Source organism: Ensifer sp. EB106-03-01-XG145 (genome assembly GCF_058792075.1).
The window spans coordinates 1-55282 of sequence record NZ_JBYTEC010000016.1; the positions used below are offsets into that span (position 1 = coordinate 1).

Sequence of the window (55282 nt, forward strand, 5' to 3'; positions counted from 1 at the left end):
TCATCCGTTCCCTGCAAATCACGCAGGCCGGATTGAATCACGAAAACCGGCTGAAGGGGAGGTTTTTAGAGGCATCCGGCTTTGATGCGACGGCGGACAGTCTGCATGTCGGCCATCTCATGCCGATCATGGCGCTTCGGCGGCTGCAGCAGGCGGGCCACAAGCCGATCGTGCTGATCGGCAGCGGCACCACGCGGATCGGCGATCCGAGTTTTCGCTCGGCGGCGCGGCCTATGCTGTCGGAGGAGGAGATATCAGCCAATGTCGCCGGCATCCGCAAAGTGTTCGAGCGGCTGCTGACCTTCGGCGACGGGCCGAGCGATGCTCTCATGGTCAACAATGCCGACTGGCTGGACCGGATGGCCTGGATCAACATGCTGCGGGACGTCGGCAAACATTTCTCCGTCAACCGCATGCTCTCCTTCGACAGCGTCAAGACGCGGCTGGAGCAGCAGGAGAACCTGAGCTTTCTCGAGTTCAACTACATGATCCTGCAGGCGGTCGATTACCTCGAACTGTTCCGCCGCACCGGCTGCCGGCTGCAGCTCGGCGGCGGCGACCAGTGGGGCAACATCGTCGGTGGCGTCGACCTGGTGCGCCGCATCGAGGGCGCGGAGGTCTTCGGCATGACCACGCCGCTTCTGACGACGGCCTCGGGCGTCAAGATGGGCAAGACGGCGGCCGGAGCCATCTGGGTGAACGAGGACCGCCTATCGCCCTACGACTACTGGCAGTTCTGGCGCAACGCCGAGGATGCCGATGTGGTGCGCTTCCTCAAACTGTTCACCGATCTTCCGCTCGACGAGATCGAAAGGCTGGGTCGCACCGAGGGCGCGGACCTCAACGCGGTGAAGGAGCGCCTCGCCAGTGAGGCAACGACGCTGGCGCATGGGCCGGAGGCAGCCCGGCGGGCGCAGACGACGGCGCGGCAGGCCTTTGGCGAAGGTGAAGCGGCCGAGGGGCTGCCGACGGTCGTGCTGAGTGATGCCGAGCGCCTGAAGGGCATAGGTCTCGTTGACCTCGTGGTGCGGGCAGGACTGGCCTCATCGAAGGGCGAGGCACGGCGGGCAATCGCCGGGCGCGGTGTCCGCCTGGACGGAGAAGTCGTTGAGGATGCGGAGACAATCGTCTCACTCGGCGAGCATCCGGTTCGGCTCTCGCTTGGCCGCAAGCGCCATGCCGTGGTGAAGTAGCGCGGCGATCACGCGTCCCACCGCGCGCATTCCCATGCCTGTCACAGGCATCCCCCTGCCGCGCTGCGGCGGGGGATGCGCCGACCGATACGAGAAAGTCTTCGTTATGGCTCGGGATCTCTCGCCGCGCGGACGCGCGGCGGCTGGATCTCTGTGACAAGCACAGAGATGAGGGTGGACAGGATTGCCGCTACGAAGATCGTTGCCCCAAGGGAACCGGATTCCAGGGATGAAAATTCCGCAGGCGCAGGAAATCTCGGGCACCCGGAGCCACAAGATTCGGCGTCACAACGGCATCTGACGAAGTGCCGCGGCCGCGTCACCACCTCGCTCATTCCTGTGCTTGTCACAGGAATCCAGCCGCGCCGCGTCGGCGGCGCGAGGGGATGCGTTGCCCCGAATGCGCAAGCACCCAGCGTGCCGGCTCGGCATACCCCGCCGCGCGGACGTGCGGCTGCTAGATCTCTGTGACAAGCACAGAGATGAGGGGCGAGCGGGCTGTGACCGCTAAGATCGCCGCTCCGGAGGGAGGTGCTCAGGGGCGTGGACACAAGCGCGCGGTCATAAGGGCGCGGTCATAAGGGCGTGCCCAAAGGCGCGCGCGTTTGCGGGTGCCGCTACTGTTTCACCCGGGCGACGCTACCGCCGGTCAGCCCGCAGCAACCACCCTCGCCTCCGGCCGCACCTTGTTATCGCCGCCAAATTCCTCGCCCCACTTGCAGAGAGCCGCCGCCGCCACGTTCAGCGCCGCGCCGCGTTCGGTCAGCGCGTACACCACCTTTGGCGGGATTTCCGGATAGGTGGTGCGGCTGACGAGGCCGTCGGCCTCCAATTCACGCAACTGCTGCGCCAGCATCTTCTCGCTGATTAAAGGGATCGCCTGGCGCAGGCGTCCGAAGCGGCGGGCGGCCTTGCCGAGTTCGCAGAGAATATCGACCTTCCACTTGCCCTCGATCGCCCTGAGCGCGGTGGCAAAGCCACAGTTTTCCATTGCTGTCGTCACGTCATCCTCCCTTACGTCGCGGTAAGCACTTACCATCCGGTGCGTATTGCGACCCGGGCCGCCCACCTTACGTCTGAACCGCGACGACAACCGCGTCGCTGTGGAAATCAGGGCGGGATAAGGGTGCAGGCGCCCTTCCCGCGCCATGGATATGGAGACTGGGAATGCAACCTGCAATCAGCGTATTGGGAATGGGGCGCATGGGATCGGCGCTGGCGCATGCGCTTCTCAAGGCCGGGCACCCGACGACGGTGTGGAACCGCACGCCGGCAAAGGCGGCGCCGCTCGCTGCCGCCGGGGCCGAGGTGGCGGCAAGCGTGCGCAATGCGGTCGCCGCATCGCAGGTCGTCATCGTCAATGTCAGCGACTACCAGGCGACGCAAAGCCTTCTGCGCGACAAGGAGGTCGCCGGTGCCCTCGAGGGCAGACTGATCATCGAACTCACGTCAGGCACGCCCGATGGTGGCCGCGAGGCGCACGGCTGGGCGCAGCGGCAGGGTGCCCGCTATCTCGACGGCGCGATCCTGGCGACGCCGGACTTCATCGGCACCGAAGCGGGCACGCTGCTTGTCTCCGGTCCTTCAGCTGTTTTCGAGGAAGGCCGTAACGTGCTCGGCGCCCTCGGCGGCAATGTCCAGTTCATCGGCGAGGATCCGGGCCTCGCCAATGCGCTCGACAGCGCCGTGCTGGCGCTGATGTGGGGCGCATTGTTCGGTGCGCTGCAGTCGATCGCCGTTTGCCGGGCCGAGGCGATCGATCTCGGCGTGCTCGCAAGACAATGGACGGCGACGGCGCCGGTGGTCGAGGGGCTCGTCTCCGACCTCATCAAACGCAGCGCCGCCGGGCGCTATGACGCTGATGCCGAAACGCTCTCGTCCGTATCGCCGCATTACAGCGCGTTTCACCATTTGGTCGACCTGATGGAAGCCCGCGGCATCGACCGCACGATCACTGGGGGATACGAGGCGATCTTCCGCCGGGCGATCGAGGCCGGCCACCTGCACGACGATTTCGCATCGCTGTCGCAGTTCATGGGGCAGCCGGCGTAAGTCGAAAGGCGCGCTGGGGGCTGGCTCCACAAGGCGAGGCAGCACGAGCCGCCGAGCCTCACTTGGCAATCCCCGCGCCGCTGCCAACTGCTGCCGGCTTGAGCACACCGACCAGCGCCTTGCCGTCGGTGAAATAGGGGTCGCCACCGCCGTTGCGGCCGGTCTTGGTGGCACCGACGCCGGGGATTTCATAGGTCCGCGACACCTGTCCGGCCTTGTTGAGGTCGCCGATCACCAGATCGCGTTCGGCATCGAGATCGGGACCGATGTGGTGGGTGATCTGGCCGGTGTCGTGGCTCAAGCCAACGCCGCGGTCGAAGCTCGCCGAACCGAGCCAGAGCGGGCCACCGCCCTCGGCAGGCGTCGCGGTCTGCCAGAAGCGCACATGGTTGCGCTGGTCGGCGCTGCGGCCGACCGGCTTTTCGAAGGCCAGATCCTGCTTGCGCCCCTCGTAGAACAGCGGACTGACAGGCGCATCGAGATCCGGGCGGTCGAGCACGACGCTGAGGCCGATGTCGACGGACGATCGCAGCGTGACCTTGTCGGCGGCATCCCAGCCTGCAGCGTTAAAGGCACGGATGATCTGCTCCTTGGTGCCGACCAGCCCGACATTGATCGGATCACCGGGAATGCCCTGCTCCGTGGATGTCACCATGGGATTGAGCGGAACCTTCCGGCGGTCATCGTGGAAGAGCCATAGCTCCGGGACCAGGAAGTAGCTGACCGCGAGGTAGGCGGCGAGCACGATCCCCAGAAGGAGAAAGGCAACGCGCATGTTCAAGCGACGGCTCATGCCACTCTCCTTCGCTCCAGGCTCGGCGGAGGTCCCGGCCCCAGGGACAGGGAGAGAGTATGACACCGACAGAGGCGGCTGCACAGCGGCGGCGCGTAGGCGAACGCCGCCGACAGCAGGATCGGCGATCAGGGAGCCGGCAGCCGCATATCAGGCGCGGCCATGCCTTTCGTCGCAAAGCCAGAACGAACGCGACAGCGCCCGAGGCGGCGCCTTACTCCGCCGCGTGCGCCTTCATCTCCAGCGCCTCCAACTCGTAGCTGTAGCCTTCCAGCATCTCATAGGCCTGCTCTATCGTCTTGATCTGCTCGTCGGCATTCTTGATCGCCTCGGCGATTGACCGCGAGCGGGCGCGCAGCATCGAGCCGAGCACGTCGGTCTCCGGCCGGCGGCCGAGGCGGTCGAGGTGCTTGCGCACGCGGGCGCGGTGACGCTCGAGCTCGAGAATATGGAAGCGGCTCTTGACGATATCGTCGGAGAGCTTGCGCCGCATGGCGGCGACAGGATCGAAGGTTCCGGGCTCGCGCTCGTCGAGAATGAACTCGTTGACCAGCGTTTCCAGCATCATCAGCCCCTTGAGGTCGCGCGGATCGGCGAGCTGCGGATCGTAGCCGGTGTCGTCATAGACCTTGCGGCGCACGGGATCCTTGAGCAGCTCATAGGCCACCTGCAGCCGCGCAAACTGTTCGGGATCGCCGCCGGAATCCGGATGCGCGGATTTCGCCGCCTTGCGATAGGCGCTGCGGATCGCCTGATTGTCGGCGTCGCGTTCCAGTCCAAGCAATTCGTAAGGGTCGATCACGCTGTCCCCACTTCGTCTGTCATTTCCGCCACCCGGTCGAGCCAGCCGGCGCATTCTCTGGGCGACACTTCGCCCTCTGGGCGACACTTCGCCCAGTCTTCCCGGTTATCGCCCGGCCAAGGCGACTTAATCGTCCAGGCTAGGCGACCTTCGTCCGCTCCAGGCGGAATGTCGGCCCGTCGCCTTTGCCAGTGGCTACGCCATCGCCAGCGAAGACGGAACCAACCTTCGGTAAAGCCTGCGCGTTATCCCGAGGATGTGCAAGCCTTAGGCACGCGGCCAAGCGCAACGACAGCATCCGCTGCGATCCGCGACCGGCCCCGTCGGCGGCGCGCACGTTCGGTCGCGGTCGGGACGAAATTGTGTCGAGAAACGGACCGTCCCCGATTTTTCTGCCGGAGGCGTGAATGGAGTGGCGAGAAATCGGCCAAAGCCTTGCAAAGCCTGACACTCCGCGCCTTGATGCGTCGTACAAGGCGCTTGCCTTTTTCTGCAAATCCTGTCACTTCTTGCGCCGTTCGGGCGATTTCTATCCCGGAGACTGGACTTTCAACTGCGCCCGGCTTCGTGCCGGACCGCCGGCATCGGCACCGTAGACGTCTTTTCCCCGATATCGTGACCACTCGACGCCTTTCCGCTTGCAAGCGGAAGACGAGATGCCCACATCCCCTCGGGGGCGCGGGCAACGCAAATTGACTGAAGGAAAAGGACTTCTTCCATGGCCACCAAGGGCATCGTAAAATTCTTCAACCAGGACAAGGGCTTCGGCTTCATCACGCCGGATGGCGGCGCGAAGGACGTGTTCGTACACATCTCCGCCGTTCAGGCCGCTGGCCTCGCAACGCTCAAGGATGGCCAGCAGGTCACCTTCGACACCGAGCCGGATCGCATGGGCAAGGGCCCGAAGGCCGTCAACATCCAGGCTGCCTAAGCCGGATCGTCCAGTCGGACATTCATTTGGAAACGGCGCTCCGCAAGGGGCGCCGTTTTCGTTCGGGGCACGAGGTTTTGGAAGGCACGACTTCTGCTCCCCTCATGCCTGTGCTTGTCACAGGCATCCAGCCGCCGCGCGTCGGCGCGGCGAGACCTCCCCCGACGACTATTGACCTCTGTCCTCTTCTGCGCCGCGGACGCGGCGCTGCTGGATTCCTGTGACAAGCACAGGAATGAGGGAAGAAACCTCAGGCGCTAGCCGACCCTATTCCGCCGCCTGCTTGGCCGCCATGGCCTCGAACACCGCGTCGAAGGCAGCGTGGATCACTTCGGGCCCGGCGCCCTTGCGCGTCGCGTCGGCGGAAAGCAACTGCCGATAGCGCCGCGCGCCCGGCCAGCCCTGGAACAGGCCGACCATATGCCGCGTCACGTGGATCAGGCGACCGCCGTTGGCGATATGCGCGGCGGCATAATCCGCCATCACGTCACGAACATCCGCCCAGAAATCGAGATCGAGGCGATGGCCGCGCTCGGAGAACGCACCGGCTTCCTGTGCAGCCGGCGTGGCCCCGGTCAGCGGATGCGGGAAATGCCCATCCGCCGCCGTCAGCATGGCGCTGTCGTGATAGGCCGCACGGCCAAGCATGACGCCGTCCAGATGCTGCAACTGCTCAAGCGCCTGACTCAACGTCTGAAGGCCGCCATTGATACCGATGAAAAGATTGGGATTTTCCTGCTTCAGCCGATGCACCAGACCATAGTCGAGCGGCGGGATCTCGCGGTTTTCCCTCGGGCTCAGCCCCTGCAGCCAGGCCTTGCGCGCATGCACCCAGACGGCATCGGTGCCGGCCGCGACCACTTGCTCAACGAACACCCTCAGCGCCACTTCCGGGTCCTGATCGTCGACGCCGATGCGGCATTTGACCGTGACCGGGATCTTGACCGCCGCCTTCATCGCCGCAACGCAGGCAGCGACCGTCTCCGGCTCCTGCATCAGGCAGGCACCGAAGGTGCCGGATTGCACCCGGTCCGACGGGCAGCCGACATTCATGTTGATCTCGTCATAGCCGAAGTCTTCGGCGATAACAGCCGCCTCCGCCATCTTCCGGGGATCGCTGCCGCCAAGCTGAAGCGCGACCGGATGCTCGGAAGCATCAAAACCGAGCAGCTTCTGCTTGTCGCCGCGCAGGATCGCATCGGCGACGATCATCTCCGTATAGAGCAGCGCATGCCGCGACAGTTGCCGCGCAAAGAACCGGTAGTGCCTGTCCGTCCAATCGATCATAGGCGCCACGGCGAAAACCGGGGCGTTGAAATAGTGACGGTTGCCCGGATTTCCGGGCTGTGCGCGGCCTTCTGCCATGCTCGATCAGCTCTCGTTATTCTGGTTTTGCGCGCCGGCGCTACAATGTAGCACTCACGGCAGATTTGCAGCACTGGCGCCCGATTGGCGCCAAAGCCCCCAGATGGGACGGCGCCTTATACAGTGCAACGCCGAAGAATGCGAGACCGTCTCGAACGACACGGCCCATCCCCCGATTCTCGCCCCCTGCAATGCGGTGATAGCCGCATGACGGCCCCTATCCGATTGATATTGCAGCCGCGCGACCCGCCGGGTACAACCTGCGCGGCAACGACACATGGGGAACAACGAATGCTGAAATACCTCTCTCTCGCACTGGCCGCTCTTGCGCTCTCCGGCTGCCAGCCGCCGGCGCCAGACTCCGTTGTGCCGTCGCAAAAGCCGCCGTCGGCAGCCATGCGCAATGCCTATGTGAAATTGGCGCGGGGCGTTGGCGCCAAGGGTGCCCAGTTCAAGATGGCCGAGATCTCGAGCGTGGTGCTGCTCAATCCCGATGCCAAGATCTATGCCTTCTGCGTCCGCTTCAGGGAAACCCGGTTCCAGCATCGGCTGCAAATGAGTGGCTACGCCTGGCGCGATGGGCAGATCATCGACGCGAGCACGAATGATTCCCGCTGCGGTGACAAGAGACTACGCTACTACGACTTCCCTGAACTCCTTGCGATACGGGGCTGATGGCATCAACACCAAGGCGGCGGTGGTCCCCCGCCGGCAGCATGGTTTCCTTTTTGTTAAGCAGAATCTCCGATTGTTCCGCTTTGACATGATCGTCGTCGGAGCGAAGACATGAGCTACGATTGGAGCGGCGCACGGCGCCGGCGGACAATAGCGACCGTCATAGGGGCAGCGTTCCTTCTGGCGGCGCTGGCCGCCACGGTTGCCGCGGCAGTGGCCGGCAGTATCTTCTGAGATACCCCTTTTGGGTGAGGCAGGCGGCCAGGGCCGCCTGCCTGTATTTGAAGGACCAACGCCGGACCGAACCGCTTACCGAACTCCGGCCAACTTGCCTTCTTCGTCGGCAAATGATCGCCTTTCGCCGCAACCAGCAAGCGAAGGAATCACGCGATGTCGAAATCCCCGGACGAAATGAGCAATGAAGAGCTGCGCCTCCATGGCGACGCGGCCCGGCTCGGGCAACTCTCGATCCTGAATGCGACGGTCGCGGCTCTCGTCATGCAGGCCGGAGACAAACAGGCGATCGTCGATTCCATCGCCAATTGCCTCGCCGATCTCAAGGCCGCCTGGCAGAACGAAACGGATGCGAGCTCTTTTGGCGAAGCGGCGATGGCCGGCGCGCAGGCGTCCGCCAATCTCTTTCTCTACTTCGCAGGCCCGCCCGCGCGGCACGACGCGTGACGCGATCCGCCGTCACCACCGCTTCCTGGACTTGACAGAAGCGACCGAAGGCGATTACAGCGCCGCGCGTCTATCGAGATGCCAGCGGTCGCTGTCCAGGAACCTGCTCCCTAGTTTCGCCCATCAATCGATTCCGAACTAAGGATTTGCACGGTAAGGCAGTGCCCCCTGTATCGATACAGTTGACAGGAAAAAGGACGGACGGCATGAAACGCGCGATCGCGGCACTGCTCACGCTTCTCTTGGCCGGATGCCAGTCGATGGAGTTGGAGGCGCCTGAAGTCGCAAGGCCGAGACCGGCTGCCCCCTCCGTACCGACGCTTTCCGGCGACGCGCTCCAGGCCTTCCTCGTCGGAAAGACGCTGCGCTACAACCTCAACGGCGTCAATTCCACTTTCTACGCCGACGGCCGCTACGGCTATCGCGACTACGAGGTGCGCGACGGCGGCAGCTACACGATCACTGGCGACGAGGTTTGCATCACCTTCGAGGACGGCGGGCGGCGCTGCGACCAGTATGCGCAGATCGGCCCCGACTATTATCGCATCGAGGAAGGCGGTCGCCGCACCAAGGTCGACCGCGTCGTGCCCGCGGCCTGATAGCCGATCTCCGATTAATCGCTAGACCACTGGAACCCCTCATTCCCAAGGGGTCAAATTCGCTTGCGTTCTGCCATAGTGCCGGGCGGGGAAATGGGTGCTGCGGGAGGAACAGGTGGCCCCTTTGCGAGCGACACAATGCCTTGCCCTGTCGAAGGGTGACATGGAGAGGCTGCAACGTGTCTTCGACGAGCTTTGCCGGGAACAGGGCTGGGCACGCGACGGCGAACGGGCGCGGCGCCATGCCCGCATGCTGATCGACGACTACCTTGCCGGCAATACCAACGAGATGCACCTGCTTCTTGCAGGACGCGCCTTTGCCGAGCGCCTGCGGCACGACGTCTCCCTTTAGGGTCGTGGCGTCCTTTTCGGCCATCGCCGCACGCCGCCAGCGCGTGCAGCGCGCTGATCAAACACGGAAAAGCTGCTTACAAATCCCTCCTCCTGCGCTACATTAGCAAGATCGACTGTCGATGCCGCTTGAGAGGAGCCAGGGGGCCGACAGCCGCAGTGCCGACATTCATTGAGATGATCTCGAGGAGGAGACGCATGCAAGTAGTCTGGAAACAGCCGATCGAGCTCGACTTTGTTGGCGGCATGTGCCGCACCGTGAAAGGCCCCTCAGACGCGCTCGCCTGCCTTGCCGACCATTGGCCCCGCCGCGGGCCGTTCTATGTTGCCGCCCGCAGTGCCTGCCGCGCCGCAATCGATGGTCGCCGCACGGCCGAGGAGGCGCGAACGCTGTTCATATCGGCTGCCGAAGAGGCCGAACTGGACGCTCACTGAGGCGCAACCGCGCCGGACCGTATCCCGCCGCACGAAGCGGCGCACGCTCGCCAGCGGCGGGCGCAAGATGACGTTTTAGTTGAAGCCGCTTAGTTGAAGCCGCAGACCCAATACCCGTCGACGAACGGCTCAGATACCGGGCATTTGCCCAAAAACCGCATCATTTCGGCGCATTATCGCCCAATCATGCATGATTTTTCCAGAAACGGCCCGATTTCTGTCGTGAAGCCTTCACTTCTTCCGGCTATATTCTGAGGTGCCTCACAAAAACCAATTTCGGAGCGCTTTATTCCCCGCAAGGGAATTTAAAAAAAACGATAGAAAACGATATACGGGAGAGAACATATGAGCGAGAGCAATCTCTATCGCATCGTTGAAGTCAGCGTGAAGCGTGAAGGTGGCCGCCGTGACGTCGGTATCATGACGGTGCGCCAGGCCCTTGAGCTTCCCCAAGTTCCCAGTCTCGAATACAGCCATCCGGAGCTCAATTCGCGTTCCGACGGCAGGTTCCTGACCCGCGATCAGCTTCAGGCCTACGCACACTGCGCCTGAGTTTGCCGCTCACGGCATCCTCTCGGCTGCCGTGATCTCGCGCGCCCATCCGGGCGCGCTTTAGTCCCAAAATCCTTCTCAAACCTTCGTCTTATTTTTCATCGGATCGATTCCGATTCGCGGATTTATGCAGTAACGTCCGGATTCTTCCCTGCCTCGCTCGAAACCGCACTCGGTCGACGGCGAGCGCCTATCAAACGCGCAGCGATCTTTCTGTCCGTTGAGACCGATGGACGCCCAAGACCGGACGATCATGGAAACTATCATCCCTCCTCCGCTTCCCGTGCTGCTGCCGATCTCAGGCAGTCTGGTCGGCTTTCCGGTTCGCCGGGTCTATTGCGTCGGCCGCAACTATGCTGCCCACGCCATCGAGATGGGTCACGATCCGGACCGCGAACCGCCGTTCTTCTTCCAGAAGAATCCGGATAACCTGCTTGCCGCCGGTAGCGCCTTCCCCTATCCGCCGCTGACCGCCGACGTCCATCACGAGGTCGAACTCGTCGTGGCGCTGAAGCGCGGCGGCAGCGACATCGCCGTCGAGGATGCGCTGGATTGCGTCTACGGCTATGCCGTCGGCATCGACTTCACCCGCCGCGATCTGCAGGCCGAGGCCAAGAAGGCCGGAAAGCCCTGGGCCGCCGCCAAGGCCTTCGAACATTCCGCTCCGGTCTCGGTGATCGTGCCGGCCGAAGCGATCGGCCACCCGGTCAACGGCAATATCTGGTTGAAGGTGAATGGCGAAATGCGCCAGCAGGGCGATCTCGATCAGATGATCTGGAAGGTGCCGGAAGTGATCGCCGAGCTCTCCAAGCTCTTCACGCTGGCTCCCGGCGACGTCATCATGACCGGCACGCCGTCGGGCGTTGGTGCCGTCGTGCGCGGCGACCAGGTCACCTGCGGCGTCGACGGCGTCGCGGCGCTTGCGGTTAGCGTCCTTTAGAAAAATTGTGCCAGGAACGGCGTGACGCGCACTTCCTGGCACCCCATCATTTCAGACGACACGAAGGATATCTGCCGATGCCGCTTTATGCCCTTGGATCGCTTCGCCCGCAGACCCCGCCGAACGGCGGCTACTGGGTGGCCCCGGACGCAAACGTCATCGGACAGGTCGAGATCGGCGACGAGGTTGGCATCTGGTTCGGCGTGACGCTGCGCGGCGACAACGAGCCGATCCGGCTCGGTGCCCGCACCAATATCCAGGAAAACGTCGTCATCCATGTCGACCCGGGCTTCCCGGTCACGATCGGCGAAGGCTGCACCATCGGCCATGGTGCCATCATCCACGGCTGCACCATCGGCGAGAACTCGCTGATCGGCATGGGTGCGACGGTGCTCAACGGCGCCAAGATCGGCCGCAACTGCCTGGTCGGTGCCAATGCGCTAGTGACCGAGGGCAAGGAGTTTCCGGACAATTCGCTGATCGTCGGCGCGCCGGCCAAGGCGATCCGTACGCTGGACGACGCTGCTGTTGAAGGGCTGAAGCGCTCGGCAGCGCACTACGTCAAGAACTGGCGGCGCTACGCCTCCGATCTCACCCGGCTGGATTGAACCCCAGGCCAATCCGAAAAGGCGGTCCGCCCTGATTGGCGGGACCGAACTTACACGCAGCTCTGGCAATGGCCGCGGATCTCGATCGTGGTCTTCTCGGTCTTGAAGTTCTGCGCCCGCGTCAGCGTCGAAAGCCGCTGCTCGATCGCCTCGTCATGAAACTCCGTCACCTGGCCGCAGCCTTCGCAGATGGTGAAGGCGGTGACGCCGTGGTCGTGCTCGTGATCATGCGGGCAGCTACAGGCGACGAAGGCGTTCAGGCTCTCCAGCCGGTGCACGAGGCCGTATTCGAGCAGCTTGTCGAGCGCGCGATAAACCTGCAGCGGCGCACGAAAACCATGATCGCGCAGCTTGTCGAGAATGGTGTAGGCGCTCATCGGCCCTTCGGAATGGCTGAGCGCATCCATCACCAGCGTCTGGTTCTTGGTCAGTTGCGGCGTCGCCATCAGTGGTGTCCTCCGGGCGTGGAATGGTGCGCTGCCTCGATCGGGCGGCGGCCGATCGGTAGCAGACTCAGAACGAAAAGCCCAACCGCAGCAACGACGATAGACGGTCCCGACGGCGTATCCCAGTGCAGCGAACCGAAAAGTCCGCCGGTAACCGCAAGCGCACCGATGACCGAGGCAAGCACCGCCATCACCTCAGGCGAGGTCGAGAACCGCCGCGCAGTCGCCGCCGGGATGATGAGCAGCGAGGTGATGAGCAGGATGCCGACGATCTTCATGGCGATCGCGATGACAAGCGCCATCAGCAGCATGAAGAAGAGCCGCGTGCGCTCGGGCTGCAGCCCCTCCGCCTCCGCCAGTTCCGGATTGACGGTGGACGCCAAGAGCGGCCGCCAGAGATAGACGATGGCGAAGATGACGAGGATGCCGCCGCCCCAGATGATGTCGATGTCGGATTCCGAGACGGCGAGAATGTCGCCGAAGAGGAAGCCGACGAGATCGATGCGCACCCACGTCATGAAGGCGACGATGACGAGGCCGAAGGAGAGCGCCGAATGCGAAAGGATGCCGAGCAGTGCATCGGTCGAAAGCGCCCCTCGCCGCTGCAGGAAGAGGAGCAGCACCGAGACGACGGCGGCAACGATGAAGACGCTGAGCATCAGGTTGAGCTCGAGAAGCAGCGATAGCGCCACGCCGAGCAGCGCCGAATGCGCCATGGTGTCACCGAAATAGGCCATGCGTCGCCAGATGACGAAGCAGCCGAGCGGCCCCGCCATGACGGCGATGCCGATGCCGGCGATCAGCGCGCGCACGAAGAAATCGTCAAGCATCGCGCTTCTCCTTCGCGTCATAGCCATGCAGCCGCGTGTGGTGGCCGCAGCCGCAATCCTCGCCGTGGTCGTGCACGTTTTCCTCGTCGTCATGGTGGTGGCCGTCGCCGGGGAAGCAATGTTCCGTAATCGAGCCGTCGGCATGGAGCACCCGGCCATCGGGCAGATGGGTATGGTCATGGTGGTGGCTGTAGACCGCAAGCGTATTGGCCGCCCGCCTACCGAAGAGCTTCTGGTATTCCGGGCTCTGGCTGACGGCCTGCGGCGTACCGCGGCAGCAGACGTGACCGTTCAGGCAGACGACCGTGTCGGTCTCGGCCATGACGATGTGCAGGTCGTGCGAAATCAGAAGGATGCCGCAGCCTGTGCGGTTGCGGATCTGTTTGATCAGTTCGTAAAGCGCAATCTCGCCGCTGAAATCGACGCCCTGCACCGGCTCGTCCAGCACGAGCAGGTCGGGCTTGCGGGCGATGGCACGGGCAAGCAGCGCCCGCTGGAACTCGCCGCCCGACAGATGCTGGACTTCAGCTTTCGCCAGATGCAGCACGCCGGTCGCCGAAAGCGCTTCCTCGATCTCCCTGCCCTTCAAGGGGCCGGTCAGCGTCATCAGCCGCTCGACCGTCAAGGGCAGTGTCCAGTCGACGGCGAGCTTCTGCGGCACGTAGCCGACTTTCAGGCCCGGCTTGCGCTCGACATAGCCCTCATCCGGCTTCAACACGCCGATCGCCGCCTTTGCCGTCGTCGATTTGCCCGAGCCGTTCGGCCCGATCAGCGTGACGATCTCGCCCGGGCTGATCGAGAACTCGACGCCGCGCACCAGCCAGCGGCCGTTGCGGCGCACGCCGGTTTTGCTGAGATTGACCAACGGCAACGTGTCTGGGGAGCGGAAATTCAGCATGAAAAAATTCCGGATTGGATGGTTGCCACTGGCTATCGCACACGTTATAGCATAACGCAATTGATGTAATAACATTACATGATTGCTTCAAGCCCTTCAATGGCCTGTTGCATCGATGCTTTGCATGCCCGACAGCGTGCCCGGTCGATAGGGCCAGGCGCGCCATTCAAGCCCGGAGAACCCGATGAAATCGACTTCCGCCCTGCTTTTTGCCTCCACCATGCTTCTCGCCGCACCGGCCATCGCGGCCGGTCCCAATGTGGTGGTTTCGATCAAGCCGATCCACTCCCTCGTCGCCTCGATCATGCAGGGCGTCGGCGAACCGTCGCTGATTGTCGAGGGCGCCGCTTCGCCGCACACCTACAACATGAAACCTTCCAACGCCTCTGCCCTGCAGGCGGCAAAGGTGGTCTTCTGGGTCGGCCCCGGCCTTGAAGCCTTCCTCGACAAGCCGCTCGACGCGCTGAGTGGCAGCGCCAAGGTGGTGGAACTCAGCGAAGCGCCAGGCCTCGAGAAGCTGAAATTCCGCGAGGGTGGCGCGTTTGAGGCGCATGACCATGGCGATGAAGGACACGGCGACGAAGGCCACAAGCATGCGGAAGGCGAAACGGAGCATGATGACGCCGCAGCGCCGGAAGCGGCCGCCGGGCACGATCACGGCCATGATCATGAGCACGGCCACGGCGATACTGACATGCACATGTGGCTCGACCCTGTGAATGCCAAGGCGATGGCTGCCGAGATCGAGAAGACGCTCGCCGAAGCCGATCCGGACAATGCCGGCGCCTACAAGGCCAATCTTGAGGCGTTGAACAAGCGGCTGGACGACCTTGATGCAAAGCTTGCCGAAACGGTCGCGCCGGTGAAAGACAAGCCCTTCGTCGTCTTCCACGATGCCTATCAGTATTTCGAGCACCGCTACAAGGTCCGCGTCGCCGGCTCGATCACGGTCAGCCCGGAAGTGCTGCCGGGCGCCGAGCGACTTTCCCAGATCCATGCCAAGATCAAGGAGCTAGGTGCGACCTGTGTTTTTGCCGAGCCGCAGTTCGAGCCGAAGCTGATCAATGTGGTGATCGAAGGAACGCCGGCGAAATCCGGCACGCTCGACCCGGAAGCCGGCACGCTCGACGCCGGCCCGGATCTCTACTTCCAGCTGATGGAAAACATCGGCACATCGCTGAAAACCTGCCTCGCCTCGGCAAGCTGATCCGTCCTCCCAAGACGGCAAAGGCGGGCGTTCGCTTCTCTCGAATGTGGGGAGCGCCCGCCTCGCTCCGCTGGCAAAGCGTGAGATGGCATGCTTGCGAGCGGTTATCCCACACTCCGTCATCCTCGCCCTTGTGGCGGGATGCAGTGACCCGACGTCCGTCGGGTAAAAAAACTCTTTCGACCCAAGGACTTGGGCCAGCTGGATTCCTGTGACAGGCACAGGAATGACGGAGGTGTTGACCCTGCCTTCATCGGCGGGCCCTCCCGATCGGAGGCGGCTTTGTCAGCAGGCTGAAGCGGGCGATCGTGCTCGCCTTTTTTACCCGCAACAATCGTAACGATATAACATACAGGAAACAATCGATGGAAAAGCTTCCCGTTACCGTTCTCTCCGGCTTCCTCGGCGCCGGCAAGACGACGCTGCTCAACCACGTGCTTTCCAACCGCGACGGCCTGCGCGTCGCCGTCATCGTCAACGACATGAGCGAAGTCAACATCGACGCGGCGCTGGTGCGCGACGGCGGCGCCGGCCTCTCGCGCACGGAAGAGCAGCTGGTGGAAATGACCAATGGCTGCATCTGTTGCACGCTGCGCGACGATCTGCTGAAGGAGGTCCGCAACCTCGCCGAACAGAACCGCTTCGACTATCTGCTGATCGAATCGAGCGGCATTTCCGAGCCCCTGCCCGTCGCCACCACCTTCGACTTTCGCGACGAGGACGGCGAGAGCCTGGCCGATGTCGCCCGCCTCGACACGATGGTCACCGTCGTCGATGCCGTGAACCTGATCGCGGACTATTCCTCGCTCGATTTCCTTGCCGATCGCGGTGAGACGGCGGGTGAAGGCGATACACGCACGCTCGTCGACTTGCTTGTCGAGCAGATCGAATTCGCCGATGTCGTCGTTTTGAACAAGATCGGCACCGCCACGCCCGAGCAGCTGGACGCCGCCCGCAAGATCATCGTCAGCCTTAATCCCGATGCGCAGCTGATCGAGACCGATTTCGGCAAGGTCAAGCTGCGCGATGTGCTCGGAACCGGCCGCTTCGATATCGTCCAGGCCGAGCAGCATCCCCTCTGGTACAAGGAACTGCACGGTTTCAAGGATCATGTTCCGGAGACAGAGGAATACGGCATCCACTCCTTCGTCTATCGCGCCCGCCGGCCTCTCGATCCCATGCGCTTCCAGGCTTTTCTCAATCGCTCCTGGCCGGGCGTGCTCAGGGCCAAGGGTTTCTTCTGGCTCGCGACCCGGCCGCACTATGTCGGCGAGATCAGCCAGGCGGGTCCGCTCGTCAGAACCGGCAAGATGGGCCTCTGGTGGTCCGCGGTGCCGAAGGAGCAATGGCCGCGCGACCCTGGCTTCCTGAAGGCTGTCGGTCCCTATATCGATCCGGTCTGGGGCGACCGACGCCAGGAGATCGTCTTCATCGGCGCAGATCCGATGAGCGAGACAGAGATTCGCGCCGAACTCGACGCCTGCCTCATCGCCGACGAAGCCTTCCAACCAGAGCGCTGGCGCGATCTCGCCGATCCCTTCGCCAACTGGTCGCCGCGGGCCGCCTGATGGCAGAGGCCGCGCCAATTCCGCGTCGGCCGCGCTTCATGTGCATGGCGCTCAACACCGCCGGGCGGCCGGTGCCGATGTTCGATCCGTTCTTAGGGGAAACGGCTGGGGAGGAAGAGGCATTGGAGCCAATGGGCGAGATCGAAGGCATGTTGTTCGGAGAGCGGGAATACTCGCCGACCCTCGGAACGGTAGCGGTGCGCGCCAAGTGAAGGGGCAAACAAGACTCGAAGAGGCGCTTGTGAAGTGCAACAGCCGCAAAAACCTCCCTCATTCCTGTGCTTGTCACAGGAATCCAGCCGCGCCGCGTCGGCGGCGCGAGAAAACTCCAGGCGTCCAGCATTCCTTTCGCCGTGCCGACGCACGGCGGCTGGATCTCTGTGACGAGCACAGAGATGAGGGAGGTCTTGGTCGGCGCCAGGCGTCCGGGGGCATCCTCAGAATGATAGAAATGCCATTGCTGGCCAGGGGCGGCGCAACCGCCGCCCCTGGCCAGAAGATTATCCTCACCTTGCCGTCGCCAGGCCGACGATGACGCCGGTTGCAAGGCTGATCAGCAGGAAGTCGTTGTCGACCCGCACCCACTGCTGGCCGCGCGGCGGCGGACGCAGCTTGTAATAGCGATAGTCGCGCACCTGGGCCATGTGGCGGCGGTCGGCCGGCGACAGGCGATGGCCGCGCGCCCAGCGTTCCTTCTTCTTGACGATCACCCGTTTCTCGATCGTGACGTGCTTGTCGACGTGGCGGTCGACGTGACGATCCATCTGGCGATCGCCATTCCGGTCGATTGGGCGGCGGGAGCGGTCATAGTTCTGCGCCACCTCGAAGGATCCTGCCGGCTGGGCAAGTGCCGCGACCGGCGCGATCAGAACGGAGCTGGCGACGAGCGCGATCAGGAGACGTTTCATTCGGGTGTCCTTTCGTTGTCTGCACCCGGAAAATAGGCCCCGCCTCCTGAACCGAATATGAAACTCTACATTACAAATATGCAATGATATCCGTCGCTTATTCCATATCCCTAATGTGCCATCATCAATCTGCTGCGAGGCTGACGTAGCGGAAATGGTCGAAATCGGCCGGCTTGCCGCCCCCCGACGTGTCGAAGGCGAACATCCCGGCAAAAGCACCGGTGAACGAGCCATGCTCGCCGCGGCCGCCCTCGTCCGAAACGACGCCCGCATCGAGAACCGGGCCGATCGCGCGCCAATCCTCGGCACCCGCCTCCCGCCAGAAGAACTGCAGATCGTTGTCGCGGATCTCCATGGCAAGGTCGATCGGCCCATCCGGAATGGCGATGCCGCTGCCGACAGGGAACTCCAGCCGGCCATGCGGGAAATCGCCGGGGCATGAGAGAATGGTCAGCGCACGCCCGAGCTTTTCGTGCCACGTCACGCCGAGCGCGTGGAATTTGTGACGATTGTAGTACTGCGTCAGGCCCGCGACCTGCTGATAGGTTTCGGCCTTGAAATCCACCGTCGTCTCGGCGCGGAAGGCGTGATGTTCCTGTCGGCGGGCGACCAGCGCCTGCTCGAACCAACTGCCCATGCTCTCGCGCCCGAAGAGCCGGAGATGCCCGGGCCGCCATTCGAGCGAAAAGATCCGCTCCGGCTGCGGTGTGCGCAGCCACTGGAACTCGATCGGCAGCGCACTGTCGTTGAAATCCGTCTCTACGACGGTCGCTGCCGGTATCCGCTCGACCTGAACTGGAGCGGGCACGAGCACTTCCGGCACCGGGCCGCCGCTTTCGAGATAGAGCCAGCCGTCGTCGCGCCAGACGCATTTCTGCAGCGCCGTCTCGCGGCCGAGCGTGCAGCGACGCTGCGGCGGCAGCGGCCGGCCGCAGAGATGCGTGTGATAGGCCTGACCATCAGGTGTTTCGACATATTGTCCGTGGCCGGCACGCTGCAGCGGCGCCTCCGGGTGATCCTTTGATGTGATCAGGTAGGTATCCGGATGCATCTCGTAGGGACCATCGATCGTGCGCGACCGCGCCATGGTCACGGCATGATCATATCCGGTGCCACCTTCCGCCGTCGTCAGGTAGTACCAACCATTGCGTTTGAAGAGATGCGGCCCTTCGACCAGGCCGAGCGCCGAGCCCGCAAAGATGTTCTTCACCGGACCGACGAGCTTGCGTGTACGTTCGTCCCACTCCTGCAGCAAAATGCCGTCGAAAGCCGGATGCTTGGGCGAACCGCCGAAACTCTCGGTGCGGTGGTTCCACTGCATGTTGAGGAACCACTTGCGGCCATCGTCGTCGTGGAAGAGCGACGGATCGAATCCGGAGGAATTGACGTAGACCGGATCCGACCAGGTCGCCTCGATCGCTTCCGCCGTGACGATGTAGTTGTGCGCGTCCTTGAAGTTGCCGTCGAAGCGCTTGACGTCTGTGTAAACCAGCCAGAACAGCCCGTCGTTGTAGGACAGGCACGGCGCCCAGACGCCGCAGCTATCCGGGTTGCCGCGCATGTCGAGCTGGCTTGCCCGCTCCAGCGGCCGACGCACGAGCCGCCAGTTCACCAGATCGCGCGAGTGATGGATCTGCACGCCCGGATACCATTCGAAGGTGGAGGTCGCGATGTAGTAATCGTCGCCGACGCGGCAGATCGAAGGGTCCGGATTGAACCCCTTCAGGATCGGGTTGCGGATCATGGCAGTCATGGGTTTCGGCGTCCTCCGTTGGTGCGCACATCCGATCTCAAAAATCATACGATTTCAAGACTGCAACGTTGCAGTAAGACGTTCAAGCACCTCTCTATGGCCGTCTTTCCACACCGATTCGCACAGCTGACCACCTGCCCAGAACCGTCCGCTCATGCTCAGACCGACGAAGCGGTACGGGTTTGCACAAACAATGGGCAGAGCGCCGGGACAGCTTATTCTACTTTAGTCGGAGGCGGCCGAACTACACGGGAAAATCGTACCTCGGACTTGAACGCGCGCTTGAAATCGGCACTCTGGCTGTGCTTGGCACAAGAACCATAAGAGCCATCGCGGGGAGGAAATCGATGAGAGCTTTGCTCGGCTTCAGCCGATTAATAGACACGATCACGGAATTCATCGGAAAGAGCGTTTCATGGCTGATCCTGGCGGCAGTGCTCGTCAGCGCCGGCAATGCCGTGATCCGAAAAATCTTCAACATGTCGTCGAACGCCTGGCTCGAGGCGCAATGGTACCTGTTCGGCGCCGCCTTCATGTTTGCCGCCGCCTACACGCTCAGCCAGAACGAACACATCCGTATCGACGTGGTCTACGGCCAGTTCTCGCGTCGCGTGCAGCACTGGATCGATCTGCTCGGACACCTGCTGTTCCTGATGCCCTTCGTTCTCCTGGTGCTCTACTACCTCTTCCCCTACGTGAAGATGTCCTACGTCTCGGGCGAGGTCTCCTCCTCGGCCGGCGGCCTGATCATCTGGCCGGCCAAGGCCATCCTGCTTGTCGGCTTCCTGCTGCTCGCCTTCCAGGGTGTGTCGGAAATCATCAAGAAGATCGCGATCATGACCGGAAACATGGAAGACCCGACACCCTATGTGCCGACCCATGCGCCGCTTGACGATGTCGTGTCTCCGGAGACCCGTCCATGATCGAATTCATTGCTGAAAACCTGGCGCCGATCATGTTCGCGTCACTGATCGTGTTCCTGCTCTTGGGATACCCGGTCGCCTTCTCGCTCGCCGCCAACGGCCTGCTGTTCTTCATCATCGGCGTCGAGCTCGCGCCGCTGTCGGACTCGATCAATCTTTCCTGGCCGCTGCTCAATGCACTGCCGGACCGGTTCTGGGGGGTGATGTCAAACGACACATTGCTCGCCATCCCGTTCTTTACCTTCATGGGGATCGTGCTCGAGAAATCGGGCATGGCCGAAGACCTGCTCGACACCGTCGGCCAGCTCTTCGGCCCGATCCGCGGTGGTCTCGCCTATGCGGTGATCTTCGTCGGCGCGCTGCTTGCCGCCACCACCGGTGTCGTTGCCGCCTCGGTCATCGCCATGGGCCTGATCTCGCTGCCGATCATGCTGCGCTATGGCTATGACCGGAAGGTCGCCTCGGGCGTCATCGCGGCTTCGGGCACGCTTGCCCAGATCATCCCGCCATCGCTCGTGCTCATCGTTCTTGCCGACCAGCTCGGCCGCTCGGTCGGCGACATGTACGCCGGCGCCCTGATCCCGGGCCTCGTGCTGACCGGCCTTTACATGGTCTACATCCTGCTGATGACCTTCATCCGGCGCGATTCGATGCCGGCCCTGCCGCTGGAAGCCCGCACGCTCGGTTCCGGCGTCACGTCGCTCGCCGTTGCGCTGGCGGTGGCGGTAGGCATCGCGTATGCTGCCCACGTCTATCTCTACCCGACCCAGGGCGAGAATGCCGACATCCTCGGCGGCACCGTCGGCGTCATCGTCATCTACGTCGTCGCGCTTATCGACCGCGGTCTGAAGATCAACGCAATGTCGAGGCTTGCCCAGCAGGTCATCATCGTGCTGATCCCGCCCTTGGCGCTGATCTTCCTCGTCCTCGGCACCATCTTCCTCGGCATCGCGACGCCGACCGAAGGCGGCGCGATGGGCGCCGTCGGTGCGCTGATCATGGCAGCCGCCAAGGGCCGTCTCAACATGGACGTGGTGCGCGGGGCGCTCACGGCAACGACCCGGCTTTCGGCCTTCGTGCTGTTCATCCTGATCGGTGCGCGCGTCTTCTCGCTCACCTTCTATGGCGTCAACGGCCACATCTGGGTCGAACACCTGCTGACAGCGATGCCGGGCGGTGAAACCGGCTTCCTCATTGCCGTCAACCTGCTCGTCTTCTTCCTGGCCTTCTTCCTGGATTTCTTCGAGCTCGCCTTCATCATCGTGCCGCTCCTGGCGCCGGCCGCCGACAAGCTCGGCATCGACCTCATCTGGTTCGGCGTTCTGCTCGGCATCAACATGCAAACGAGCTTCATGCATCCGCCCTTCGGCTTCGCGCTCTTCTATCTGCGCTCGGTCGCGGCAAAGGTGCCCTATCTCGACAAGATCACCGGCAAGACGATCCAGCCCGTCACGACCGGGCAGATCTACTGGGGTGCGGTCCCCTTCGTCGGCATCCAGATTGTGATGGTGGCGCTGACGATCATGTTCCCGCAAATGGTCATGCACTACAAGGGAACCGGCACGGGCGTCGATCCGAACACGATCAAGATCGAGGTGCCGGGCTTTGCACCGGGTGGTGGCCTGACGCTTCCGGACAATGGCGGTGGCCTCGGCCTTCCCGGCGGCCTGCAGCTTCCAGGCGGCAGCCCGCTCGACCAGAAGCCTGCCGATCAGAACGGCGGCTCGGGCGCCCAGCCCCAGACGGCTCCGTCCAACGACCTCAGCCAGCCGCCTTCGTTCAAGTAGGGCGACCGGCAGACAGACAGAGGGCGGCCCCGCAAAGGGCCGCCCTTCTATTTTGGCGAAAAGATGCATCCGATCATCGGAAGCTTGCCGAGAGGCGCTGGTGCCTGCCAAAACCTCCCTCATTCCTGTGCTCGTCACAGGAATCCAGTCAGCCCAAGTCCTTGGGCTTAAAGAGTCTTTGATCCGACAGACGTCGGCTCGCTGGATCTCCGCCACAAGGGCGAAGATGAGGGGAGTGGAATACCCCCCTCGCCGAGAGATCATCTTCCGACTTTGACTTCAGCCAAAGAGCAGCCCTTTGTGCCGTCCGTCCACCTGAGCGATTGCTGATGCCACTCACTCCAGCCGCTTCGCCGGATTGTCGCGATACCAGTCGACGATCATGGGCATCATCTCCTCGAACGGTCCGCCGACATAGACGTTGAGCAGACCCATGCGCGATGCGCTCTCATTGCGGAAATCATGCATCGTTCCGCGCGGGATGACGCAGAGCGAGCCCTTGGCCATCTGGTGCCAGGTGTCGCCGACCAGGATGCTGGCGGTGCCCTCGATGACGTAGAAAATCTCGTCATTGTCGTCGTGCTTGTGAGCGCCGGGTCCTTCATGCCGAGCATCGAGCCACCATTCCGAGATCGAAAAGCGGCCTAGGGTTTCCGGGCGATCGGCTTTGAAGACAGCCTGTATGGCACCCATGTCGTACCGGCGGCCCTGATGGGGACCGAGCACGACCGATTGGCCTTCGCTTGGCATTGCACCTTCTCCCTTTCATCAAGGCCGCAACCATACCACGAAACCGCTGCCGTGCCGCGCCTCCTGCGCATGCGTAGGGATCAGAAATGCAGGGTCGTCGGGACGCCGGCGGCCTCCGGCCGAAACGAAAAGCCGCCCGCAACAGACGTTGCGAGCGGCCCTTTGTCATCAGCAACAGGCGAAAGCTTAGAGCTTGCCGCCGCGCTGCTGGATCATCATGAAGGTGTCGTAGTTGTATTCGGCGATCTGGGCGTTGAGGTAGTACTCGCCGCGGAAGGCCTTGATCGAGTCCCAGATCTTCTTGAAGGTCGGGTTCGAGTCTTCCATTTCGGCATAGACTTCGTTCGCCTTGTCGAAGCAGGCCGACAGGATTTCGGCGCTGAACGGGCTGAGCTTGGCACCAGAAGCCACCAGGCGCTTGATCGCCGACGGGTTCAGGTAGTCGTACTTCTGCAGCATGTTCGCGTCGGTCGCCTGGCAAGCGGTGCGCAGCAGCGACTGGTAGTTCTTCGGCAAGCCGTCGAAGGCCGCCTTGTTGAACATGGCGTGGACCGTCGGGCCACCTTCCCACCAGCCGGGATAGTAGTAGTAGGGCGCGACCTTGTAGAAGCCGAGCTTCTCGTCGTCATAGGGGCCGACCCATTCGGCGGCGTCGATGGTGCCCTTTTCGAGCGCCGGATAGATGTCGCCGCCGGCGATCTGCTGCGGCACGACGCCGAGCTTCTCGACGACCTTGCCGGCGAAGCCCCCGATGCGCATCTTCAGGCCCTGCATGTCGGCGACCGTCTTGATCTCCTTGCGGAACCAGCCGCCCATCTGCACGCCGGTATTACCGTTGGGGAAACCGACGAGGCCCTGGGTTCCCAGGAACTCGTTGAAGAGATCGATGCCGCCGCCGTGGTAGTGCCAGGCGTTCATGCCGCGCGCATTGAGCGCGAAGGGAACGGCGGCACCAAGCGCCCAAGTCGGGTCCTTGCCCCAGTAATAGTAGGAAACCGTGTGGCAAGCCTCGACCGTACCGGCAGCCGCCGCGTCAGCAGCCTGCAGGCCGGGCACGATTTCGCCGGCGGCGAAGACCTGAATCTGGAAGTTGCCGTCGGTCGCTTCCGACACATGCTTCGCCAGCACTTCACCGCCGCCATAGATCGTGTCGAGCGACTTCGGGAACGACGATGCCAGGCGCCAGTTGATCTTGGGGTTTGCCTGCGCAATGGCCGGCGTTGCAAGCGCGGCAGCACCCGCTGCGGCCAAGCCACCGAGGCTTGCGTTTTTGATAAATGAACGGCGATCCATGGTTCCTCCCCTAGTTCTCGCCAAAAGGGCGGCCGCGATCAGCGCTACCACCCATCAATCCACCCTGCCCCTTCCCGGGCGACGGTGGCTCCTCCTCGTTAACCTGCCGAAACGACGCAAATCGGCGTCGCAATCGACCGGCATTCCAGCACCTTACAGAAACACCGGACCATGTCCAGAAGGCGCTTTCCGGCACTTATTCGACTTTTGTCTAATGCGCCGGAAAGCAGGCAATTTTGCCTAAAATGCAGGCAAATCAATGTTTTCAGCAGAACTTAGCGTTCGGCCGACGATGCCCAGAGGTTGATATCGGCCTCACGGGCATAGAGATCGATCTCGGCCAGCTCCTCCGCCGTGAACGTGTCGTTTTCGAGCGCCTTGACGCAATCGACGATCTGTTCGGAGCGGCTGGCGCCGATCAGCGCCGAGGTGATCCGGCCGTTGCGCAGCACCCAGGCAAGCGCCATCTGCGCCAGAGTCTGGCCGCGCTTTTCGGCGATGCCGTTCAGCTTGCGGATGTTGTCGATGATCTCCGGGCGGATGAAGTCCTTCTTGAGGAAGTGGTTCTGCGCCGCCCGGCTGTCGCTCGGAATGCCCTGCAGATACTTGGTCGTCAGCATGCCCTGGGCAAGCGGCGAAAAGACGATCGAGCCGATGCCGAGATCTTCGAGCGTGTGGATCAGGCCATCGTCCTCGATCCAGCGGTTGAGCATCGAATAGCTCGGCTGATGGATGAGGCACGGTGTGCCGAGATCCTTGAGAATTGCAGCCGCTTCGCGGGTGCGCTGCGAATTGTAGGAGGAAATGCCGACATAAAGCGCCCTGCCCGAACGCACGATATGGTCGAGCGCGCCACAGGTCTCTTCGAGCGGGGTCTCCGGATCGAAGCGGTGCGAATAGAAGATGTCGACATAGTCGAGGCCCATGCGCTTCAGGCTCTGGTCGCAGGAAGCGATCATGTACTTGCGGCTGCCCCATTCGCCGTAAGGACCGGCCCACATATCGTAGCCGGCCTTGGACGAGATGATCAGCTCATCGCGCAGATGGGCGAAATCCGTGCGCATGATTTCGCCGAAGGCGGTCTCGGCCGAGCCCGGAGGCGGGCCGTAATTGTTGGCGAGATCGAAATGGGTAATGCCGAGGTCAAACGCGGTGCGGCACATGTCGACCTTGCGGTCATGCGGCGTGTCACCGCCGAAATTGTGCCAGAGCCCCAGCGAGATCGCCGGCAGCTTCAGGCCGGAGCGGCCGACGCGGTTATACTTCATGATGTCGTAGCGGTTTTCCGCCGGTAGCCAGGTCATCGCACAATCCTCCGCGATCCGTATCCGGATGGCGGCATGCACCTACCATCCCTCAAAACGAGAAGGGTTTCCGTGATCACGGAAACCCAAGCTTGCTGTCAAAGATATCTCTAATCACCGAACGCTCGCGAGGGAAGCTTTGCCCCAGCCAAAATCTCCGTCATTCCTGTGCTTGTCACAGGAATCCAGCCAGCCCAAGTCCTTGGGCTGAATAGTCTTTTGACCCGACAGACGTCGTGTCGCTGGATCCCCGCCACAAGGGCGAGGATGAGGGAGGTTGGGGTGCAGCTCTCCCCCGGAAGCCTCTCTTCCGAGTTTGCAGAGGGACCCCTGGTCCGCGGCGCGCGTGCCGGACGGCTGCCCCCTATGAAGCCGCAGCGACGCGATTTCCCGACATTTCTTCTTGCCGCTCCCGCAGCAGCGCCCGCGCCTCCTCGATGCCGAGCGCGGCCGGCTGCGTGCAGGTGGTGGAGAGCTCGATGAAGCGGCCCTCCTCGCCCGATTTCAGGATCGAGACCATGACGTCGACGCCGTGCAGCGCCCGGTCGAGCGAGCAGCGGGCATCGCGGCCTTCAAGGATCGCCTGCGCCATGTCGGCTAGGCCGGCGGTGCGGTAGTTCGCCATCGGTCCCTGCGGATGCTCCTGGTTTTCGACGCCGAAGGGGTGATCCCAGGGTTCCAGTGGCTCAATGTTCCTGTCGCGACCGCTTATCTCCACCTTGCCGCCGAAGAAGTTCGGATCGGGCACGTAGAGCGAGCCTTCGGTGCCATAGAGCTCCATATTGGCATGGCGATGCGACCAGACATCCCAGCTCGCCGACAGGGTGATCGTCGCGCCATTTTGGAACTCGAGCAGCGCGTGGATGTTGGTCGGGGTCTTGACCGGGATCTCCTCGCCCTTGCGTGGCTCGCTGGTGATGGTGCGGGTCGGGTTGGCCATGGAGGACAGTGCTGCGACGCGCTTCACCGGCCCGATCAGGTTGATCAGGTTGGCGATGTAATAGGGGCCGAGATCGAGGATCGGGCCGCCGCCGGGCAGGAAGAAGAAGTCCGGGTTCGGATGCCACATCTCCATGCCCGGGCTCATCACGTGGCAGGTGCCAGACGTCACCCGGCCGATCTTGCCGGCATCGATGGTGCTGCGGGCCAGCTGGTGCGCGCCGCCGAGGAAGGTGTCCGGTGCGCAACCGACGGAAAGGCCTTTGTCCCTAGCGATCGCCCTGAGGTCTTCGCCCTGTTCGAGCGAAAGCACCAATGGCTTCTCGGAATAGACGTGCTTGCCGGCTTCGAGGATCGCCTTCGAGACCGGATAGTGCGCGTCCGGGATCGTCAGGTTGACGACGATATCGACATCCGGATTGGCCAGCAGCCCCTCGATGCTTTGGGCTTCTACGCCGTATTCCGCTGCCCGCGCCTCGGCCGCTGCCTGGTTGATGTCGGCGCAGGCGACAACCTTGATGCCCTTAAACAGTGGGGCGAGCCTGAAGTATGTGGTGGAGATGTTGCCGCATCCGATGATGCCGACGCCAAGTTCCTTGGTCATGGATGAACCTGCTTCTCAATAGGATTGGATGGAGGCGAGCGAGCGCTTGGCGAAGCGCTTGAAATCGCTCGGATTGTCGTGCTCGGCGATGAAGTAGCGGGCCTTGGTGCCGGAAAGCGCCGCAAACAGGCCCTTCCAGTCGACGGTACCCTCGCCGACATCGGCCCAACCGTCCTCGTCCTTCTTCTCGCCCGTCGGCGCGATGTCCTTCACATGCACGGCGGTGATGCGGTCGCCGTATTTCTTGATCCAGGCGATCGGGTCGGCGCCGCCGCGGATGATCCAGGCGATGTCGGCTTCCCAGGAAAGTTCCGGTCCGCCTTCGAAGATCAGGTCCTGCGGGATGCTGCCGTCCGGAAGAGCAAAGAACTCGAAGTCGTGGTTGTGCCAGCCAAAGATCAGCCCGGCGTCGCGATAGGGCTTGCCGGCCTTCTGCAGCCGCTCGCCGAAGGCACGCCAGCCGGCGGCATCCGTCGGGCGCTGGTCGGGCATCAGGTAGGGGCAATAGATCGCCTTGATGCCGAGCGCCTTGGCGATTTCGAGCACGCGGGCCGGATCGCTTTCGAGCATGTCCAGGCCAAAGTGCGCCGTCGGCATGGCGAGACCATTGCTGTCGAGCCCTTCCTTGAAGCTGGCGATCTCGGCGTCGCTGAGCGCCGCATAGAGCGCGCCATAACCTTCGACCTGGCTATAGCCGGCCTGTCCGAGTGCCTCGAGCACATTGGCGAACGGCGGGAAATTGCGGGCGCTATAAAGCTGGAAACTGACGTCCTTCATGAAATCCTCCTCGAAAGATCGTTTGGTCTTGGGTCAATTGCCCTTGGGGGTTGGGGTCCTGGGATCACTTGAGCCAGGTGTCGTAGTCCGACACCAGCAGGTGGGTGGGTGCCGCGTCCTCCTCGATCGCCGAGAAGCGACCGACGGGCTCGCGGAAATAGTTGTCGGTGAGATCGTCGTTGACGGTCGAAACCTCGCCCATCAGCACGTCCGTGCCTTCGGCCCAGAAGGCGTGCCAGTTGCCGGGCAAAAGCGTGACGCTTTCGCCGGCCTTGAGCTTCAAGAGTTCGCCAGCCTTGAGGGCTCTCAGCCGCGCATCGGTGGCGACCACCACGTCGCTTTCCTCGTCGACGGTGCCATCAGGCCTCGAATTGTACATCTGCAGCACCAGCGACCCGCCGCCGCGGTTGATGATGTCCTCGGTCTTCACCGCATGGCGGTGCAGCGGATTGACCTGGTCCTTGGCGGTGATCATCAGCTTCTCGGCATAGATCATGCCGTGACCGGTCGTGAAGTTCGCGGCGTTGCCATTGCGCAGCGTGAAGAGCACCAGCCCGAATTCATCGAAGCGGCCCTTGCCGTAGTCGGTGATGTCCCAGCCGAGCCGGGCATCGAAGATCGTCGGGCTGTCAGAGGCGACCCGCGCCTTCAGTTGTTCTGGCGACCAGTAGGCAAAGGGCGGCAGCGTGAAGCCGTAGCTCTTCATGAAGGCACCGCTCTCGGCGATGATATCGTTGACGTGGCTGCGTTTCATGGCGATCAACCCTTCCCCTGGCAGGATTCAAGATCGAAGGCGGCAAAGCGCGGAAGCTCGCCTGCGGCGAGCGGCACCTTCGGCGTGAAGCGGACAAGCTTGGTTTCCCCGGCCAGCAGATCAAAGGCATTGTCGGAGTATCGACCGGCGACATCGGCCTCGATCATCACATGCAGCGCCAGGCCGCTTGCCTTGACGCTGACGTCGAAAGCGCCTTCGCCCGCCGGCGCCACATCGAGTGTCAAACCGGACGGTTGCAGGTCGAGTGCCTTGTAGGTGCCGTTGGCGTGGTGCCCCTCGCCGCGCATGCCGTTCGATGCATCGAACGACCAGAACAACAGGTGATCCGCCGGAATATCGGAAGCCGCAAGCGTCACCAGGGTCGCCGCGCGATCCGGGCTGCAGGTGCCGGCGGCCGCCGTCAGCGGCGTGCGCTTGCCATCGAGCGAAACCAGGAAGGTCTGAAGCTCGACCGTCACCGGCTCCGCCGTATCGTTGACCATCGAGAAGGCGATCTCTCTGCCATCCGCCGATGGGATGGCCGCGACCGAAACCGGCTGGAAGAACCGGCGGACCATATAGTGCATCGCCTTCCAGCTGCCACCATAGTCGAGGCTCGACCAGGAGGCGACCGGCCAGGTGTCGTTGAGCTGCCAGTAGAGCGTGCCCATGCAATGGGGTTTTAGCGAGCGCCAATAGTCGACGGCCGTGCGGATCGCCAGCCCCTGCTGGACCTGGCTGAGATAAACGAAAGCCGGGAAATCCTTGGGGAAGCGGAAATATCGGAACATCGTGCCGGCGATGCGCTCATTGCCGCCGACATTCTTCTGGTGGCTCTCGATCACAGGCGACGCGATGTTGAGGTCCTTCTCCGCCGCAAACTGCCGGATGACCGGCATCGACGTATAGGACTGGAAGCCGAACTCCGAGCAGAAACGCGGGCGCACGGTGCGGTAATTGTCGAAGGACTTGTTCTCGTGCCAGACCGACCAGTAGTGCATGTCGCCGGAACCATCGGCATGCCAGGCATCGCCGAAATCGAGATAGCCGGACGCCGGGCTCGACGGCCACCAGATCGCTTCGGGAAGTGCCGCTTTCAGCGCCACCTCGATCGTGCGGTTCAGCCGGTCATAGGAAACGAGATAGCGGTCGCGATCCTTGCGCGGTTCGTCGAACCAGGTGAGCGCGCCGACCAACTCGTTGTCGCCGCACCAGACCGTGATCGATGGATGCGACGACAGGCGCTTTGCCTGATAATCCACCTCTGCCGCGACATTCTCCAGGAAATCCGGGGTCGAGGGATAGAGGTTGCAGGCAAACATGAAGTCCTGCCAGACCATGAGCCCGAGCCGGTCGCAGAGATCGTAGAACCAGTTCGGCTCGTAGAAGCCGCCGCCCCAGACCCGGATCATGTTCATGTTGGCGTCCACTGCCGAGGTCAGCAGATCCTCGACGCCTTCGCGCGTCACCCGCGACATCAGCGCATCGGCCGGGATCCAATTGGCGCCCTTGCAGAAGATCTCGCGGCCGTTGACGCGGAAGGCAAAGCGGCTGCCAGCCTCGTCCTTGTCGGTCAGCAGCTCGATCGTGCGGAAGCCGATCTGGCGGCTCACCTGCTCCTGCGGCAGCTCCACTGTCAGGACTGACAGGCATTGCTCGCCGCTGCCCGCCGGCCACCAGCGCTTCGGCCTGGTAACGGTGAAGACATGGGTGATGCGCGTCTCGCCCTTGCCGACGGCGCAGTCCAGCCGTTCGCGGTCCTCGTCGAGCGAAAAATGTATGGGGACGATGCCGGGCGCGTCGGCAAACAAGGTCACCGTCACCACCAGATCGACCGAACCGTCATCGAGCCAGACCTGCTTGGTCGTCACATGCTCGATGCGGGCGATCTCCAGCCGGCAGAGCGCGATCTCGCCGTAGACGCCGAGCGGCGCGATCGCGAGGTTCCAGTCCCAGCCGAAGTGGCACTGGGGCTTGCGCAGCATGTTGCCATTGGCGATCGGTGAATTGCCGGGATGGTAAGGCACGTAGAAGGGCTGTTCCGACTGCCGGCGCGCGCCTTCGGCAATCGAGGAATGCAGCACGATGCGGATGCGGTTCTCGCCGGCGACGAGCGCGCGGGAAACATCGGGCCGATAGCGGCGGAAGCTATTCTCCGCTTCGAGCACCAGCGTGTCGTTGACGAAGACCGAGGCGACAGTATCCAGGCTCTCGAGGTCGAGATACCAGTAGCCCGCGAGTTCGTCGGCGGCGACCGTGACTGTTCGCTCGATCACCCAGTCCTTATGTGCCACCCATTGAACGTCGTTCTCGTTGCGGCCGACATAGGGGTCTTCGATCACGCCCGCTTTCTGCAAGGCCGAGTGCACGTCGCCCGGCAGCGCCATCGCCAAGCTGTGGCTGTTGTCGACCGAGCTGAGCTGCCAATCCCCTGAAATGTCGAGACGGATGGCGGTTCGGGTGTAGTCCTCAGAGAGCATTGTCGTATTTCCATGGATCGACCGGCGACGCCGGCGCTGTCATTGCCGGGAGGTGCCGGACAGAGGTCCCTGCCCGGCACGTCCTTTATCTCAGATCCGGTTCTCACTCGTCGCATCGAAGATCGAGGCAACCGCCATGTCGAAGGAGAGCGTGACGGCCGTGCCAGGCGCATAGCGCCGCTGGCCGGCGATGCGCACGGACATCGACTGCCCGGCAAGCTTCAGCCACAACAGGTTGTCGGCGCCCATCGGCTCCTCGATATCGACGACCGCGCGATGCGAGGCCGCGGCCCCGCTTGCCGCCTCGTCGACGCGCACATGTTCGGGCCTGAGGCCGAGGACAACCTTCTGCCCGTGCACCAGGGGTGCCCGCGACGGATAGGCGGACACGTCGAAGTCGACGCCGTTGGCGTGGACGTAGGCGCGCTGGTCGCGAAGCTGCAGCTCGCCGCGGAAGAAGTTCATCGACGGCGAACCGATGAAGCCGGCGACGAACAGGTTTTCCGGGGCGTTGTAGATCGTCATCGGGTCGGCCAGCTGCTGGATCACGCCGCTCTTCATGACAGCAATACGATCGGCGAGCGTCAGCGCCTCGATCTGGTCGTGGGTGACGTAGATCATCGTGTTCTTCAGCGACTGGTGCAGCCTCTTGATCTCGACGCGCAGCTCCGAGCGCAGCTTGGCGTCGAGGTTGGAAAGCGGCTCGTCGAAGAGGAACACGTCGACATCGCGCACCAGCGCCCGGCCGATCGCCACCCGCTGGCGCTGGCCACCGGAAAGCTCAGACGGTTTGCGCTTCAGGAGCGGCTGGATCTGCAAGATCTCGGAGGCGCGGCGCACACGTTTGTCGATCTCCTCCTTCGGGACCTTTGCGACCTGCAGGCCGAAGGAGAGGTTCTTCTCCACCGACATCTGCGGATAGAGCGCGTAGGACTGGAACACCATGCCGATGCCGCGGTCCTTGGGCTCCTCCCAGGTGACGTTCTTGTTTTTGATGAAGATCTGCCCGTCGCTGACATCGAGTAGACCGGCGATGCAGTTGAGCAGGGTCGACTTGCCGCAGCCGGACGAGCCGAGTAGCACCAGGAACTCGCCGTCCTTGATGTCGAGGTTGAGCGTGTCGAGCACAGTGACGGCACCGAAGCTCAACGACAGGTCTTTGACCGATACGCTGACGTTTTGCATGTCCTTACCCTTTCACTGCGCCGGCGGCGATGCCGCGAACAAAAAGCCGTCCGGAGACGAAGTAGACGAAGAGCGGCACGGCACCCGTCAGGATCGTCGCCGCCATGTTGACGTTGTATTCCTTCACGCCCTGGACCGAGTTGACGATGTTGTTGAGCTGAACCGTCATCGGGTAGTATTCCGGCCGGGTGAACACGACGCCGAACAGGAAGTCGTTCCAGATACCGGTGACCTGCAGGATCATCGCCACGACGAAGATCGGCAACGACATCGGCAGCATGATCCTGAAGTAGATTGTCCAGAAGCCGGCACCATCGACGCGCGCTGCCTTGAACAACTCCTCCGGCAGGCCGGCGAAATAGTTGCGGAAAAGCAGCGTCAGGATCGGCATGCCGAATATGGTGTGCACGATGATGAGGCCGGTCAGCGTGCCGTAGATGCCCATTTCCCGGAGCACGATGACGATCGGGTAGATCATCACCTGATAGGGAATGAAGGCGCCGACGATCAGGATCGTGAAGAACAGCTCCGCGCCCTTGAAGCGCCAGTTGGCAAGCGCATAGCCGTTGACCGAGGCGATCGCGATCGAGACGATCGTCGAGGGAACGGTGATGCGCACCGAGTTCCAGAAGCCGCGCGAAAGGCCGTCGCAGTTAAGCCCGGTGCAGGCACTCGCCCAGGCCTTCGCCCACGGCTCGAAGGTGATTTCGACCGGCGGCGCGAAGATGTTGCCGAGCCGGATTTCCGGCATGCCCTTGAGCGAGGTCATGACCATCACATAGAGCGGCAGCAGGTAGTAGAGCGCCACGACGATCAGCGTGCCGTAGATCATGATGTTACGGCCCGACAGCGCCCGGCGGGGTTTGCGACCGCGTGGGCCGGCGATAACCCTGTCGGCTTGCGCCTGGGGTGCGGCTTCGTCAGCCACCGAATTGAAAGCAACGATATCAGACACGCTTGCGCCCTCCCCCGAATTCCAGATAGGCCCAAGGCACGATGATGATGGCGACGGTGATCAGCATCATGGTCGAGGCGGCGAAGCCCTGACCGAGGTTCTGCGCCTGGAACATGTAGTCGTAGACGTATTTAGCGGGCACTTCAGAGGCGATGCCGGGGCCGCCGCTCGTCTGCGCCACCACCAGGTCGTAGACCTTGACGATGCCGCTCGCGATAATCACCAGCGTGGTGATGAAGACGCCGCGCATCATCGGGATGACGACGAAGATGTAGGTCTTCCACATCGGAATGCCGTCGACGCGCGCGGCCTTCCAGATGTCCTCGTCGATGCCGCGAAGCCCCGCAAGCATCAGGCACATGACAAGCCCGGTGCCCTGCCAGAGCGCGGCGATCAGAATGCCGTAGATGACGATGTCTGCGTTATAGAGCGGGTCGAAGGTGAAGCTCTCCCAGCCGGCCGAACGCACCACAGACTGGATGCCGAATTCCGGATTGAGCAGCCATTGCCACACCAGGCCCGTCACGATGAAGGACAGGGCGAAGGGATAGAGCATAATGGTGCGGAAGGTGTTTTCGAAGCGGATCTTCTGGTCCATCAGAGCCGCCAGCACGAAGCCGATGACCAGGCTGAAGATCAGCGAGAAGATGCCGTAGATCGCCAGGTTTTGCACCGAGACCAGCCAGCGCGGCGCGTCCCAGAGGCGCTCGTACTGATCGAGGCCGACGAAGGATAGCCGCGGCAAGAGCTTGGAATTGGTGAAGGAATAGACGACCGTCCAGATCGTGCCGCCGAGAAAAATCACCACGGCCGTCAGGATCATCGGGACGGAGGCAATCTTCGCGTTCAGGTTCCGCAGCCACTGGTTCGGTCGGCCCGAACCTTGTGTGTGACCTGCCATGTTTCGTTCCTCCGGAACTGCATTGGGTTTCGGACGATGGGCAGCGCCGCGCACTCAACGCGCAACGTCCTGCCGCATCAGGGCGACAACCGCTCCCTAAGTGCCGCGTGAAGGCGAACGCACGCGCGGCTGTCGGCACGTCGTGCCGAAAGGGAGGCCTTGGCCGGCCCACGCCATTACGGCGGGACCGGTCAATCAGGCAGTTGCGGTTACTCCGCGTTCGCGATGATGTCGGCGAAACGCTTCTGCGCGTCTTCCGGCGTGATCGACGAGTTGGCGAAGAATTCGGAGAACAGGTCCTCCTTCTGCTTCTGGCTGTCGGCCGAAAGCAGCTGGTCGGTGCCCTGGATCACGTTGCCCTTGGCAAGGATGTCCAGGCCCTTCTTCATGCAGTCGTTGGCGGCTGCGAGGTCGACGTCGCCACGCACCGGCAGCGAGCCCTTCTTGAGATTGAAGGCGACCTGGGTCTTCGGATCGAGCAGCGTCGAAGCCAACGCCTCCTGCGCCTTGGACTTTTCTTCGTCCTTCAGCAGCGGGAAGTAGAATGCGTCGCCACCGGTCGAAATGATCTCGTTGACGCCGAGACCCGGAAGGCAGGTGTAATCCGTTCCGGCTTTCTGGCCGGCAAGCGCGAATTCACCTTGAGCCCAGTCACCCATGATCTGGCCGCCGGCCTTGCCGGTGATGACCATGTTCGTCGCCTGGTTCCAGTCCTGGACATTGGTGCCCTTGGACATGCGGCGGGCGTCGTCAGCGGCCTTGAAGACCTTGGCGATCTCAGGACCGGCCGCGACTTCCTCATCCTTGTCGCCGAAGACCTTCTGGAACGTGTCCTTGCCGGCGATCGCCACCATCAGCACGTCGAAGGCGCCGGCTGCCTGCCAGGGCTGGCCACCGACTGCGAGCGGCACGATGCCGGCCTTTTCCAGCGCCGGTGCGGCGGCAACAAACTCGTCCCAGTTCTTCGGAACTTCGACGCCGGCCGTCTTGAAGGCGGCGTTCGACAGCCACAGCCACTGCCAGGAGTGGATGTTGACCGGGGCGCAATAGATCTTGCCGTCGATGGTGCAGGAATCGAGCAGGCTTGCCGGCTTGATGATGTCCTTCCACTTCTCGCGGGTCGCGACGTCGGTCAGGTCGCGCATCAGGCCGGCCTGAACCAGCTCTTCTGCCTGGCGGCCGTGGTTGAACTGCGTGGCGCCCATCGGATCACCGCCGGTGATGCGGCTGATCATGATCGGGCGGGCAGTGCCGCCGGAGCCGGCGATTGCGCCGTCAACCCAGTGATTGCCCGTTGCGTCGAAGGCCTTCGCGAGTTCCGCGACCGCGGCTGCTTCGCCGCCGGACGTCCACCAATGGGTTACTTCAAGATCGGCGGCACTGGCCGCACCGAGTGGCAGGGCCACCGCGGTCGCGAGCATGGCTGCAAAAGAACGTATTTTCATGAGTCTCCTCCCTCACTGTAACGTTACCGTAAAAAACTTAATGCAATCGATTACAGGACGCAACACCCACCACAATCGATTTAAACAGAATCTTAGAAAACACCTATTGCGTGCAGATGACAGCGGACGTCCAAAGCGCTTTGCGCCCGGCGCCTGCCCCTTCGCGTCTTGCAGAAGACTCGCTTATATAGCTGATATTTATAGAACTTCAGCGAGTGCCTTGCGCCGTTGTGGAGATCATCGTCTCGCAAGCGCAAAAGACACCCGCCCCAAGGTGCGATTCAACCAGACCGCTTCAGATTCCGCAGTGCAGCAACGAAAACGCTCGACATCGCAACTGTATCGTTACAGATTTGAAGCAATTTTATCGGTCCAAAGCAGGATAGCCGCTCGCTGCTTTTCGTATATAAGGCGATAAAGTGACGCGGCAGGCAGCAGTGGACAGGGCTGAACCGACGCGTTTCGCCGCCGGGCGGGCAAAACTGGCGGCGCGCGGGCAGAGAGTGGGCGGGTGACGGCAATGGACAGCAAGACGAAAAACAGGCCGCAAACACTGCCGGATGGCGGCCGGCCAACGCTGAAGACGATCGCCTTCATGACCGGGCTCGGCATCACCACGGTTTCCCGGGCGCTGAAGGATGCGCCCGATATCGGCGCGGAAACCAAGGAACGCGTGCGTCTCGTCGCCAAGCAGATCGGCTACCAGCCGAACCGCGCCGGCGTGCGGCTCAGAACCGGCAAGACCAATGTCATCAGCCTGGTGCTCACCTTGGAAGAAGAGATCATGGGCATCACCAGCCCGATGGTCGTCGGCATCACCGAGATCCTCGCGGGCACGCCCTATCACCTCGTGGTCACCCCCTATAGCGCCGTCAAGGATGCCCTGGCGCCGATCCGCTACATCCTCGACACGGGCGCTGCCGACGGCGTGATCATCTCGCGCACCGAGCCGCACGATCCGCGCGTGGCACTTCTGACCGAGCGCGGCCTGCCTTTCGTCACCCACGGCCGCACCGAAATGGGCATCGTCCACCCCTATCACGACTTCGACAACGAGCGCTTCGCCTATGAGGCGGTGCGCAAGCTCGTCGCGCGCGGCCGGCGGCGCCTGGTGCTGCTCGAGCCGCCGCCGCATCTCACCTTTTATTCGCATATGCGCGCCGGCTTCGAACGGGGCCTTCGCGACTTTCAGGCCGATGCAATCGGCTTCCACCAGACCAATATCGACCATTCTCTGGTCGAAATCCGCGACGCCTTCGAGGTGCTGATGCGCTCGGAGGACGCGCCCGACGGCATCATCTCGGGCAGCGGTTCAGGCGCGATCGCGCTGATCGCCGGTCTGGAGATGGCCAAGAAGAAGCTCGGCGAAGACTGCGACATGGTTTCGAAGTCCCCGAGCGACTTCCTGCGCTGGCTTCGCCCGGAGGTGATGACCATGTACGAGGACATCCGCGTTGCCGGTCGCGAACTGGCAAAGGCGGTCATCGGCCATATCGACGGCCAACCGCCGGAAACGCTGCAGAGCCTCAGCCAGCCGGAGTTCCAGCCGCCGATCACGCGCGGTCTGCGGGCCTGAGCCGAAAACATCTCCGCCCTCATCCCTGTGCCCTGTCACAGGGATCCAGCAGCGCCGCGTCCGCGGCGCGGAAGAGTCTTTTCGGCCCAAAGACTTGGGCCTGACTGGATTCCTGTGACAGGCACAGGAATGAGGATCTGGGAGACGGCGTGCCCCTCTGTCGTCGACCAGCGACAGTTTGCCATGGGCGTCGTGAAACGACGCGGAAGCACCCTGAAGTCTTGCTTGTGACGCAGAAACCTGCGACAGGCCGGGGCAACAATCGGGCGCGACGGCGCCCCACACCTCCCTTCAGGCTACAGCAGACATGATCCGCATCGAAAACATCAGCAAGCAGCTCAGCCACCGCATCCTTTTCATCGAAGCCTCCGCCGCCCTCAACCGCGGCGAAAAGGTCGGCCTCGTCGGCCCGAACGGCGCCGGCAAAACCTCGCTCTTCCGCATGATTACCGGCGAGGAAGTGCCTGACGAAGGCCAGGTCGCCGTCGATAAGGGCATCACCATCGGCTACTTCAACCAGGACGTCGGCGAGATGGCGGGCGGCAGCGCGGTTGCCGAGGTCATGAACGGCGCCGGGCCGGTCAGCGAAGTCGCCGCCGAACTGCGCGAGCTTGAAGCCGCGATGGTCGATCCGGATCGGCTCGACGAGATGGATGCGATCATCGAGCGCTACGGCGAGGTGCAGGCACGCTACGAGGAGCTCGACGGCTACGCGCTGGAAGGCCGCGCCCGCGAGGTGCTGGCGGGCTTGAGCTTCAGCCAGGAGATGATGGACGGCGATGTCGGCGCGCTCTCGGGCGGCTGGAAGATGCGCGTGGCGCTTGCCCGTATTCTTCTGATGCGGCCCGACGTGATGCTGCTCGACGAGCCGAGCAACCATCTGGATCTCGAAAGCCTGATCTGGCTCGAGGACTTCCTCAAGAACTACGACGGCGCGCTGATGATGACCTCGCACGACCGCGAGTTCATGAACCGCATCATCACCAAGATCATCGAGATCGACGGCGGCTCGCTCAACGCCTATTCGGGCGACTACGGCTTCTACGAGCAGCAGCGCGCCCAGAACGAGAAGCAGCAGCAGGCGCAGTTCGAGCGCCAGCAGGCTATGCTCGCCAAGGAGATCAAGTTCATCGAGCGCTTCAAGGCCCGCGCCTCGCACGCCTCTCAGGTTCAGAGCCGGGTGAAGAAGCTCGACAAGATCGACCGGGTCGAGCCGCCGAAGCGCCGCCAGAGCGTCGCTTTCGAATTCCGCCCGGCGCCACGCTCCGGCGAAGACGTCATCAACATCAAGGGCGTGCACAAGAAATACGGCAGCCGCAGCATCTATGAAGGGTTCGACTTCATGGTGCGCCGCCGCGAGCGCTGGTGCATCATGGGCATCAACGGCGCCGGCAAGTCCACGCTGCTGAAGCTCGTTGCCGGCTCGACCGAGCCGGACGCAGGCAACGTCGCGCTCGGCGCCAGCGTCAAGCTGGGTTACTTCGCCCAGCATGCCATGGACGTGCTCGACGGCGATCGCACGGTGCTGCAGCAGCTCGAAGACACCTTCCCGCAGGCGGGCCAGGCGCCGCTTCGCGCGCTTGCCGGCTGCTTCGGCTTTTCCGGCGACGATGTCGAGAAGAAGTGCCGGGTGCTTTCCGGTGGCGAGAAGGCCCGCCTGGTGATGGCAATCATGCTGTTCGATCCGCCGAACCTGCTGGTTCTCGACGAGCCGACCAACCACCTCGACCTCGACACCAAGGAAATGCTGATCAAGGCGCTGGCGGACTACGAAGGCACCATGCTCTTCGTCTCGCACGATCGCCACTTCCTCGCAGCATTGTCCAACCGTGTGCTCGAACTGACGCCGGACGGCATCCACCAATATGGCGGCGGCTACACCGAATATGTCGCCCGCACCGGCCAGGAAGCTCCCGGTCTGCGGAGCTGACACGAAAACAAGCGAGCTGGGCGTCGCGCGCCGGCGCCCAGCATTCGCAGTGCCCGCCTTCCTCGGCGGGGACCGAGGGTCCACAAGCAGAGCCCGAACGCACAACGCGACTCCGCTCTAAATCGGTACTGAAAAAACTAGGTTCTTGTGAAGTGCTACCGTAGCAGCTGCTACAGATCCTACCGGATGGCCGCTTGAAATCGATGGGACTTTGGTCCGATTCGCGCAGTCAAAGGTCCGAGTGTCATTGTCGCGACGCTCACCATTCACATATTGCTGGGCTGGCTGGGGCGCCATCGCAGCATCTGCTGCCAATCACTTCAGACAGGTGATGTTCGGCATGACACCGAAAATTGCATGGAAAGACCGAATGACGAACCGCGTATGGGGCTTTGTATCCAACCCCTTCACCATCGGCATCTACCTTGCGCTGGCCACCCTTTGCGCTTTCTTCGGCAGCGCGGCGACCGGCATCCCGGCATACGTGCTTATGGCCGTCGGGTTTCTGCTGGTGATCTTTGTCGATCCGCCGAAAAGGCTGGGCAAGCTGCGGGCACAGCGCCGCCGCTCGGGTGGCGACCGCAACGCCTATCGGCGTTAGTTACGCCCATCGGCGAAAGCGCCTGGCGGCAATCGCAGCGCCAGGCGCCCTTCCCGGAACAATACACGACGTCAGCAGTTTCCCGACGAAGCAAGCAAATTCACATGAACGGACGTATGACGTCCACGGTGCACGGAAGCCATCATGCGCAGATGGCGATGAAAGCGCGTGGGCACGATGAAGACCAAGCACTATGTGCTGCAGATCTTTCGAGCCACCTTCACCGACAGGCTGGTCCTGATCATTATTGTGCTGATGATTGCCTCGGTGTTCGCCGTCCTGCCAATCAAATCCTGCTCCAATCCGGGTGCATCGGGCGGCACAGGGATATCAGCGACCTCATCGATGACGGGCTAAAGCGTGTCGCGCAAAAGTGCGCAGCGGTTTTGCGATAACGACATGCGAAATATCGAAAACTTAAAGCGCTAGGAGCAAATCTGGAAGATCGCGACGCGCTTTAGCATCTTGTCCGAACGAAGCGGCGGCGGCAGCCCCAACGCAAAACGGGGCAGCCAAGGCCGCCCCGTCTTAAGCTGCTCTGTCGTCGAGACTTAGATCACTTCATTGTTTCATCGAAACTGAAGCGATCTAAGTCTTTGAAATCACGCAGTTCCGGACGGAAAACCGCTTTGCACTTTTCCTGGAATTGCTCTAGCCGTTGAGGCCGCTGCCCCACGGACCGTGATGGCTGTCGGCGCCGTCAATGCGGTCGAAGCCGTGGGCGCCGAAGAAGTCGCGCTGCGCCTGGATGACGTTGGCCGTGCCGCGGCCGCGGCGGTAGCTGTCGAAGTAGCCGAGCGCCGAGGCAAGCGCCGGCACCGGCAGGCCGCCGAGAACGGCAGCCGAAACGACGCGGCGCAGGGCTGCGTCGGTTTCCTTGACCATGGCGGCGAAGGCCGGGGTGACGATTAGGTTGGCAGCATCCGGCGCCTTGGTGAACGCGGTGGTGATCTCGTCGAGGAACTGCGAGCGGATGATGCAGCCGGCGCGCCAGATCTTGGCGATCGTCGGCATCGGCAGGTTCCAGTTGAACTCCTTTGATGCCGCCGACATCACGGCGAAGCCTTGCGCATAGGCGCCGATCTTGGCGGCCAGCAGCGCGCTTTCGAGATCCTTGATGAAGGCGGCCTTGTCGGCCACCTTGAAGTCGCCGACCTCAGGCAGCCCGAGGATCTTTTCGGCCGCTTCGCGTTCGTCCTTCATCGAGGAGATGCTGCGCGCCGCAACCGCCGCCTCGATGCCGGTTGCCGGCACGCCCATGTTCTGCGCCTCGATCACCGACCACTTGCCGGTGCCCTTCTGGCCGGCCTTGTCGAGGATCAAATCGACGATCGGCTTGCCGGTCAGAGGATCGGCGGCCTTCAGCACCTTCTCGGTGATCTCGATCAGGTAGGAGTTGAGGCGGCCCTTGTTCCAGGTGCCGAAGACGTCGCCGATCTCGGTCGCCGACATTTTCAGGCCGTCGCGCAGGATGCCGTAGATTTCGGCGATCATCTGCATGTCGGCATATTCGATGCCGTTGTGGATGGTCTTGACGAAGTGGCCGGCACCGTTTTCGCCGAGCCAGGCAACGCAAGGGTCGTTGTCGTACTTGGCAGCGATCGAGGTCAAAACGCTCTCGACGCGCTTCCAGGACTCTTCCTTGCCGCCGACCATGATCGACGGACCATGGCGTGCGCCTTCTTCACCGCCGGACACACCCATGCCAATGAAGGTCAGGCCACTGTCCTTCAGCGCCTCGAAGCGGCGCATGGTGTCGCGGAAGTTGGCGTTGCCGGCGTCGATCATGATGTCGCCCTTGGAAAGGTAGGGCTCGAGGATCTTCATCTGCTGGTCGACCGGCTCGCCGGCCTTGATCATGATGATGATCGGGCGCGGCGGACGGATGGCGGCAACAAACTCTTCAATGGTGTCGCAGGGCACGATCTGGCCCTTCAGTTCACCGGCTTCCGCGTAGAACTTGTGCGTCGCCTCGACGGTGCGGTTGAACACCGCGATCTTGTTGCCCTTTTCAGCGATGTTGAGCGCCAGGTTCGAGCCCATGACGCCAAGACCGATTAGGCCGATTTCCGCCTGTGACACGTGATTGCCTCCATTGGACAGAAGTGCCGGGCGCGATCGGGATAAGCGCGTCGGTGCCGGCCCTTCGAATTGAACTTCGCCCTCTCGCGGCGGGCTCTGTCGAAGGCCCTGGCGCGAGAAGCGACGGCGGAGGATGTTTTGGCATTCAAATCGATTAACGACAAGCGATTACTGACAAAATCACTTCTTTTCGGGCTTGCCGTCTCCATCGTCGAGCACCCGCCAGGACGCGCCTTCGAGGTCTTCGTACTGGCCGCTCTTCAGCGCCCAGAGGAAGGCGGCGAGACCGATGCCGCCGAGAAACAACGCGATGGGAATGAGATAGATCAGCGTGTTCATGAGGCATTCCCGACTGGACGAAGGGCGGCAGGCGCTTGGCCGTCGCGCGCCTCCTCGGCAACATTGCCGGTGGCAGCACGCAGACGCAAGGCATTGGCAACGACGATCACCGACGAAGTCGACATGGCAACGGCTGCGATCAGCGGGGTGGCGTAGCCGAGGATCGCGATCGGAACGGCAATCACGTTGTAACCGATCGCCAGCGCGAAGTTCTGGCGGATCAGCCGCCCAGCCCGGCGCGAGGTGTCGATCGCCATCGGCACGGCATTCAGCCCCTGGTGCAGGAAGACGAAATCTGCCGCCTGGCGCCCGACATCGGCGGCCGTCGCCGGGGCCATCGAGACGTGGGCTGCCCGCAGCGCCGGTGCGTCGTTGATGCCATCGCCGACCATCAGCACGTGATGCCCGCCTTCGGCCGCGAGAGCACATTCGTCCACCTTGCCACGCGGCGTCAGCTCGGCCTTGAAGCTGTCGATGCCGACCCGGCGGGCAAGGGCCGCCACGACAGGCTCGCGGTCACCGGAGAGAATGCCGGTCGACAGGCCCAGGCGACCGAGTTCGTCTATGCTTTCGCGGGCGAAGGGCCTGAGCCGATCCTCGAAGCGGAAGCAGCCAAGTTCGCGGCCGTCGAGCGACAGGATCGCCTCGGATTGGCCGCTCGCCTCGCCGGCGTCGCCACAGGCAAAGGCGCGGCTGCCGAGCCGGTAGATGCCCGCTTCCGTGCGGGCCTCGATCCCGGCACCGGGAATCTCGCGGATCTCGCCGCTGACGACGGGCGCAACCGTCGCCGCATCGTGAATGGCCATCGCCAGCGGATGACGCGAATGGACGGCAAGCCCCGCCGCCGTCGCCAGCACGGAGGGCTGAATGTCCCCGCCATTGACGAGCCGTGGCTCGCCCACCGTCAGCGTGCCGGTCTTGTCGAGCAGCACCGTGTCGATCTCGGCCAGCCGCTCCATGGCCGAGCCGTCCTTGACCATGACGCCATTCTGGAACAGCCTCCCGGCGGCAATCACCTGCACCACCGGCACCGCAAGACCGAGCGCGCAGGGGCAGGTGATGATCAAAACAGCGACCGCAACCAGCATCGCATGGTGGAAGTCGCCATTGACGAACATCCAGCCGATGAAGCTCAAAAGCGCCAGGAGGTGCACCGCGGGCGAGTAATATTGCGCCGCCCGGTCGGCGATGCGGCGATAGCGCGCCCTGCCCCCTTCGGCGGCCTCCATCAGCCCCATGATCTCGGCCAGCAGCGAGTCGCGCGCCGCAGCGGTCGCCTCGATCGTCAGCGGTCCGGTGAGGTTCAGCGTACCCGCCTCGACGCTGTCGCCTGCCTTGACCGGCGCCGGCGCGCTCTCGCCGTTGACGATCGAGCGATCGAGGTCGCTGGCACCGATGAGAATGCGGCCATCGACCGGGATGCGTTCGCCGGCTGATATCGCCAGCTTTTCGCCCGGCTTGATCTCGTCGACCGGGCGATATTCGCGCCCGCCATCGGCATCGATGACCATGGCGCCGCGCGGCGACAGCCTGGCCAAGCTGCTGATCGCCGAGCGCGCGCGTCCGCGCATCATGTGGTCGAGCGTGCGGCCGATCAGCAGGAAGAAGAGAAGCATCACCGTGCCGTCGAACCAGGCATGGGTGCCGTGGGTGATCGTCTCGTAGAGCGAGATCGAGAAGGAGAGTGTGATCGCAAGCGCGATCGGCACGTCCATGTTGGTGCGGCCGTGCTTCAGCGCATTCCAGGCGGACGCGTAGAAGAAGCGCCCGGAATAGATCAGCGTCGGCGCGGCAATCAGCGCCGAGATCCAGTGAAAGAGATCGCGCGTGGCCGCCTCCGCGCCCGACCAGACGGAGACGGAGAGCAGCATGATATTGGCCGAGGCAAAGCCCGCAACGGCGACGGCGCGCACCAGCTGCTTCAGCGTCTGGTCGCCGTCTTCCTCGCCCGGCGCGAAGAGATGGGTCTCGTAGCCCCGCGCGCGGATGGTGCGCGCCAGTTCCCGCGGATCGGTGCGGGCGTCATCGACCTCTTCCTTCCAGACGATCGCCACCCGCCGTGACGAAAGGTTGACGCGCGCCCGCTCGACCTCGGGCCGCGCTTTCAAGGCGCCCTCGAGTGTCGCGATGCAGGCGCCGCAATGCACGCCGGGTACGCTGAGGTCCGTCTGGCGCAACCCGCCGCCGAGCGAGCGGCTCGTCAGCCAGAGCTCTTCCGATGTGGGCAGTCCCTGCCCGGCCCTGTCGATCTCCAGAGCCATTTCGGTTCCAGGAGCGCAGCAGCTCATTGCGCTGCTCCCGGCGCCATGAAGCGGATGGCCTGGCGATAGACGACCGTGTCGCCCTTGGTCGCGGTGATATCGGCGATCCACTGGCCGCGCTTCAGCGTCGCGGCAGCAACGAACACGCCCTCGCCCTGATGCGCCATCTCGACCGTCACATCCTCATGCTCCTCGACCGGGCGCTTCAGGACCGCGACCACCTTGTCCGCGGTCAGTTCCGGCTTGCCCTGTCGCGTCAGCGTGTAGCGCAGCGCCTCGTTCTCGACACTGAGCTTGCCTTCCAGCCCGCTGGCGGCAAAGGCCTTTGCCTCCTTCACCTTGCCGTTGAACTGCTGGCTGGCGACATAGGTGTTCTGCACCACCAGCCCGCTCCAGCTATGGCTGGCATTCCAGGCCATGATCAGGTTGACGGTGATGATCGTGCCGAAGAACAGCACCATGACGCCCAGCATATGCCAGCCGGTGAAGGGCCGCGGTGCCTTTGCCTGTTTGGTGATCATTTCGCCGCTCCAGGGCTGTTGAAGTTGGCCTTGTAGACGTCGCGCTCGTGGCTCGACGGATCCTCGACGATCAGGCTGAAACCGTCAGCCGCTTCGCCAAGCTTGTCCTTCGGCAGCGTCACGAAGACTTTCACGGCGGTGACCTTGTCCGGATCGACGCCGATCACAAAGGTGCGGCCGTCGCCCGCCGCCTGGCCGGCGATGCGCATCGTCGCCGAAGACATACCGTCGATCGCGAGCGTGATGGTGCGTTGTTCGGGGATCATGTTCAAGAGCTTGACCATGTAGCCGTTGCGCACCGAACCGTCGGATTCGACGACGAATTGCGGGTTGCGGTCGTGCAGCACGTTGATCTCCAGCCGGTCGCGCGACAAGAGCGCATAGAGCAGCCCGATGCCGACGAGCGTCCAGACGCCGAGATAGACGAGCACCCGCGGACGGAAGACGATCTTCCAGTTGAAATGGCGGACCTTGTCGGAGAAGGCGCCATCCGCGTTGCGAACCCGGCTCGGGTCGATCGCCGTCGTGCCGCCATTGGTGGCAAGCGCCATGTTGGAGGCATAGTCGTTCAGCGTCGCATAGGAGATCAGTCCGCGCTCGCGGCCGACTTTGTCCATGACGCCGTTGCAGGCGTCGATGCAGAGCGCGCAGGTGATGCATTCGAGCTGCTGGCCGTCACGGATGTCGATGCCCATCGGACAGACGACGACGCAGGCGTTGCAATCGACGCAATCGCCGATGGCCTCCCCGGCTGCCACCGCCTTCTTCTGGTGGCGCGAGCGCGGCTCGCCGCGCCAGTCGTTATAGGTGACGACCAGCGAATTCTCATCGAGCATCGCCGCCTGAATGCGCGGCCAAGGGCACATATAGGTGCAGACCTGCTCGCGCATCAGCCCGCCGAAGACATAGGTGGTGGCGGTCAGGATGCCGACGGTCATGTAGGCGACGGTTGGCGCTTCCAGCGAAACGAAGCTTTTCAGAAGCGTCGGCGCATCGGCGAAATAGAAGATCCAGGCGCCGCCGGTGGCAATACCGATCAGGATCCAGATCGAGTGCTTCGACACGCGCTTGACGATCTTGGCGCCCGTCCAGGGGCCGGTGTCGAGTTTCATGCGGGCGTTGCGGTCGCCTTCGATGTAGCGCTCCACCACCAGGAAGAGATCGACCCACACCGTCTGCGGACAGGTATAGCCGCACCAGGCGCGCCCGACGGCAGACGTCACCAGGAACAGGCCGAAGCCTGCCATGACCAGCAGGCCGGCCACGAAGAAGAATTCCTGCGGCCAGATTTCGATGAAGAAGAAATAGAAGCGACGGGCGGCGAGATCGACCAGCACCGCCTGATCTGGCGCATGTTCGCCGCGATCCCAGCGGATCCACGGCGTCAGATAGTAGATGCCGAGCGTCACCAGCATCACCAGCCACTTGAAGCGGCGGAAGCTGCCCTCGGCGCGTTTCGGGAAGATCTTCTTGCGCTTTTCGTAGAGCGGCTTGCGCACATGCGCCGCATTGACCGGTTCGGCCTCGTGGCGTTCGACGGATGCGGCGTTGGCGGCGGATTGAGAATTCATAAGTGGGACATCCCGGATATCGCGTATTGAGCCATGTCTTGCCCGATTTGACCGCCGAAAACGTTGATCTGTGTCAAGTTTGCGGCCTAAGGCCGCGCCATGCGGCGAAACGTCCGAGCCATCGGAACCGCAGCGGTCGGCAACGACCTTTGGTGCGGAAGGACGCCAAGGGCCTTGCGCTCGAGCCCATCTGCACCACAACGCCACGCGCCTTATGAGACGCGCAAAGGTCGCCGTAGTACTTTGAATTGCTGCATGTTTCCCTATATCGGCTATGCTGAAGGCAAGGCAGGACAGTCGCGAAGGAGAAAGCATGCACGGCTCCCTCGAGCCCCTGACGCTGGCCAAACAGCGCGGCACCTATCGCGAGCGTGCCGCGCCTCACGCTCTCGCCGGGCATGTCGAATGCCTGTGGAGCCACCAGATGCCGGAGGGACCGCCCGCGCCGATCGCGGTCGTCCCCGACGGCTGCGTCGACATCCTCTGGTCCAATCGCGGTCTCGTCGTTGCCGGCCCTGATCGGACCGCTGCCTTTCCCGTGATCGCGCCGGGCGCCAAGGTCATCGGCCTGCGCTTCCGCCCGGGCGTCGCCGCGTCGTTTCTGCGCGCATCGCTTTCGGAAATCACCGGTCAAATCGTCCCGCTCGATGCCTTCTGGGGCAAAGCCGCGCGCGAACTTGATGCCAAGCTTCAGGACGCGCCGGATGCCATCCGCGCCGATATCATGGCGGCAGCAGTGCTAGAGCGCTCACCGGCCGTCTCCCCGCCGCCCGGCGATGTCGCAGCCGCGCTCGCCCATCTCACGCAACGGCGCGATTCGTCCGACAACCCCATCAGCGCATTGGCCGCCGCCACCGGCACCAGCGAGCGGACGCTGCGCCGCCGCTGCCACGAACATTTCGGCTATGGCGCCAAGACCCTCGATCGCATCCTGCGTCTGCAACGATTCCTTGGGGCATGCCGCAGCGAGCCATCCGCAGGCCTCGGCATCCTCGCTCTTGATGCCGGCTATGCCGACCAGGCGCATCTTTCGCGCGAAGCCAGGGAACTGACGTCGCTTTCACCGGCGGAAATCCGCCGCCAGCTTTCCGCCCATCGGCAAGCGGCCTGACTGGCCGTTTCGTTCAAGACCGGCGGGGCCGCCCGTGCTACGTCCTCACTCAGGAGAACCAAGCATGGCAACACTTGAAGCAAAGATCATCCACACCACCATCGCCCGCGACTGGCGCGAGGTCTATGCCTTCATGGCCAAGCCCGAGAACATGCCGCGCTGGGCGTCCGGCCTATCGTCGGGCCTGACGCGCGACGGCGAGGACTGGCTGGCGCCGGGACCGCTCGGCGAGGCCCGTGTGCGCTTCGCCCCCGCCAACGACTTCGGAGTCGTCGATCATCTCGTCACGCTCGCGGACGGTACCGAGGTTCATAACGCGCTGCGCGTCGTGCCGAACGGCGACGGGGCGGAGGTGATGTTCACGCTGCTGCGTCAGCCGGGCATGAGCGCTGAACAATTTGCCGGCGACGCCGGTTGGGTGGCAAAGGATCTCGCCACTTTGAAATCAATCATGGAATCCGGAAAGACAGGTAGGAAAATGGGCAACAAGGGCAACGACAGCCGCATCGACTATGTCGAGTTCAACGTCTCCGACATCGCTGCCGCCAAGGCCTTCTACGGCAGCGCCTTCGGCTGGACCTTCACCGACTACGGCCCGGAATATTGCGAATTCCAGGACGGCCGTCTGACCGGCGGTTTCACCACCACGGGTCCCGTCGGCAGCGGTGGGCCGCTGATCATCCTCTATGCCGACAACCTCGAGGACATGCTGGCCCGCGTCGAAAAGGCCGGCGGCAAGATCGTCAAGCCGATCTTCACCTTCCCCGGCGGCCGCCGCTTCCATTTCGCCGACCCTGACGGATACGAGCTGGCGGTGTGGTCGGCGCAGTAAGGGCAGTCGACGCCCCAGACCAGCACGGGAACGAGGGCTGCCCCTTCGGCAGGCTGAGCGACCGCAGCCATCTCCACCCTCATCTCTGGCTTGTCACAGAGATCCAGCAGCCGTGCGTCGGCACGGCGGGAGGAGCAGAGCCGGGACGCCTGATTTGCAGACTGCAAGGGGTCTCCCGCGCCGCCGACGCGGCGCTGCTGGATTCCTGTGACGAGCACAGGAATGAAGGAGGTGATTAAGGCGCCATCCATATCCTGTGGACACCCATCCCCACTTTACGACTTTAGGATCGCCCCTCACTGTCCTGCCGGACATCTCTCCCCACACGCGGGAGAGAAACGCTTGGCTCGCTCTCTGTCGCCAAGCCTCAACGCTCGAGATTGGCGATGCTGGCGCCGCGTTTCCCTTCTCCCCGCCTGCGGGGAGAAGGTCGCGGCAACGGGATGAGGGGCCGCCGCCCGTTAAAGCGCCAGCGGACTACTCGCCCCCGCCCAGCGAATGCACGAACACCGCAAGCTGCTTGACCGTGGTGTCGCCGAGGCGCGGCAGCCAGGCGGGCATGACGCCGTGCTTGGGTGCCTTCATCTGGGCGACGATCGCCTGCTCGCCCTCGCCGTTGAGCCACAGTGCGTCGGCGAGATCAGGCGCGCCGAACTCGCGGTTGCCCTTGGCATCGGCACCATGACAGGAGGCGCAATTGGCTTCGAACAGTGCCTTGCCCGGCTCGACCATCGAGACGTCCGACGGCGTGCCGGTAAGGCTGACGACGTAGGCCGCCGTCTGCTTGATCTCTTCCGGCTGCAGGATTTCGGCAAAGGACGGCATTTCCGAAACGCGGGTCTCGCCATCGCCAGTGTAGCGAATGCCGTGAGCGATCGTCTGGTAGATCTCCTCGGGCTTGCCGCCCCAGAGCCAGTCGTCGTCGTTGAGGTTCGGGAAGCCGGCGGAACCCGCAGCACCCGAGCCATGGCACTGGGCGCAGTTGACCTTGAAGGCCGATGCGCCGCCGGAAACGGCGAACTGCTGCAGCTGCGGATCGGCAATGATCTGCTCGATCGAGCTCGAGGCGATCTTTTCGAGATTGCCGGCCTGGGCCGCCTTGGCGCTGGCGAGTTCGGCGCTCACCTCGGCGCGGCTCGAATAGCCGAGCACACCCTTGGTCGCGTCCGTCAGAAGCGGCACCGCCGGATAGACGATCATGTAGCCGACCGCCCAGACGATGGTCGCGTAGAAGGTATAGACCCACCAGCGCGGCATCGGGTTGTTCAGTTCGCGGATACCGTCCCACTCGTGGCCGGTGGTCTCGACGCCGCTGATTTCGTCGACGTGTTTGTCCGCCATACTATTAATCCTCCTTCAGGGGGATGGCTGCGGCATCATCGGCGGCCTTCTTGGCGCCGGGCCGGAAGATGAAGCCGACGACGCCCAGGAAGAAGAGCGTCATGGCAAGGAGCGCCCAGCTATCGGCGAACTGGCGCATGGCCGTGTAGGTTTCCATGTGCGTGTCTCCCTTAGCGATAACCGGTGGTGTCGTCGTAGGTGGAGAAGTCGACCAGCGTGCCAAGCATCTGCAGATAGGCGACGAGCGCGTCCATCTCCGTCAGCCTCTGCTGGTTGCCGTCGAAGTCGCCGAGCTTGGCCTTCGGATAGCGCGCCTCGACGCCGGAGGTGTCGGCATTCGGATCAGCCTGCGCCTTGATGTCGGCGAGCGCGTTGTCGATCATCTCGTCCGTATAGGGAACACCGACCGCCTTGTTCGCCTTCAGGTTCGCGGCGGTGTTGTTCACGTCGAGCGTCGTCTCCTTGAGGAAGGCGTAGCTCGGCATGACCGATTCCGGCACGACCGAGCGCGGCTCGGTCATGTGCTGCACGTGCCATTCGTTGGAATAGCGGTCGCCGACGCGGGCGAGGTCCGGTCCGGTGCGCTTGGAGCCCCACTGGAACGGATGGTCGTACATGGATTCCGCCGCCAGAGAGTAATGACCGTAGCGCTCCACTTCGTCGCGGAACGGCCGGATCATCTGGCTGTGACAGACGTAGCAGCCTTCACGCACATAGATGTCGCGACCGGCGAGCTCCAGCGGCGAATAGGGCCTCATCCCCTCCACCTTCTCGATGGTGTTTTCGAGATAGAAGAGCGGCGCGATTTCCACGATGCCGCCGATGGAGACGACGAGCAGCGAGCCGACGAGCAGCAGGGTGGCGTTGCGTTCAAGGGTCGCGTGTTTGTCGAGAATGGACATGGTCTATGCCCTCCTATTCCGCAGCTTTCAGCGCGGGCTGAGCAGCACCGAAGATCGGAGCTTCGTCACGCACGCGGCCGAGGATGGTCATTGTTACGTTGAAGGCCATGAGCAGAGCCCCGGCGAGGAACAGTGCGCCGCCAAGAGCACGCAGCACGTAGTAGGGAACCATGGCCGCGACCGATTCCGCGAAGGAATAGACGAGGAAGCCCTGGTCGTCGTACTCGCGCCACATCAGGCCCTGCTGGATGCCGGCGACCCACATGACCGCCGCGTAGACGACGATGCCGAGCGTGGCGAGCCAGAAGTGCCAGTTGACCATGCGCACGCTATAGAGCCGCTCGCGGTTCCATAGCTTGGGCGTCAGATAGTAGATCGCGCCGAAGGTGATGAGGCCGTTCCAGCCGAGCGCACCCGAATGCACGTGGCCGATCGTCCAGTCGGTGTAGTGGCTGAGCGAGTTGACCGTCTTGATCGACATCATCGGACCTTCGAAGGTCGCCATGCCGTAGAAGGCAACCGCCATCACCATCATGCGGATGATCGGGTCGGTACGGATCTTGTCCCAGGCGCCCGAAAGCGTCATCAGGCCGTTGATCATGCCGCCCCAGGAGGGCATCCACAGCATGACCGAGAAGACCATGCCGAGCGTCTGCGCCCAGTCGGGCAGCGCCGTATAGTGCAGGTGGTGCGGACCCGCCCAGATGTACATGAAGATCAGCGACCAGAAATGGATGATCGACAGGCGGTAGGAATAGACCGGGCGATTGGCCTGCTTGGGGATGAAGTAATACATCATGCCGAGGAAGCCGGCCGTCAGGAAGAAGCCGACGGCGTTATGCCCGTACCACCACTGCGTCAGCGCATCCTGCACGCCGGCAAAGGCCGAGTAGCTCTTCGAGCCGAGGAAGGAGACCGGCACCGCCAGGTTGTTGACGATGTGCAGCATCGCGATCGTGACGATGAAGGCGAGGTAGAACCAGTTGGCCACATAGATATGCGGCTCCTTGCGCGTCAGAAGCGTGCCGAGGAAGGCGATGAGATAGGCGACCCAGACGATCGTCAGCCACAGGTCGACATACCATTCCGGCTCCGCATATTCCTTCGACTGGGTGATGCCGAGCAGGTAGCCGGTGGCCGCCATGATGATGAAGAGCTGGTAGCCCCAGAACACGAACCAGCCGAGATTGCCGCCGAAAAGGCGCGCGCGGCTGGTACGCTGGACGATGTAGAAGGACGTCGCGATCAGCGCGTTGCCGCCGAAGGCGAAAATGACAGCCGAAGTGTGCAGCGGCCGCATGCGGCCGAAGTTGAACCAGGGCTCGATGTTGAGGTCGGGAAAGGCAAGCTGGAGCGCAACCACGACGCCCACGAGAAAGCCGACGACGCCCCAGAAGACGGTGGCGATCACGCCATACTTGACCACCTCGTCGAAATATTCCGACTGCGGCGGTGGTGGTGGCGCCCTGCCGGCGGAAACCGGGCTGAACTCGATGCGTCGCATCAGCATGACAGTGCCGGCGAGGAGCACGAAGAACAGCACCCACATATGGGCTTCAAAGTGCCGGTCCTGCGCAAACCCGGCGCCGACGAGCGCCAGGAAAGCACCGACCCCGAGCAGGATCATCTCGAATGTGTATTTCATGGTTGGGTCCCCAACTTGGTCCGATCGCACGCGACGACACGCCCCAGAACGAGGCGCGCCACCGCAGCTGGCCGGAAAGTGTCAGAATCGGGGCATCCTGGCCTTGATTCAGATCAAGGCTGCACCACCTCGATTGGATCATCCTCGGCAAATAACAGGGAGCGCCGTGGGAGCTGGCGTTTGAAGCCGATGAAAAAGACTTTTGAAGAGGGACGAATCCGGAGCCGGCTGGAACCGCCTCCCCGCGCCGTCCCGGTGGCCGAGCCTTTCGCATGGCTCGCCCGCGCGCACGAGGAGCAGCTTGCGCTCTGCAACTGTCTCGAGGAGATCGCCGACAGTCTGCCTGCAGAAATCGATCGGCAGAAATGCGTCTACGCCGCCAAGGTGCTCGGACCGATGATCCGCGAAATGCATTCCGGCGAGGAAAGCCTGGTCTTCCCGTGGATCGAGCGCACCTTCCGCGGCGACCCGACGCTCGGCGCGACGCTGGAGCGGCTGAAATACGAGCACTGCGAAGACGAGTGCTTCGCCGAAGAACTGACGGAAATGCTGGAACGCCTCGGCGCCGCCGACCAAACGGTCAATGCCGAAACCGCCGGTTATATGCTGCGCGGCTTTTTCACCAGCCTCAGGCGACACGTCGGCTTCGAACAGGAATGTTTGCGCAGCATCACCTCGCCGGTTGGGTGAACCGGCAGACGGGGCGGTCGGCACGCGGCGAGGTAGGATTGTTCGCGGCCGGTCATCGGCCGCACCAAGTCCCTTTTCTCACTCTAAGGGCATAGCGCTAGTTTCCCGCTAAACAACGTTAAGGGCGACGAAGCCTGAACGCCTTCACGCTGCTCGCTGTTTTCCAGTCAGGTTCAGTGGTTTCCGGCCGGTTGTCTTCGCGGCGCGATCCCAGAGGAAATCGCCGGAGAAGGCGATGTGTTCCCATCCGACCGAAGGCCGGAGAGAAGTGCATGCGCCGCCTGTTTTCTGGCGCGCGCCCGGCCGGCGATGCTGGCGTGCTCGATAGTAGAGATCGCAGGCAGGAGACTCCTGGCCTGGCGCAGCGCATCAATGATGCCGGCGGCGATCACTGGGCCTTTATCCGTGTCCCGGGCGGCCTCCGCGGCCGCGTCGATCATGGAGGGAACACCTCCCGCGGAAGCTGCCAAGCAACTTGGCTTTGGCCGTTCCACGGTCTATCGCGAAATGCGCCGGTTAGGAATCAGCCGCCCTGCTTAGTGCAACTTCGCTTTTCGACCAAAGCTGCCGGTCGACGACAGCGCTGGGGCACGCCCTGTTTGCTGGCCCAAAAGCTACCGTTTTGGATGACCAAAGGTGCATACAATCTGACTGTAAACGCAACGCCATTCGTGCTATACGCGAAACTGGATCGAGTTTGGGAGCAACGCGATCCCAATCGTTCTGGCGATGCGCGGCAGCGTACGTTAAATCGCTGTAAAATTTCAGTCACCTACTCATTTCTCCTGCGAATTCACAGGTCCACACGGCGCTGATGAACGATGCAGAACGTCATGCGCCAACCGAGGAAGGCGATGCCCATGACAACGATCACACGAAGAGCTTTTGTCGGCGGGATCGCCCTGATGCCGTCATTGCGCTTCCCAGGCACTGCGGCCGCCCAGAGCGAAATCACGCCTGACGAGGCACGAAAGATCGCCAAGGAAGCCTATATCTACGGCTTCCCGATGGTGGACAGCTACCGCATCCAATACGCCTATTTCGTCGACGACAAGAACCCGGAATACAAGGCGCCGTGGAACCACCTCAAGAACATCCCCCGCGTCTACACCCCCGCCGATACGGCGATCCAGACGCCCAACTCCGACACGCCCTATTCGATGATCGGCATGGACCTGCGTGCGGAGCCGATGGTCCTCACCGTACCAGTGATCGAGAAGGACCGGTACTTCAGCATCCAGCTCATCGACGCTTATACGTTCAACTTCGACTATGCCGGCAGCCGCACGACCGGCAACGACGGCGGCAGCTTCCTGGTCGCCGGCCCGGGCTGGAAAGGCGAGACGCCTGCGGGCATCAAGAAGGTGTTTCGCGCCGAGACCGATCTCGTTCTCGGGGCCTATCGCACGCAGCTATTCAACCCCGACGACTTAGACAATGTGAAGAAGATCCAGGATCGCTACAAGGCAGAGCCGCTTTCGGCGTTTCTCGGCGGGGCGGCGCCTGCGGCCGCTCCCGCAATCGACTTCACCAAGCCGCTTTCGCCGGACGAAGAGAAGAAGTCGCTGGAGTTCTTCAACATCCTGAATTTCGTCCTGCAGTTCTGCCCGACTAATCCATCCGAGACCGAGTTGATGGCGCGTTTTGCCAAGATCGGGGTTGGTGCAGGCAAGACCATAGACGTTGCGGCGCTCTCGCCGGACATCAAGACCGCCATCGAGCAAGGTATGGCCGACGCCTGGGCCGATCTTGAGGGCTTGAAGAAGCAGATCGACGCCGGAACGGTGACTTCGGGCGACCTCTTCGGCACGCGCGAATACCTGAAGAACAATTATCTCTACCGCATGGCGGCGGCCGTTCTCGGCATTTACGGCAATTCGAAGCAGGAGGCGATGTACCCGGTCTACGCCACTGACGTCGAAGGGCAGAAGCTCGACGGCGCCAACCGCTACACCGTCCATTTCGCCGCCGATAAGATGCCGCCGGTCAACGCCTTCTGGTCGCTGACGATGTATGATCTGCCGGCGAGCCTGCTCGTTGCCAATCCGATCAACCGCTATTTGCTTAACAAGCCGATGCTCCCGCAATTCGTGAAGGATGCCGACGGCGGCTACACCTTCTACGTTCAGAACGAGTCGCCGGGCAAGGACAAGGAGCCGAATTGGCTGCCGGCGCCCAAGGGTCCCTTCTTCGTCG

The 55282-nt window shown here is 62.9% G+C and carries 55 protein-coding genes and 1 pseudogene (1 of these 56 cut by a window edge); 26 read left to right on the top strand and 30 right to left on the bottom strand.

The window, feature by feature from the left end:
• Positions 1-1193 (top strand): tyrosine--tRNA ligase (gene tyrS / locus AC3WWH_RS26865; protein ID WP_492377329.1); only part of this gene is annotated, 1193 nt, incomplete at its 5' end.
• 649 nt (positions 1194-1842) lie between these two features.
• Here the strand turns inward: tyrS and AC3WWH_RS26870 are convergent.
• A complete protein-coding gene (locus tag AC3WWH_RS26870) occupies positions 1843-2196 on the bottom strand; it encodes a winged helix-turn-helix transcriptional regulator (protein ID WP_245299245.1) in 354 nt (117 codons plus the stop codon).
• Between the two features lie 164 nt (positions 2197-2360).
• Between AC3WWH_RS26870 and AC3WWH_RS26875 the strand changes: the two genes are divergently transcribed.
• Positions 2361-3245, top strand: coding sequence for an NAD(P)-dependent oxidoreductase (locus AC3WWH_RS26875; RefSeq protein ID WP_063891529.1), 885 nt, complete (start codon positions 2361-2363; stop codon positions 3243-3245).
• 58 nt (positions 3246-3303) lie between these two features.
• Here the strand turns inward: AC3WWH_RS26875 and AC3WWH_RS26880 are convergent, their stop codons facing one another.
• Together AC3WWH_RS26880 and AC3WWH_RS26885 are read right to left on the bottom strand one after the other, a co-directional pair.
• A complete protein-coding gene (locus AC3WWH_RS26880; protein WP_058324222.1) occupies positions 3304-4038 on the bottom strand; it encodes an LssY C-terminal domain-containing protein in 735 nt (244 codons plus the stop codon).
• A gap of 214 nt (positions 4039-4252) precedes the next feature.
• On the bottom strand, positions 4253-4894 hold the full coding sequence (locus AC3WWH_RS26885) for a J domain-containing protein (RefSeq protein ID WP_093232964.1): 642 nt from the start codon (positions 4892-4894) through the stop codon (positions 4253-4255).
• A 664-nt stretch (positions 4895-5558) separates the two neighbouring features.
• Between AC3WWH_RS26885 and AC3WWH_RS26890 the strand changes: the two genes are divergently transcribed.
• Positions 5559-5771, top strand: coding sequence for a cold-shock protein (locus tag AC3WWH_RS26890; RefSeq protein WP_034788487.1), 213 nt, complete (start codon positions 5559-5561; stop codon positions 5769-5771).
• 267 nt (positions 5772-6038) lie between these two features.
• Here the strand turns inward: AC3WWH_RS26890 and dusA are convergent, their stop codons facing one another.
• The gene (gene dusA, locus AC3WWH_RS26895) at positions 6039-7136 is read right to left on the bottom strand and encodes a tRNA dihydrouridine(20/20a) synthase DusA (protein WP_058324221.1); all 1098 of its coding nucleotides are present in this window, start codon (positions 7134-7136) and stop codon (positions 6039-6041) included.
• Between the two features lie 291 nt (positions 7137-7427).
• Here dusA and AC3WWH_RS26900 point away from each other — a divergent pair, with 291 nt between their 5' ends.
• The 9 genes from AC3WWH_RS26900 to AC3WWH_RS26940 all read left to right on the top strand — a co-directional run bounded on the left by AC3WWH_RS26900 (position 7428) and on the right by AC3WWH_RS26940 (position 11977).
• Positions 7428-7811 carry a hypothetical protein gene (locus AC3WWH_RS26900; RefSeq protein ID WP_058324220.1) on the top strand — a complete coding sequence of 128 codons (384 nt, stop codon included), beginning with the start codon at positions 7428-7430 and terminating at the stop codon, positions 7809-7811.
• Between the two features lie 111 nt (positions 7812-7922).
• Positions 7923-8045, top strand: coding sequence for a hypothetical protein (locus tag AC3WWH_RS26905; RefSeq protein WP_255570991.1), 123 nt, complete (start codon positions 7923-7925; stop codon positions 8043-8045).
• Between the two features lie 156 nt (positions 8046-8201).
• Positions 8202-8492: a hypothetical protein gene (locus AC3WWH_RS26910; RefSeq protein ID WP_058324219.1), complete on the top strand. Its 291-nt coding sequence runs from the start codon at positions 8202-8204 to the stop codon at positions 8490-8492.
• Positions 8493-8698: 206 nt separating this feature from the next.
• Positions 8699-9091, top strand: coding sequence for a hypothetical protein (locus AC3WWH_RS26915; RefSeq protein ID WP_057254290.1), 393 nt, complete (start codon positions 8699-8701; stop codon positions 9089-9091).
• Between the two features lie 115 nt (positions 9092-9206).
• Positions 9207-9443 carry a hypothetical protein gene (locus AC3WWH_RS26920; protein WP_093232960.1) on the top strand — a complete coding sequence of 79 codons (237 nt, stop codon included), beginning with the start codon at positions 9207-9209 and terminating at the stop codon, positions 9441-9443.
• 197 nt (positions 9444-9640) lie between these two features.
• On the top strand, positions 9641-9877 hold the full coding sequence (locus tag AC3WWH_RS26925; protein WP_082616090.1) for a DUF982 domain-containing protein: 237 nt from the start codon (positions 9641-9643) through the stop codon (positions 9875-9877).
• Between the two features lie 345 nt (positions 9878-10222).
• Positions 10223-10429, top strand: a complete 207-nt coding sequence (locus AC3WWH_RS26930; RefSeq protein WP_057254287.1) for a hypothetical protein — start codon at positions 10223-10225, stop codon at positions 10427-10429.
• 253 nt (positions 10430-10682) lie between these two features.
• Positions 10683-11369: a fumarylacetoacetate hydrolase family protein gene (locus AC3WWH_RS26935; protein ID WP_058324228.1), complete on the top strand. Its 687-nt coding sequence runs from the start codon at positions 10683-10685 to the stop codon at positions 11367-11369.
• 77 nt (positions 11370-11446) lie between these two features.
• Positions 11447-11977, top strand: coding sequence for a gamma carbonic anhydrase family protein (locus AC3WWH_RS26940; RefSeq protein ID WP_058324218.1), 531 nt, complete (start codon positions 11447-11449; stop codon positions 11975-11977).
• Between the two features lie 50 nt (positions 11978-12027).
• Here AC3WWH_RS26940 and AC3WWH_RS26945 read toward each other — a convergent pair whose 3' ends face one another.
• From AC3WWH_RS26945 to AC3WWH_RS26955, 3 genes are read right to left on the bottom strand one after another with little or no spacing between them, the layout of a single operon-like run.
• Positions 12028-12423, bottom strand: coding sequence for a Fur family transcriptional regulator (locus tag AC3WWH_RS26945; RefSeq protein WP_057254283.1), 396 nt, complete (start codon positions 12421-12423; stop codon positions 12028-12030).
• Positions 12423-13253 carry a zinc ABC transporter permease subunit ZnuB gene (gene znuB, locus AC3WWH_RS26950; protein WP_058324217.1) on the bottom strand — a complete coding sequence of 277 codons (831 nt, stop codon included), beginning with the start codon at positions 13251-13253 and terminating at the stop codon, positions 12423-12425. The genes AC3WWH_RS26945 and znuB overlap by 1 nt, the downstream gene beginning before the upstream one ends.
• The gene (locus AC3WWH_RS26955) at positions 13246-14151 is read right to left on the bottom strand and encodes an ATP-binding cassette domain-containing protein (protein ID WP_058324216.1); all 906 of its coding nucleotides are present in this window, start codon (positions 14149-14151) and stop codon (positions 13246-13248) included. Before AC3WWH_RS26955 ends, znuB begins: the two co-directional genes overlap by 8 nt.
• Positions 14152-14335: 184 nt before the next feature.
• Here AC3WWH_RS26955 and znuA point away from each other — a divergent pair, with 184 nt between their 5' ends.
• From znuA to AC3WWH_RS26970, 3 genes are all read left to right on the top strand, one after another.
• Positions 14336-15358, top strand: coding sequence for a zinc ABC transporter substrate-binding protein ZnuA (gene znuA / locus AC3WWH_RS26960; protein ID WP_057254278.1), 1023 nt, complete (start codon positions 14336-14338; stop codon positions 15356-15358).
• 365 nt (positions 15359-15723) lie between these two features.
• Complete coding sequence (zigA, locus tag AC3WWH_RS26965; RefSeq protein ID WP_058324215.1) at positions 15724-16926, top strand: zinc metallochaperone GTPase ZigA; 1203 nt, start codon at positions 15724-15726, stop codon at positions 16924-16926.
• Complete coding sequence (locus AC3WWH_RS26970; RefSeq protein ID WP_110878712.1) at positions 16926-17138, top strand: hypothetical protein; 213 nt, start codon at positions 16926-16928, stop codon at positions 17136-17138. Before zigA ends, AC3WWH_RS26970 begins: the two co-directional genes overlap by 1 nt.
• Before the next feature lie 294 nt (positions 17139-17432).
• On the opposite strand, the gene AC3WWH_RS26975 is transcribed toward AC3WWH_RS26970, so the two are convergent.
• Together AC3WWH_RS26975 and AC3WWH_RS26980 are read right to left on the bottom strand one after the other, a co-directional pair.
• Positions 17433-17834 (bottom strand): RcnB family protein, encoded by a 402-nt coding sequence (locus AC3WWH_RS26975; protein ID WP_058324214.1) that lies wholly within the window; start codon positions 17832-17834, stop codon positions 17433-17435.
• 124 nt (positions 17835-17958) lie between these two features.
• Positions 17959-19578, bottom strand: coding sequence for a glycoside hydrolase family 43 protein (locus AC3WWH_RS26980; protein ID WP_492377332.1), 1620 nt, complete (start codon positions 19576-19578; stop codon positions 17959-17961).
• Between the two features lie 356 nt (positions 19579-19934).
• Between AC3WWH_RS26980 and AC3WWH_RS26985 the strand changes: the two genes are divergently transcribed.
• Positions 19935-20510 (top strand): TRAP transporter small permease subunit, encoded by a 576-nt coding sequence (locus tag AC3WWH_RS26985; protein WP_058324212.1) that lies wholly within the window; start codon positions 19935-19937, stop codon positions 20508-20510.
• Positions 20507-22297, top strand: a complete 1791-nt coding sequence (locus tag AC3WWH_RS26990) for a TRAP transporter large permease (protein ID WP_058324211.1) — start codon at positions 20507-20509, stop codon at positions 22295-22297. The genes AC3WWH_RS26985 and AC3WWH_RS26990 overlap by 4 nt, the downstream gene beginning before the upstream one ends.
• A gap of 336 nt (positions 22298-22633) precedes the next feature.
• On the opposite strand, the gene AC3WWH_RS26995 is transcribed toward AC3WWH_RS26990, so the two are convergent.
• The 11 genes from AC3WWH_RS26995 to AC3WWH_RS27045 form a co-directional block, all read right to left on the bottom strand.
• Positions 22634-23047 (bottom strand): cupin domain-containing protein, encoded by a 414-nt coding sequence (locus tag AC3WWH_RS26995; RefSeq protein ID WP_058324210.1) that lies wholly within the window; start codon positions 23045-23047, stop codon positions 22634-22636.
• Positions 23048-23233: 186 nt separating this feature from the next.
• Positions 23234-24340 carry a TRAP transporter substrate-binding protein gene (locus tag AC3WWH_RS27000; RefSeq protein WP_057254265.1) on the bottom strand — a complete coding sequence of 369 codons (1107 nt, stop codon included), beginning with the start codon at positions 24338-24340 and terminating at the stop codon, positions 23234-23236.
• Positions 24341-24615: 275 nt separating this feature from the next.
• The gene (gene mgrA / locus AC3WWH_RS27005) at positions 24616-25644 is read right to left on the bottom strand and encodes an L-glyceraldehyde 3-phosphate reductase (RefSeq protein WP_058324209.1); all 1029 of its coding nucleotides are present in this window, start codon (positions 25642-25644) and stop codon (positions 24616-24618) included.
• Positions 25645-26008: 364 nt separating this feature from the next.
• Positions 26009-27187: a Gfo/Idh/MocA family protein gene (locus AC3WWH_RS27010; RefSeq protein WP_058324208.1), complete on the bottom strand. Its 1179-nt coding sequence runs from the start codon at positions 27185-27187 to the stop codon at positions 26009-26011.
• Positions 27188-27202: 15 nt separating this feature from the next.
• A complete protein-coding gene (locus AC3WWH_RS27015) occupies positions 27203-27964 on the bottom strand; it encodes a sugar phosphate isomerase/epimerase family protein (protein WP_058324207.1) in 762 nt (253 codons plus the stop codon).
• A gap of 64 nt (positions 27965-28028) precedes the next feature.
• Complete coding sequence (locus tag AC3WWH_RS27020) at positions 28029-28718, bottom strand: D-lyxose/D-mannose family sugar isomerase (protein WP_058324206.1); 690 nt, start codon at positions 28716-28718, stop codon at positions 28029-28031.
• A 5-nt stretch (positions 28719-28723) separates the two neighbouring features.
• A complete protein-coding gene (locus AC3WWH_RS27025; protein WP_058324205.1) occupies positions 28724-31198 on the bottom strand; it encodes a beta-mannosidase in 2475 nt (824 codons plus the stop codon).
• A 90-nt stretch (positions 31199-31288) separates the two neighbouring features.
• A complete protein-coding gene (locus tag AC3WWH_RS27030) occupies positions 31289-32383 on the bottom strand; it encodes an ABC transporter ATP-binding protein (RefSeq protein ID WP_058324204.1) in 1095 nt (364 codons plus the stop codon).
• A gap of 4 nt (positions 32384-32387) precedes the next feature.
• Positions 32388-33338 carry a carbohydrate ABC transporter permease gene (locus AC3WWH_RS27035; RefSeq protein ID WP_057254252.1) on the bottom strand — a complete coding sequence of 317 codons (951 nt, stop codon included), beginning with the start codon at positions 33336-33338 and terminating at the stop codon, positions 32388-32390.
• Complete coding sequence (locus AC3WWH_RS27040; RefSeq protein ID WP_058324203.1) at positions 33331-34239, bottom strand: carbohydrate ABC transporter permease; 909 nt, start codon at positions 34237-34239, stop codon at positions 33331-33333. Before AC3WWH_RS27040 ends, AC3WWH_RS27035 begins: the two co-directional genes overlap by 8 nt.
• A gap of 209 nt (positions 34240-34448) precedes the next feature.
• Complete coding sequence (locus AC3WWH_RS27045) at positions 34449-35684, bottom strand: ABC transporter substrate-binding protein (protein ID WP_058324202.1); 1236 nt, start codon at positions 35682-35684, stop codon at positions 34449-34451.
• Between the two features lie 520 nt (positions 35685-36204).
• Here AC3WWH_RS27045 and AC3WWH_RS27050 point away from each other — a divergent pair.
• The 4 genes from AC3WWH_RS27050 to AC3WWH_RS27065 all read left to right on the top strand — a co-directional run bounded on the left by AC3WWH_RS27050 (position 36205) and on the right by AC3WWH_RS27065 (position 40148).
• On the top strand, positions 36205-37260 hold the full coding sequence (locus AC3WWH_RS27050; RefSeq protein ID WP_057254246.1) for a LacI family transcriptional regulator: 1056 nt from the start codon (positions 36205-36207) through the stop codon (positions 37258-37260).
• A 307-nt stretch (positions 37261-37567) separates the two neighbouring features.
• Entirely contained in the window at positions 37568-39190 is a 1623-nt protein-coding gene (locus AC3WWH_RS27055) for an ABC-F family ATP-binding cassette domain-containing protein (RefSeq protein ID WP_058324201.1), read from the top strand.
• Between the two features lie 370 nt (positions 39191-39560).
• Entirely contained in the window at positions 39561-39791 is a 231-nt protein-coding gene (locus AC3WWH_RS27060; RefSeq protein ID WP_058328736.1) for a hypothetical protein, read from the top strand.
• Positions 39792-39959: 168 nt separating this feature from the next.
• Positions 39960-40148 carry a hypothetical protein gene (locus tag AC3WWH_RS27065; protein WP_058328737.1) on the top strand — a complete coding sequence of 63 codons (189 nt, stop codon included), beginning with the start codon at positions 39960-39962 and terminating at the stop codon, positions 40146-40148.
• 294 nt (positions 40149-40442) lie between these two features.
• Here the strand turns inward: AC3WWH_RS27065 and gnd are convergent, their stop codons facing one another.
• From gnd to ccoG, 5 genes are all read right to left on the bottom strand, one after another.
• The gene (gene gnd / locus AC3WWH_RS27070) at positions 40443-41873 is read right to left on the bottom strand and encodes an NADP-dependent phosphogluconate dehydrogenase (RefSeq protein WP_113398907.1); all 1431 of its coding nucleotides are present in this window, start codon (positions 41871-41873) and stop codon (positions 40443-40445) included.
• Positions 41874-42053: 180 nt separating this feature from the next.
• Entirely contained in the window at positions 42054-42212 is a 159-nt protein-coding gene (ccoS, locus tag AC3WWH_RS27075) for a cbb3-type cytochrome oxidase assembly protein CcoS (protein ID WP_034788403.1), read from the bottom strand.
• The gene (locus AC3WWH_RS27080) at positions 42209-44500 is read right to left on the bottom strand and encodes a cation-translocating P-type ATPase (protein ID WP_058323174.1); all 2292 of its coding nucleotides are present in this window, start codon (positions 44498-44500) and stop codon (positions 42209-42211) included. Before AC3WWH_RS27080 ends, ccoS begins: the two co-directional genes overlap by 4 nt.
• Complete coding sequence (locus AC3WWH_RS27085) at positions 44497-44994, bottom strand: FixH family protein (RefSeq protein ID WP_058323175.1); 498 nt, start codon at positions 44992-44994, stop codon at positions 44497-44499. The genes AC3WWH_RS27080 and AC3WWH_RS27085 overlap by 4 nt, the downstream gene beginning before the upstream one ends.
• Complete coding sequence (ccoG, locus tag AC3WWH_RS27090; RefSeq protein WP_058323176.1) at positions 44991-46565, bottom strand: cytochrome c oxidase accessory protein CcoG; 1575 nt, start codon at positions 46563-46565, stop codon at positions 44991-44993. Before ccoG ends, AC3WWH_RS27085 begins: the two co-directional genes overlap by 4 nt.
• A 313-nt stretch (positions 46566-46878) precedes the next feature.
• Here ccoG and AC3WWH_RS27095 point away from each other — a divergent pair, with 313 nt between their 5' ends.
• The 3 genes and pseudogenes from AC3WWH_RS27095 to AC3WWH_RS27105 all read left to right on the top strand — a co-directional run bounded on the left by AC3WWH_RS27095 (position 46879) and on the right by AC3WWH_RS27105 (position 48508).
• Positions 46879-47676, top strand: coding sequence for an AraC family transcriptional regulator (locus tag AC3WWH_RS27095; RefSeq protein WP_057254232.1), 798 nt, complete (start codon positions 46879-46881; stop codon positions 47674-47676).
• Positions 47677-47740: 64 nt separating this feature from the next.
• Positions 47741-48181: pseudogene (locus tag AC3WWH_RS27100) on the top strand (SRPBCC family protein); the annotation flags it as partial.
• The gene (locus tag AC3WWH_RS27105) at positions 48155-48508 is read left to right on the top strand and encodes a VOC family protein (protein WP_057254230.1); all 354 of its coding nucleotides are present in this window, start codon (positions 48155-48157) and stop codon (positions 48506-48508) included. The pseudogene AC3WWH_RS27100 and the gene AC3WWH_RS27105, both read left to right, overlap by 27 nt.
• 477 nt (positions 48509-48985) lie before the next feature.
• Here AC3WWH_RS27105 and ccoP read toward each other — a convergent pair whose 3' ends face one another.
• From ccoP to ccoN, 4 genes are read right to left on the bottom strand one after another with little or no spacing between them, the layout of a single operon-like run.
• On the bottom strand, positions 48986-49849 hold the full coding sequence (gene ccoP, locus AC3WWH_RS27110) for a cytochrome-c oxidase, cbb3-type subunit III (protein ID WP_058323178.1): 864 nt from the start codon (positions 49847-49849) through the stop codon (positions 48986-48988).
• A 4-nt stretch (positions 49850-49853) separates the two neighbouring features.
• Positions 49854-50006 (bottom strand): CcoQ/FixQ family Cbb3-type cytochrome c oxidase assembly chaperone, encoded by a 153-nt coding sequence (locus AC3WWH_RS27115; protein WP_057254226.1) that lies wholly within the window; start codon positions 50004-50006, stop codon positions 49854-49856.
• Positions 50007-50019: 13 nt separating this feature from the next.
• Positions 50020-50751: a cytochrome-c oxidase, cbb3-type subunit II gene (gene ccoO / locus AC3WWH_RS27120; protein WP_058323179.1), complete on the bottom strand. Its 732-nt coding sequence runs from the start codon at positions 50749-50751 to the stop codon at positions 50020-50022.
• Positions 50752-50764: 13 nt separating this feature from the next.
• A complete protein-coding gene (gene ccoN, locus AC3WWH_RS27125; RefSeq protein WP_058323180.1) occupies positions 50765-52396 on the bottom strand; it encodes a cytochrome-c oxidase, cbb3-type subunit I in 1632 nt (543 codons plus the stop codon).
• Between the two features lie 189 nt (positions 52397-52585).
• On the opposite strand from ccoN, the gene AC3WWH_RS27130 reads away from it, so the two are divergent.
• Positions 52586-53086, top strand: coding sequence for a hemerythrin domain-containing protein (locus AC3WWH_RS27130; RefSeq protein WP_057254471.1), 501 nt, complete (start codon positions 52586-52588; stop codon positions 53084-53086).
• 173 nt (positions 53087-53259) lie between these two features.
• Here AC3WWH_RS27130 and AC3WWH_RS27135 read toward each other — a convergent pair whose 3' ends face one another.
• On the bottom strand, positions 53260-53526 hold the full coding sequence (locus tag AC3WWH_RS27135) for a DUF4158 domain-containing protein (RefSeq protein WP_058323181.1): 267 nt from the start codon (positions 53524-53526) through the stop codon (positions 53260-53262).
• 465 nt (positions 53527-53991) lie between these two features.
• Between AC3WWH_RS27135 and AC3WWH_RS27140 the strand changes: the two genes are divergently transcribed.
• Positions 53992-55282, top strand: the 5' portion of a protein-coding gene (locus tag AC3WWH_RS27140) for a DUF1254 domain-containing protein (protein ID WP_244495713.1). It continues 77 nt past the right edge of the window; 1291 of the gene's 1368 nt are visible here — the first part of the coding sequence; its start codon is at positions 53992-53994; its stop codon lies beyond the right edge, outside the window.

Excerpts from the sequence above, each read along its gene's own strand:
- AC3WWH_RS26875 (WP_063891529.1), top strand. The coding sequence starts at position 2,361 with ATGCAACCTGCAATCAGCGTATTGGGAATGGGGCGCATGGGATCGGCG.
- AC3WWH_RS26880 (WP_058324222.1), bottom strand. The coding sequence starts at position 4,038 with ATGAGCCGTCGCTTGAACATGCGCGTTGCCTTTCTCCTTCTGGGGATC.
- AC3WWH_RS26885 (WP_093232964.1), bottom strand. The coding sequence starts at position 4,894 with ATGCGCCGGCTGGCTCGACCGGGTGGCGGAAATGACAGACGAAGTGGG.
- AC3WWH_RS26890 (WP_034788487.1), top strand. The coding sequence starts at position 5,559 with ATGGCCACCAAGGGCATCGTAAAATTCTTCAACCAGGACAAGGGCTTC.
- dusA (WP_058324221.1), bottom strand. The coding sequence starts at position 7,136 with ATGGCAGAAGGCCGCGCACAGCCCGGAAATCCGGGCAACCGTCACTAT.
- AC3WWH_RS26900 (WP_058324220.1), top strand. The coding sequence starts at position 7,428 with ATGCTGAAATACCTCTCTCTCGCACTGGCCGCTCTTGCGCTCTCCGGC.
- AC3WWH_RS26905 (WP_255570991.1), top strand. The coding sequence starts at position 7,923 with ATGAGCTACGATTGGAGCGGCGCACGGCGCCGGCGGACAATAGCGACC.
- AC3WWH_RS26910 (WP_058324219.1), top strand. The coding sequence starts at position 8,202 with ATGTCGAAATCCCCGGACGAAATGAGCAATGAAGAGCTGCGCCTCCAT.
- AC3WWH_RS26915 (WP_057254290.1), top strand. The coding sequence starts at position 8,699 with ATGAAACGCGCGATCGCGGCACTGCTCACGCTTCTCTTGGCCGGATGC.
- AC3WWH_RS26925 (WP_082616090.1), top strand. The coding sequence starts at position 9,641 with ATGCAAGTAGTCTGGAAACAGCCGATCGAGCTCGACTTTGTTGGCGGC.
- AC3WWH_RS26930 (WP_057254287.1), top strand. The coding sequence starts at position 10,223 with ATGAGCGAGAGCAATCTCTATCGCATCGTTGAAGTCAGCGTGAAGCGT.
- AC3WWH_RS26935 (WP_058324228.1), top strand. The coding sequence starts at position 10,683 with ATGGAAACTATCATCCCTCCTCCGCTTCCCGTGCTGCTGCCGATCTCA.
- AC3WWH_RS26940 (WP_058324218.1), top strand. The coding sequence starts at position 11,447 with ATGCCGCTTTATGCCCTTGGATCGCTTCGCCCGCAGACCCCGCCGAAC.
- AC3WWH_RS26945 (WP_057254283.1), bottom strand. The coding sequence starts at position 12,423 with ATGGCGACGCCGCAACTGACCAAGAACCAGACGCTGGTGATGGATGCG.
- znuB (WP_058324217.1), bottom strand. The coding sequence starts at position 13,253 with ATGCTTGACGATTTCTTCGTGCGCGCGCTGATCGCCGGCATCGGCATC.
- AC3WWH_RS26955 (WP_058324216.1), bottom strand. The coding sequence starts at position 14,151 with ATGCTGAATTTCCGCTCCCCAGACACGTTGCCGTTGGTCAATCTCAGC.
- znuA (WP_057254278.1), top strand. The coding sequence starts at position 14,336 with ATGAAATCGACTTCCGCCCTGCTTTTTGCCTCCACCATGCTTCTCGCC.
- zigA (WP_058324215.1), top strand. The coding sequence starts at position 15,724 with ATGGAAAAGCTTCCCGTTACCGTTCTCTCCGGCTTCCTCGGCGCCGGC.
- AC3WWH_RS26970 (WP_110878712.1), top strand. The coding sequence starts at position 16,926 with ATGGCAGAGGCCGCGCCAATTCCGCGTCGGCCGCGCTTCATGTGCATG.
- AC3WWH_RS26975 (WP_058324214.1), bottom strand. The coding sequence starts at position 17,834 with ATGAAACGTCTCCTGATCGCGCTCGTCGCCAGCTCCGTTCTGATCGCG.
- AC3WWH_RS26980 (WP_492377332.1), bottom strand. The coding sequence starts at position 19,578 with ATGATCCGCAACCCGATCCTGAAGGGGTTCAATCCGGACCCTTCGATC.
- AC3WWH_RS26985 (WP_058324212.1), top strand. The coding sequence starts at position 19,935 with ATGAGAGCTTTGCTCGGCTTCAGCCGATTAATAGACACGATCACGGAA.
- AC3WWH_RS26990 (WP_058324211.1), top strand. The coding sequence starts at position 20,507 with ATGATCGAATTCATTGCTGAAAACCTGGCGCCGATCATGTTCGCGTCA.
- AC3WWH_RS26995 (WP_058324210.1), bottom strand. The coding sequence starts at position 23,047 with ATGCCAAGCGAAGGCCAATCGGTCGTGCTCGGTCCCCATCAGGGCCGC.
- AC3WWH_RS27000 (WP_057254265.1), bottom strand. The coding sequence starts at position 24,340 with ATGGATCGCCGTTCATTTATCAAAAACGCAAGCCTCGGTGGCTTGGCC.
- mgrA (WP_058324209.1), bottom strand. The coding sequence starts at position 25,644 with ATGACCTGGCTACCGGCGGAAAACCGCTACGACATCATGAAGTATAAC.
- AC3WWH_RS27010 (WP_058324208.1), bottom strand. The coding sequence starts at position 27,187 with ATGACCAAGGAACTTGGCGTCGGCATCATCGGATGCGGCAACATCTCC.
- AC3WWH_RS27015 (WP_058324207.1), bottom strand. The coding sequence starts at position 27,964 with ATGAAGGACGTCAGTTTCCAGCTTTATAGCGCCCGCAATTTCCCGCCG.
- AC3WWH_RS27020 (WP_058324206.1), bottom strand. The coding sequence starts at position 28,718 with ATGAAACGCAGCCACGTCAACGATATCATCGCCGAGAGCGGTGCCTTC.
- AC3WWH_RS27025 (WP_058324205.1), bottom strand. The coding sequence starts at position 31,198 with ATGCTCTCTGAGGACTACACCCGAACCGCCATCCGTCTCGACATTTCA.
- AC3WWH_RS27030 (WP_058324204.1), bottom strand. The coding sequence starts at position 32,383 with ATGCAAAACGTCAGCGTATCGGTCAAAGACCTGTCGTTGAGCTTCGGT.
- AC3WWH_RS27040 (WP_058324203.1), bottom strand. The coding sequence starts at position 34,239 with ATGGCAGGTCACACACAAGGTTCGGGCCGACCGAACCAGTGGCTGCGG.
- AC3WWH_RS27045 (WP_058324202.1), bottom strand. The coding sequence starts at position 35,684 with ATGAAAATACGTTCTTTTGCAGCCATGCTCGCGACCGCGGTGGCCCTG.
- AC3WWH_RS27050 (WP_057254246.1), top strand. The coding sequence starts at position 36,205 with ATGGACAGCAAGACGAAAAACAGGCCGCAAACACTGCCGGATGGCGGC.
- AC3WWH_RS27055 (WP_058324201.1), top strand. The coding sequence starts at position 37,568 with ATGATCCGCATCGAAAACATCAGCAAGCAGCTCAGCCACCGCATCCTT.
- AC3WWH_RS27060 (WP_058328736.1), top strand. The coding sequence starts at position 39,561 with ATGACGAACCGCGTATGGGGCTTTGTATCCAACCCCTTCACCATCGGC.
- ccoS (WP_034788403.1), bottom strand. The coding sequence starts at position 42,212 with ATGAACACGCTGATCTATCTCATTCCCATCGCGTTGTTTCTCGGCGGC.
- AC3WWH_RS27080 (WP_058323174.1), bottom strand. The coding sequence starts at position 44,500 with ATGAGCTGCTGCGCTCCTGGAACCGAAATGGCTCTGGAGATCGACAGG.
- AC3WWH_RS27085 (WP_058323175.1), bottom strand. The coding sequence starts at position 44,994 with ATGATCACCAAACAGGCAAAGGCACCGCGGCCCTTCACCGGCTGGCAT.
- ccoG (WP_058323176.1), bottom strand. The coding sequence starts at position 46,565 with ATGAATTCTCAATCCGCCGCCAACGCCGCATCCGTCGAACGCCACGAG.
- AC3WWH_RS27095 (WP_057254232.1), top strand. The coding sequence starts at position 46,879 with ATGCACGGCTCCCTCGAGCCCCTGACGCTGGCCAAACAGCGCGGCACC.
- AC3WWH_RS27105 (WP_057254230.1), top strand. The coding sequence starts at position 48,155 with ATGGGCAACAAGGGCAACGACAGCCGCATCGACTATGTCGAGTTCAAC.
- ccoP (WP_058323178.1), bottom strand. The coding sequence starts at position 49,849 with ATGGCGGACAAACACGTCGACGAAATCAGCGGCGTCGAGACCACCGGC.
- AC3WWH_RS27115 (WP_057254226.1), bottom strand. The coding sequence starts at position 50,006 with ATGGAAACCTACACGGCCATGCGCCAGTTCGCCGATAGCTGGGCGCTC.
- ccoO (WP_058323179.1), bottom strand. The coding sequence starts at position 50,751 with ATGTCCATTCTCGACAAACACGCGACCCTTGAACGCAACGCCACCCTG.
- ccoN (WP_058323180.1), bottom strand. The coding sequence starts at position 52,396 with ATGAAATACACATTCGAGATGATCCTGCTCGGGGTCGGTGCTTTCCTG.
- AC3WWH_RS27130 (WP_057254471.1), top strand. The coding sequence starts at position 52,586 with ATGAAAAAGACTTTTGAAGAGGGACGAATCCGGAGCCGGCTGGAACCG.
- AC3WWH_RS27135 (WP_058323181.1), bottom strand. The coding sequence starts at position 53,526 with ATGATCGACGCGGCCGCGGAGGCCGCCCGGGACACGGATAAAGGCCCA.